This is a genomic window from Marinomonas piezotolerans, assembly GCF_003362755.1.
Classification (GTDB): Bacteria; Pseudomonadota; Gammaproteobacteria; order Pseudomonadales; family Marinomonadaceae; genus Marinomonas; species Marinomonas piezotolerans.
Genome location: NZ_QKRA01000006.1, coordinates 55,125 through 112,795, shown reverse-complemented (window position 1 = coordinate 112,795; position 57,671 = coordinate 55,125). Strand labels below are relative to the sequence as shown.

Here is a 57,671-nt window from a genome sequence, read left to right as displayed (position 1 = left end):
GCGTTCAGCTCGAAGGCAGTGAGTCTGAAGCTGATGTACTGTTGGGGCTTGATTTGAATGTCATGGAAGCCGCCAAGAAAACGGGCTTACTTGCAAAGCATACGGTAGATACCAGTGATGTTACGACTCCAGGGGGATGGAGTGATGACTACTTCGTGCCATTCGATCAAGGGTACTTCGCGTTTATTTACAATAGCGAAGCACTCGCTAATCCTCCTAAATCCTTAAAAGATGTCGTTGAAAATCAGAATTTGCGTGTTATTTACCAAGATCCACGAACCAGCACCCCAGGGTTAGGTTTGTTGCTATGGATGAAGTCGGTCTATGGGGAAGACGCACCTAAAGCTTGGGAAACGCTCTCTCGTCATACCGTTACCGTCAGCAAAGGTTGGTACGACGGATATAGCCTGTTCTTAAAAGGGGAGGCAGATGTTGTTCTCAGCTATACCACGTCACCTGCATACCACATCGTTGCTGAAGGTGAAGATAAATACAAAGCGGCACCTGCAAGCGAAGGGTTCTACCCACAGGTTGAGGTGGCTGCGATGTTAAAAAATGCGCCAAACAAAGCATTAGCTGAGCAGTTCATGGCGTTTATTTTACAGCCAGGCTTTCAAAATACTGTCGCAACCGGAAACTGGATGTACCCAGTAACAAAGAATATCGACGCTTTACCTGAGGCATTCACCTCTCAACCCAAGCCAACTAAGGTTTTAACTCTCCCTGCGAGTGAGGTGGCAGATAATCGCACCGAATGGGTGAATGAGTGGCTTGATGCAACGACGCGCTAACCATTGATGCTCGCTAGAGCGTATTTACGGCCAGCTTGGATTGGGTTGGCCGTTTATTTATTTATTGCCGCTGCGGCCGTCGCCGCACTGCTGTCCTATGCGACCCCAATGTCTTGGGGGCAATATGTTGATGACCCGTACATTTGGCGTGTTATTCGATTTTCTCTGTGGCAAGCACTGCTTAGTGCTTTAATCAGTATTGTGATCGCAATACCGGTCGCGTCTTGTTTATTTCATCGTCGCTTCATTGGTCGACAAGCTCTGCTTAACCTATTTGCAATCTCCATGGTCGTGCCGACGATTGTCGCCATTCTAGGTATCGTTGTGGTGTATGGGCGCAGTGGTTGGGCGTCATCGTTGATGGGGGAGGCATTTCCGCTTTATGGTTTAGTGGGAATCCTGATCGCTCATGTGTTTTTTAATATGCCATTAGCTGTGCGGATGATATTGCAAACCTATAGCTTGGTTCCCGATAGTCAGTGGCGTTTAGCGAGTCAGCTTGGCTTGTCGCGCACGCAAGCATTTCGTCTCATTGAATGGAATTACATAAAGAAATCTTTGCCTGGACTGTTTTTACTGATTTTTATGCTTTGCTTTTCGAGCTTTGCTGTGGTCTTAACGCTCGGTGGTGGTCCTCGTTCAAGCACCTTAGAAGTGGCTATTTATCAAGCGCTTCGGTTCGAGTTTGATCTGAGTAAAGCCAGTTATTTGTCATTACTGCAGATATTGATATGCACTACTGTGGCATTATGTGTTTATCGGCTGTCGCCCTATGTACGCCAGGATATTAGTGTGTTTGAGGGTGTACGTGTGCCGCTAAAAAGCACTCGATGGAATTCACTATGTGATATCTCTGTAATGATGTTGGCTTTGCTATGGGTGATTCCCCCTTTCGTGGCAATTTTTACCCCAATATTTTCAGAATTATTTTGGCAAACTCTATTCGTCCCTGCGGTTTGGGTGTCAGTTTGGCATTCATTGCGAATTGCGCTGCCAGCGGGAGTTTTAGCCTTAGTGGTGGCAATGAGTATAGCGTCGCTTGCTAGGGCAGTGAAATGGCGAGCCCAAGTAGATAAGTGGGCTAATAGATTTGAGCAGCTGGGGAATTTGGTGTTGATGGTGCCTGGGCTCGTATTAGCGACAGGACTATTTATTGTGTTTCGTGAGTTAGGTATAGGTATCAGTAATGCATACTGGATAGTGGTTTGGGTGAATGCAATGATGGCCTTGCCTTTTGTTCTGCGCGCCATCATGCCAACGCTGTATCAACAAGAAAGGCGCTATCGTCATCTATACGATCAGTATGGCATTGTAGGTAGTGCAAGGCTTATGTTGGAGTGGCAAAGCTGTCGAAGTGCGTTGGCACAAGGGTTAGCGTACGCGGTTTTATTAAGTTTAGGAGATCTTGGCGTGGTCGCATTGTTCGGTTCTGAAAATTTGGTGACCTTGCCTATGTATCTGTTTCAACTGGTTGGGTCTTATCGAATTGAGCAAGGGGCATGTGTTGCTGTGGTTTTAATTATACTTTGCTTGATGTTGTTTCTATTGATAAACCGCGGGTTAGGAGGACGTCGTGCTATCGTTTGATTTATCGTATCAGTGGTTGGATTTTAAAGCGCGATATCATGCAGAGATTGAGCCCGGCGTTACATGTATCTTAGGTCCAAGTGGTGGCGGTAAAAGTACGCTATTATCATTGTTGGGCGGTTATATAAGGGGAGAAGGTGAGTTGCTTTTCTCTGGTGGCGATTTTAATGCCCTGTTACCGTACGAACGACCTATTAGTACTCTATTCCAGAGTGATAATTTGTTTCCACAATTGAATGTTTGGCACAACGTCGCAATTGGGATTGCCCCATCGCGAAACTTATCTGAGCAGCAGCGTATAAGAGTGGAGCAGGCTGTTGAGCAAGTGCAACTCACCGAACATCAGACGAAGTTTCCATCACAGCTATCGGGAGGACAAGCCCAGCGGGTAGCGGTAGCGCGAGTCTTAGCTCGTAAACAGCCTATTTTGTTACTGGACGAGCCTTTTAGTGCGCTTGATCCAAGGTTGCGTGATGAGATGCTTCAGTTGATTGCTGAGCTCACTCTGGCCAACCATTGGACGACTATTATGGTAACGCACAGTCCACAAGATGCACTGATGCTAGGAGGTAAGGTGCTGCTTATTGAGTCAGGTGAAATTTTGGCACAAAATGATGCAAAAGTTTTGCGTGATACGCCTTCTAATTCCCCATTTTCCCGTTACTTAGGTCACCGAGCAAAGTAAACTCTTAGAACGTTTTTACGGTAAGAAACTTTATTTGGCAGGATGTGGCAGTGAGTGATGTCTATTTGGTGAAAAAAGGGATATACGCAACACTAGCTTATGCGTTTATCATGTCAATTACCTCGGTTGGCGCTAAATTTGCCCAGACTCAAATCGCCGTGCCAGTTTTAATGTTTTGGCAAAGTGTATTTTGTGTCGCGGTTTTATTGCCGCAAATGAGAGGGAAGTGGCAGCGTCGCCCAATACATGTTGTAAAGGCGCATTTTCTGCGTTGTCTAGGCGGTTTCTTCGGTTTTCTATTTTATTATTGGGCATTAAACCATATTCCTTTGGTGGAAGCTTCTCTGCTTCGATCGTGTGCGCCATTATGTGTGCCGTTTGTTGTTTTGATCATGCATCGAGTGGTGATTCCTAAAGCACGCTGGTTGCCTCTGATTATAGGTTTTGTTGGCGTGGCTTTGGTGATGAAGCCGACCCCCGAACATTTTAATCCATGGCATATTGTCGGCTTCATGTCGGCCGTTGGGCTGGCATGTTCAATGGTTACTACTCGGCTTTTAAGTGGTCATGTGTCAGGGCAGGAGAATATGATTGTGTACTTCGCCATGTCCGCTTTATTGTCGTTACCTTTAGTGGTGCTCCAAGGAGAGAGTCTGGTATTGCCGAGTGGTGCATGGCTATGGGTGTTGCTGGTTTCTATCACATTATACGTAGGCATGTACCTTTATACACTGGCATATACCTATGCACCTGCAAGTGTCGTATCGCCTGTAAGTTACAGTGGGATTGTGTTTTCGGGGCTATGGGGACTACTCATTTGGGGGCACGTTCCAGATGCGATTGCAATCGCAGGGATAGCTCTAATCTTTTGTAGTATCGTCATAAGTGCCCAAATTACCCGTAAAAAAGCTTAGGTGGGTCGATGTGCATACTTTCTAATCTGCTGATTAAGGACAGTGGCGATGCCAATCCCCGAGAAAATTAAGATTATACCGACTCCATGGAAGCCATGAATGGTTTCACCTAAAAAGATGGTAGATAAGAAAATACTGAAAACGGGCAGTAAGTGTACGAAATGTCCAGCAGTGGTAGCGCCAAGTTTCTGAATACCAATGTTCCAACAGATGAATGCTCCGATTGATGCAAACAACGTCATATAAATAATGGCGCCCCAGTTGGATACGGTCAGCTCGGTGACGTTGCTTGTGGCGAAAAGCAAGAAAAGTGGTAGTTGGATCGATGTTCCTAACATCGCGGTTACTGCAAAAAAACTTAACAGGTGCATTGGAGGGCGTTTGGTTAACAGAACAGAGTAAATAGCCCAGCTAACCGCAGCAGTGATAATCCATAAGTCACCGCTTGAAATCGTCAGGTGCAATAGCGTTTCGATACTGCCGCGGCAGACAATAACAAGCGCCCCTAACGTTGAAATTAAAATGCCAATGTTCTGCAATTTATTGGTTTTTGAGCCAAGCAATACTCTTGCGGTAATCAGTATCATTACTGGCATGAGTGAGTTCAGCAATACAGCGTTTGTGACGGTCGTCGATGTTAAGCCGACGTAAAGGAATAAGTTGTAATTGCATATGCCAAGGAAAGCGAGCAGTACCAATATTGGGAAGTGCTTTTTGATGAGATGGATGTCGTCACGGATGTACTTGATCGCGAATGGAAAAATTAGCAAGCAGGCTAAGCTCCAGCGGAAGAAGGATATGGTGTAGGGATCTATCCCTGCGGATACTGTTGCTCGACCTAAAATGTAATTTCCTGACCAAAATGATATGGGTAAAAGCAAATACATAAACGCAGGCATGGTGCATCCTTTCTAACTTTATTATTTGTATGTGGTTGCCCTGATCTGTAGTTGAAAGTAACGCCTTGGATACTTGCTGTCGAGCCAAGTTTGCATAAGACAAAAGCTCTTGCGTAGTTTTTGCACATACTGGAGAGTGCCTTTTTAGTAAATGCGTTGAAGTGAAGTGCTAAAAGGTTATTTTTTATGCGCACGGGCTTTTTAATTATAGGGTTGCAGTATATAATTCGCGTCCCCGTAAACCACTACTCCTTGTCTCACAGCTTTTGTAACGGGGGAGAGCGTGGAGACTAAGAACCCATAAGGAGCAATCATGCGTCATTATGAAATCGTGTTTCTGGTTCATCCAGATCAAAGCGAGCAAGTTCCAGCAATGATCGAGCGTTACACTAACTTGATCACTGAAGACGGCGGCCAAGTGCACCGTCTAGAAGATTGGGGCCGTCGTCAATTGGCTTACCCAATTAACAAAATCCACAAAGCGCATTATGTTCTTATGAACATCGAAGCGTCTGAAGGTGTTTTGTCTGAGTTAAACGACACATTCCGTTACAACGATGCGATCATCCGTAACCTAGTTATTCGTCGTAAAGATGCAGTAACTGAAGTGTCTCCAATCAAAGCTTCTGAAAGCCGTGAAGAGCGTCGTCCAGCTCCACAGCGTGAAGAGCAAAAACCAACAGAAGCTGCTGCTGAAAACAAAGCTGCAGACGACTCTGCTGAATAATTGATTAATTAGGAGATTCTCATGGCTCGTTTTTTCCGTCGTCGTAAATTCTGCCGTTTCACTGCAGAAGGCGTTAAAGAGATCGATTACAAAGATCTAGACACTCTAAAAGGTTACATCACTGAAACTGGTAAAATTGTACCTAGCCGTATTACTGGCACACGTGCTCGTTACCAGCGTCAGCTAGCGACTGCTATCAAACGCGCTCGCTACATTGCTTTACTTCCATACACTGACGGTCACTTCAATTAAGAAGCGATAGAAGAAGTATCTCATGAGCGGTTTAGCTAACTGGGTAATGAAGAAGCGCATGAATGCTATCATTGCGGTAGCATTGTGTAGCATCATCCCAATGTTGTTTTGGTTAGGCGCAGCAGTTCTAGGACTGGTGGTACTTCGTAAAGGTGTAAAAGAAGGAATACCTGTATTAGCTTGGGGTTGTTTACCAGCACTTGTGTTGTGGACAGTCCAAGGTGATGCAACAGCATTCATGGTGCTGATCGATACGTACCTCCTAGCTTATGTGCTAAGAGAAAAAGTATCTTGGGCTTGGGTTATGTTGTTGGCGAGTATTCTCGCTGTTATATCATCCCTAGTTCAGCCGTTACTTATGGCTAATATTCTGAATATTGTCGCAGACCTTATCCAGCAAATCTTGGCCCGAGAAGAAGTTGGGGATATTCCATCGAAAGATGTGATTATCCAACAAGCGGTGATCGCTATGTCCGTGATGCAGGCTTATATTTCCGTTGCTGCGTTATTTTTAGCGCGGCGGTGGCAGGCGCTTCTATTTAATCCTGGTGGACTCAAGCAAGAGTTTCATCAGTTTAGACTGCCTCTACCTATCGCTCTAATTTTGGGGGCGATGGTGTTAGTTGGTGAGAGTCTTGGAGGTGGCTTTGAAATATTGTCGCGTGCGGCTTTACCAGCATTAGTGTTGCCAGGATTAGCACTAGTACATGGTGTTCTAGCATTGAAAAAAATTGGGATGGTTGGTCTGGTTGCATTTTACTTGATTGGCTTTTTTGTTCTGAGTCTGTACTTCGCGAATATCCTGATCATGATTGCAGTGATCGATAGTTTTGTAGACATTCGAGGGCGAATCCAGTCAAAACCTTCCAACTTCAATTAAAGCTCGTTAATTCATTTTAGAGGTGATCGAGATGAATGTAATTCTACTCGACAAAGTAGGCAAACTAGGTGGCATCGGTGATGTTGCTACTGTAAAACCAGGATTTGCTCGTAACTTTTTGATTCCAAACAAAAAAGCTGTAATGGCAACGAAAGCAAACCTAGCATCTTTCGAAGAGCGTCGTGCAGAGCTTGAAGCTCAAGCTGCAGAACGTAAATCGGCAGCAGAGTCTCGTGCTCAAGCGCTTGAAGGCAAAACTTTCACTATCACAGCTAACGCTGGTGATGAAGGTAAGCTGTTCGGTTCGATCGGTACCCGTGACATTGCTGAAGCAATGGTTGCTGCAGGTGCTGACGTAGCGAAGTCAGAAATTCGTCTTCCAGAAGGTGCTCTACGTAATGTAGGTTCTTACGAGATTGACGTACAAGTACACGCTGAAGTAACTGTTGTTGTTACTCTAGATGTTGTAGCACAATAATTTCTTAAGGAATTATTGCGTGATAAGAAGGGCATTCCGTTATACGGAGTGCCCTTTTTTATGGGAAGAAGAAAATCGCTTTTGACGCTAGCCTTTTAGAAGCAGAATGATAAGCTTTGAGACCGTTTAAATTTAATGTCCTACATGAGAGTGTTTCGTGCAAGTAGAAGATACAGAAGTCTCCACCATCAAAATGCCGCCTTATTCCATCGAGGCTGAGCGCTCTGTAATTGGTGGGTTAATGCTTGACCCACAGGCATGGGATAGAGTGTCTGAGTTAGTTGTGGCTGATGATTTTTATCGTCCCGAACATAGAGCTGTTTTCGCTGTGATCGCACGCTTGGCCGATGATTCAGAGCCGATTGATGTGGTGACAATCAGCGAGCGTTTAGATAAGCGTGGTGAGCTTGAGGACATTGGTGGAGTCGCTTATTTAATTGAAGTTGTTGAAGCGACGCCAAGTTCAGCGAATATTGGTTCTTATGCTGAGATCGTTAAAGAGCGCTCGGTGTTGCGTCGCTTGATTTCCACAACAAGTGAAATTTCTGGACGTGCATATCATCCAGAGGGTATGTCCGCAGCGGAAGTTCTGGACGAGGCGGAGCGGAAAATATTTCAGATAGCTGAGGGTGGTGAGAAAAAAGGCGGACCACGAATTGCCTCCGACATATTGAGTGCAACCGTAGACAAAATTGATGAGCTATATCATCAAGATGGCGCTATCACCGGGTTAAGCACAGGGTTTACTGACTTGGATGGAATGACATCCGGGTTGCAGCCTGCTGATCTTGTCATCGTGGCGGGTCGTCCTTCCATGGGCAAAACGACCTTTGCAATGAATCTTGTTGAAAATGCGGCAATGATCAGTGAGTTGCCAGTTATTGTTTTCAGTTTAGAAATGCCGGCAGAGCAGCTTATGATGCGTATGTTGTCTTCACTAGGGCGCATCGATCAAACGCGCATGCGCTCAGGGCAACTGGTACAAGAAGACTGGGACAAGTTGATGTCCGCTGTGAAAATGCTAAAGGATCGCAAACTATTTATCGATGATACCGGTGGTATTAGTCCCACTGAGATGCGTTCTAGAGTGCGTCGTATTGCTCGGGAGCATGGCGGTGTCGCCTTGATAATGGTCGATTATCTTCAGTTGATGCAGATACCGGGGTTCAGTGAAGGTCGAACGAATGAGATTTCAGAGATCTCGCGATCGCTTAAGGCGATTGCAAAAGAAATGAATTGTCCTATGGTTGCTTTATCTCAGCTCAACCGTAGTTTGGAGCAACGCCCTAACAAGCGACCAGTGAACTCTGACTTGCGTGAGTCAGGGGCAATTGAGCAGGATGCGGATGTTATTTCGTTCGTTTATCGAGATGAGGTCTACCACGAAGATTCTCCCCATAAAGGTATCGCTGAAATCATCATCGGTAAACAGCGTAACGGACCAATTGGTACTTGTCGGTTAGCCTTTATTGGTAAGTTTACGCGTTTTGAGGATTTAGCCCCTGATGCTTACCAAGGCTTTGATGATGAATAGGTTTTTAGGCTTGGCGCTTGCGAAAAAGCCCTGTTAATTTTAAGGTTAAAGCAATAATAATATTTTGAATCGAGAGCTTTTATGCGAAAGATGTCTGTTACCAATAAGGAAAATGATTTTCCTGAGCGCTACACCCTGGTTTCAAGTACCGATGTGAAGGGTCGAATCACTTTTGTGAACGACGATTTTTGTGAGGTTGCGGGTTACACCAGAGAAGAGCTAATCGGACAACCCCACAACTTTATTCGCCATGTCGATGTGCCTCCTGCCGTTTTTGCAGACATGTGGGCCAATCTTAAGGCCGGCCGGAGCTGGTTAGGCATTGTAAAAAACCGATGTAAAAATGGAGATCATTACTGGGTGAGTGCTCATGTTAGTCCTTTGATTGATAACGGCAAAGTGATTGGCTATGAATCGGTTAGGCAAAAGGTCACGGATGCTGAAAAGCGACATGCCCAATCGGTCTATGAGCGCGTTAATGCAGGTAAGCATCCCGTGCCTGCTATGGCCCGTTTTAAGGGATGGTTGTGGCGTCAGGCTTGGGTAAACGCGATTTTCTTTCTGGCATTTGGTGTCGCGGGTTTATTTTCACCCTATCTTTGGTTGCAGATTGCATCGCCTATCATTGCTGCTATCGGTGCGACGCTTAACTTAACTCAGCGACAGGCTTTGAAATCGACGATTGAGCGACTACCAGAAGAAGCTCGTAATCCTATCGGACAATATTTGTACTTCAAGGCAGTTGGCCCCAATGTCGCTATTAGTTTTTCCCAGTTGCATAAAGAGTCGTCGGCTTTTACTTTTAGACACCGTCTGCTCGTTGGCTCACAGCAACTAAGGCAGCGTGCTGAGAAAGCGAAAGAGAGTGTTACTTCTAACTTGGCAAATTTTAATCGCCAGCGTTCGAATTTTCAGACCGTTGTGTCGGCCAGTGCTCAATTACAAGCCAGTGTAAATCAGATTGCGGACACCGTTCGTATTGCTGCACAAGAGACAAACTCTGTTGAGGAGAAGGCGAAGCAAAGTCATACTTTGGCTCATAGCACAGGCGATACCATGCAGCGAGTCTATGCAGAGGTAAGTGCTGCGAAAGAGGTTGTCGTTCAACTAGCGAAACAAAGTGATCGGATTAATGACTTGGTTAGTTCTATCAGTGATATTGCCGAGCAAACAAATTTGCTTGCATTGAATGCAGCCATCGAGTCTGCGCGCGCGGGTGAGGCAGGTAGAGGCTTTGCGGTTGTCGCAGATGAGGTTCGTGCGTTAGCTATTCGTACACAGGATGCAACACAGAGTATCCACGATACGACTGAAGAGCTTAAGCGCAACACGCACGATGTGCTTCAGGCCATAGAAAAAGGCGCAAATGTCGCCAGTGATGGAGTTGCTGGCGTTAACGAAGTTGCGCAGAGTATGACAGAGATAGAGGCGGCTGTTCGAACAGTCGTAGAAATGACCGAGCAAATAAGTCTGGCTACCTCCGAGCAAGCGGAAGTCGCGACATCTCTCAATCAACAAATGGTTGAGGTGGATCAGTTAAGTGTAGAGAGTATTGAGCGAGCGGAGAATATTGTGACAAATATTGCTCATATTGAAGAAGAGGCTTATGAGCAAGGGAATTTAGCTGAGCGAATGAAGCAATAATTTGTAGCCAGCCTCGCTGATTAAACGAAAGGCCGAGTAGATCACTACTTGGCCTTTTTTGTCATCATAAAAGCTTATCTGGTCGGGCTAGCTGAAGTGTTGTTGAATGACGTGGTAAATCGCTGAGCCCAGTCTATGTATCTCTGCTTGGCTAATGACATAAGGTGGCATCAAGTATATTAGCTTTCCGAATGGGCGTATCCAGACACCTTGATCAACAAATAGTGGCTGAATTTCATGCAGGTTGACTGAGGATTTAAGCTCTACAACACCGATGGCTCCAAGACAGCGAACATTATCAACCATATCTAAATTTTCACAGATTGAGAGGGCGTTCTCCAGCCATTGCTGGATCTGCTGTATTTTAGGTTCGAGATCGTATTCACTAATTAGGTCAAGACTCGCATTGGCTGCCGAACAGGCTAGCGGGTTTCCCATAAAAGTTGGGCCATGCATAAATACGCCGCCATTTTGGCTAATGCCTAATGCAACACGATCATTTGTCAGGGTGGCGGCCATTGAGATGTAGCCGCCGGTTAAGGCTTTACCAAGACAGAGTATGTCAGGCTCAATCTGACAATGTTCAGTCGCAAACAGTTTCCCTGTACGACCAAACCCTGTCGCTATCTCATCAAATATCAGCAAGATATTGAACTCATCACATAGGCTTCGCAGCGCGTCTAAATAGGCTGGATTGTAGAACCTCATGCCCCCGGCATTTTGTACTACGGGTTCAATGATGAATCCTGCTAATTGTTCGTGTTTGCTTTCAAAAAGCGAGCGAATTTCATCAAGGTAATGTTGGTCAACTTCTTTATCGATACCTGTGGGAGGAGGGGAGATAAAATATTGGGGGGTCAGCGCTTGATTAAACATACTGTGCATACCGTTAACCGGATCACAGACAGACATCGCTGCGAATGTGTCGCCATGGTAACCAGATCTAGGGGTTGCGAAATGTTGTTTGTCTGGTTTGCCTTGAGTATGCCAAAACTGAATTGCCATCTTTAGCGCAACTTCGACTGATACCGATCCGCTGTCAGAAAAAAATACTCGTTGTAAGCTTGCGGGGGTCATTGCAACGAGTTTTTGTGCCAGTGAAATAGCAGGTTTGTGAGTTAGGCCGCCGAACATGACGTGCGAAAAGGACTGAAGTTGTTGGGTCATTGCTGCATTGATATACGGGTGGTTATAACCATGTATAACGCTCCACCAAGAGGACATGCCATCAATCAATACTTCTCCGCTGGCAAGGGTAATTTGACAGCCTTCAGCATGCTCCACCAAATAGTGAGGAGAAGGATGACTCATGGATGTATATGGATGCCAGAGTAGCTGTTTATCCATGGCTGTTAACTGGTGTAAATCGTCTGGAGTGGTCATAAGTATCTAAAAGGTTGGCGTATGGATGTGTCGCGATACTACCCAATTTTATCTGTAGTCGCTACTTTGGGCTGGTGTCCGCGCTAGGGCGGCAATCACTACTTGCTTTGTGCCAGCCTTTTTTAAAGCCTTTGAGCAGGCTTCAATGGTACTTCCTGTCGTTATTAAATCGTCAATCAAGACGACGTACTCAGGGACAGGTTGAGGAACGTTGAACGTCTTGTGTGACAATCGAAACCGGTCAGCCTTATTAAGTGAGTGCTGTGCAGGTCGCTCGAACGATCTAGTGACATTGAATATTTTGAAAGTCTTGCCAGAGGCGTCGCGTATCGGGTTTTTGAGTAGCTGTCTAATGAGTGATGTTTGGCAGAAGCCGCGTTCCAATAATGATTGCTTTCCCGTAGGTACCACTGTCCAGTGCCAACTTTTTGTCAAATCGAGTTCATCAATCAAAGTGGCGGCAAGTATCTGAGTTAGTGGACGTAGAAGATGGGCTTGGTCTTCAAATTTTGCTTTCGTTATCATAGCTCGGGTTAAGCCTTCATATACTAGTGGCGCAATCACATTTTGAAACGAAGGTCTGTTTGTTTGGCAATGGCCACACAGTTCAACGAGCGACGACATGGGGCGGGCGCAAGAGACGCATAGAGTTCGATTTCGTGTTAAGTGCTTAGCGCAGCTTCGACAGAGTAGGCCCTCGTTTTGAATGTCACAAATATAGCATCGCTCGCTAATTAACCAGTAGTAAACCTTTGTAAAAATGTTGGTTGACAGAAGTGGATGATTCATTAGTATTGCGTTCCTTGCAACGACAAATATTGATGGAGTTACGGTGGTGAATATTTCAACTCAACCTAGATATGATTGGACAAGCCAAGAAGTGCAGGCTTTGTTTGATATGCCGTTTATGGACTTGCTATTCCATGCGCAGACCGTCCACCGTGCTAATTTTGCGCCCAACCAAGTTCAAGTGAGCACATTATTGTCCATCAAAACTGGGGCATGTCCAGAAGACTGTAAATATTGCCCTCAGAGCGGTCACTACAATACCGAGCTTGAAAAAGAAAAGCTGATGGAAGTTCAGAAGGTATTGCAAGAAGCTGAACTGGCAAAAGAACAAGGTGCAACACGCTTTTGTATGGGCGCGGCTTGGAAGCATCCTTCTGAAAAAGACTTTCCTTATGTATTAGAAATGATCAAAGGCGTTAAGCAACTTGGTTTAGAGTCTTGTGTCACGTTGGGAACATTGAATAAAGACCAAGCAAAACAGCTTGCGGAGGTTGGGTTAGATTACTACAACCACAACTTAGACACATCTCCAGAATATTACGACAGCATCATAACAACTCGTTCTTATCAAGAGCGACTTGATACGTTGTCCAACGTCCGTGATACCGGTGTAAAGCTGTGTTGTGGCGGCATTATGGGTATGGGTGAAGAGCAAAAAGACCGAGTAGGCCTATTACGTCAATTATCACAAATGACCCCTCATCCTGAAAGTGTACCGATTAACATGCTTGTTAAAGTTGCGGGCACGCCGCTTGAAAATGTCGATGACTTAGATGAATTCGAGTTCATCCGTACGATTGCGGTGGCGCGTATTATTATGCCGACATCTCATGTTCGTTTGTCAGCAGGACGTCAAACAATGAGTGAACAAACGCAGGCTTTATGCTTTATGGCAGGCGCTAACTCTATTTTCTATGGCGAAAAACTTTTGACAACAGGCAACCCTGAAGCAGACAGTGATCGGATGTTGTTTAAGAAGTTAGGTATTACACCCGAACAACGTCATGATGTATCGGATGAAGCAGTACAAGAGTCCATTGTAGCGAAAGCCAAAGCGCAAGAAGAGGCGAAGTTTTTTTACGATGCCAGCGTGTAAAACCCCCGATTGGGTTCGCGATGCGTTAAATGAACGTCGGGCGCATAATTTGTTACGGCGCGTGCGCCCGATTACGCCTCCCCAATCAACGCATGTAAGCATTGCGGGTGAGAATTTTGTTTCGTTTTGCTCGAATGATTATTTGGGTTTGGCTAATCATCCAGACTTAAAACAAGTAATGGCTGATGCGGCGATTAAGTGGGGAGTAGGAAGCGGTGCTTCGCATCTAGTTACGGGGCATCTAGACATTCATGTTGAGCTAGAAACGGCGCTGTCAGATTGGTTGGGCTTTGAGCGAATATTGCTTTTCAGCACGGGATATATGGCCAATTTAGCGGTTGTATCGGCGTTGGGGTCTAAGCAACGCCCTGTCGTGATGGATAAACTCAATCATGCATCACTTATAGATGGCGCACGCTTATCTGAGGCACCTTTTCGGCGTTATCTTCATAATGATATCGATAGCGCGGCTAAGCTGATGCAACGTTTTGATTCGCCAGGGGTGCTTGCGACAGACGGTGTCTTCAGTATGGATGGCGACGTGGCCCCGGTTGCTGAATTAGCTCAGCTGGCACGTCAGAATAACTGGCTATTTGTTGTTGATGATGCTCATGGACTAGGTTGTATTGGGGAAGATGGGCGAGGTGTACTTGCTGAACAAGGCTGTACCGCGGAGGATGTTCCGTTTCTAGTTGGGACGTTTGGCAAAGCATTTGGTGTCGCAGGGGCGTTTGTTGCTTGCTCAGAGGATATGGCCAATTATCTGACACAATTTGCTAGGCCTTATATTTATACGACTGCAATGCCGCCAGCTGTCGCGGCAACGGTGCTTGCTAGTTTAGAGATTATTCGATCTTCAGAAGGGTATGCGCGCCGTGCTCGGTTGGCAGATAATATTGCTATGTTTCGTGAACGAGCTAAACGGTGGCCATTTGATGTAATGTTCTCAAACAGCGCAATTCAGCCAATTTTGATAGGCGATAGTGCATTAGCAATGCGAGTAAGTAAGCAGCTCGAATCCGCGAGGATACTGTGCACCGCAATTCGACCGCCAACGGTTCCACCTAATACTGCAAGGCTAAGAGTTACACTAAGTGCTGAGCATAGCCCTGCTGATGTGATGCATTTGTGTGATACTCTAGATCTCATCTTCAACGACGAGTGTAAGTGATATTTTATGCGTACTCCTATTGAAACAGAAGCTATTGGCAATCCAGTTAATCCTGCGATTTTCTTTGTTTCTGGCTGGGCCATGCCTAAAGAGGTATTTCACGGAGTGGCACGCCATTTGAGTCGTGATTTTTATGTAGTGATTGCCAACTTGCCTGGCGTTTCAGCAGACCCGGATTGGCATAAACGTAACCGTTTTGGCCCTAATTACGATATTGATGCATTAGCCGAGCAACTGATTCGATCAGCACCTAAACCTTGCTGGTGGGTCGGGTGGTCGCTGGGGGGGATGATTGCCAATTATATTGCTGCACGCCGATCAAGTTGTGTTGAAGGGGTGATTACCATCGCCAGCAGTGCAAAGTTTGTGGCCTCCGACTCGTGGGTATCCGGTATGGAGCGAGAGACCTTTGAGCAATTCTCTCAATTGGTCGCACAGATGCCAGAGAAAGGCTTTAAACGCTTTTTGGCCTTGCAGTCACAGGGTGCGAAAGAAGAGAGAATAGTGTCTAAGCGGCTGTTATCTTTTCAGCCCAAAGAGCTAATTGACCCTGAAGCATTAAGCCGAGGCTTAGGGCTATTATCTGACCTTGATGTTCGGCGTGAAATTGAGTTATTGGATGTGCCAAATTTACATATGTTTGGGGCACAAGACCCGTTAGTGTCCTGTGCTAAGACAATCGCAGAGTTCCCTTCGAATCCTTTACAGACGGTTATCTCTTTACCTGAATGTTCACATCAGCCATTTATTGAAGATGAGCCGCAGTTTGTGGCCATGGTGCAACAGTACATTAATGAGCATTCAGTCCGCTAAATCCAGTTCTTTTTACAAACAGAAAGTAGCCGCTAGCTTTTCACGGGCAGCGGCTACTTATGACGATTATGCCACGTTTCAAGAAGCTGTTTTGCAGCGCCTTATGACCTATGTCGCAACGTCAGATGCCCCAGAACGGTGGTTGGATTTGGGGACCGGCACAGGGAGAGCTTTACCATTATTCCAAACGTCACATCCATGTGTTGAACCTGTCGCGGTAGATTTATCCTGCGAAATGTTGCTTCAAGCACGTCAAAAAAATAATGCCAAAGGATTTGTCTGTGCGGATGCGGAATCGTTGCCTTTTGCCTCTGAGGTATTTGATGGTGTTTTTTCTAGCCTAGCGTTGCAGTGGTGTCTTGATCAACATGCATTGTTCAAAGAATTGCATCGCGTTACCAAAATGTATGGTTCAGTAGTATTTGCCACGTTGTTAAAAGGCTCCATGCCTGAATTAAAAGAAACGTGGCGTCATGTCGACGGACGTATCCACCATAATCAATACAGCGATATGGTGGCATTGACGGATGCTTGTAAAAAGGCTGGATTTGACATTTGTGTCGCCGAACAAGACGAAATAGTGAGTTGGTATCCGACGGTTCGTGAGGCGGTTTATTCTCTTAAAAAAGTTGGAGCTTCCATCTTAACCGGCGAATCTTCAAGGGTAAGTCCTTCAACATGGCGGCTATTTGAGCGCTGTTATGAAAACAAATATCGACATGATAAGGGGATCCCCCTGTCTTATTGCGTAGCATTTATTCGTTTAAAAAAGGTGCAACATGGCTAAGCAGCAATTCTTTATTACAGGTACAGACACCGACGCGGGAAAAACTTATGTTTGCAAAGGCTTACTCAATGCTGCGACACGAAAAGGACTCCGCACAATTGGCTTGAAGCCGATTGCGGCGGGGGCTCAAAGAGTGGATGGTCAGTTGATGAATGACGATGCGATAGCGCTTCAGAAAGCCAGTTCAATTGATTTGCGTTACGAGCAGGTAAATCCGATTGTGTTTGAGCCGGCTATCGCGCCACATATAGCAGCAGCGAAAGAGGGACGTATGTTGAGTGCCTCTCGTTTAGAAGGGTTTGTGCGTGGAAGCTTATTAATGCCTCATGACCTTGCTTTGGTCGAAGGGGCTGGCGGTTGGCGTGTGCCATTGAATGACAGAGAGCTGCTGTCTGATCTGGCTAAGCGCTTGTCACTTCCTGTCATTGTCGTTGTGAACATGCGCTTAGGGTGTTTAAACCATGCAGTACTGACAATGGAAGCGATTCGTCGAGACGGTCTAAATATTGCAGGGTGGGTTGCTAATACCGCAGACGATGAAATGCCGTACTATGATGAAAACCTCGATACCTTAAAGACCATTGTGGCAGCTACTTTTTTAGGAAGTCTGTCGAGGCATGAAAATAACGAGCAAGCGATACATGAGTTTGATGCACTGTTGGCTAATTTAGGCTGAATTATTTGAGCAACCGCGCTGATTTTGTGTAAAAATCATGTAAGCAATGGAAGTCAAAGGATGCGTAATGATTTTTATAAGACAGTGCTTACTGGGTCTTGGTCTGTGCATGTTGGTGTCTTATTCATATGCCGACATTACCGTGGGAATGAGCGCGGGGTTCTCTGGATTCAGAGGCCAAGATAATTTAGCTTATCGTTACGGTGTAGAAACCGCTTTTTCACAAACCAATGAAGCAGGGGGGGTGAAAGGCGAGATCATAAAGCTTGAAGCGCTTGACGACGAGTTTTCCTCAGATCTTGCAGGTCAGAATGCTTTGCGATTTACCAATCGTAAAAATGTATTGGCAATGCTGGGCGGTGGGGAAAATACTTCCGATGTACTCAGTAATGTGGCTGACCAAAAAGAAATATTATTTCTTGGTGGCGTCTCCACTCCGCCTAAGATGTTTCAGAACTATGATAACGTTTTAACGGTTCGACCACCGATGAGTGAAGAGACAACTTACATGTGCCGCCAGTTTGTAGATCGAGGGGTCTCTAAAGTAACGGTGGCGTATCCTGAATACAGTGTTATGTACGCCGAGCTAAAGCGATCTTGTGCACCTTTAGGCGTTGTACTTGATGCTGTTTCCTATCCCATTAGCTCGATGAGTTACTCAAAATCAGTGCAGCAACTGTTTGAGCTCGCCAATGAAAATGTTGTCATGCTTGGAGACTCTAAAACGATTAATCTGCTGCTAGCACGATTAGGCGGAGACTTCTATGGTGCTAAAACGGTTTGGTTGGCGTCGGATGTAGATCCGGACCTTGTAAAACAGAATCAGCTCGACACATTGGAGCTCAAGGTTCTTTCTTTCTTAGGCAGTCAGCTTAAACAGACACAGGCTTACAAAGCTTATTCTGAAAACTTAGCCAAGTTAAACCCTTATTTAATGCCCAGTTTACGCGGTCTAGAGGGGTATGTTACTGCCTTAATCTTAGTAAGAGGTCTAGAAGATGTCATCAACCCTTTTGATCTTAAAAGTCCTTCGGATGTGATCAAACTTCCTTTAAACGTTATGCGTCGTTTTACGGGGTGGGTGCAAGAAGGTAAAGACATAGAACAGCAGCGTCAGCTTGTTATCGCCTTGAGTGTAATGGAAAATTTAAATGTGGGGTTACGGACCTATCCCGGTTTTGTGGACGGAAATCAGTCAATGAATTGGACGTTTTCGGTTGAAGACTATTAAGAGGATGATCCGATGATCGACACGCCACGTCAGGATAAACGACTATCAAAAATCAAGATTCCCGTGTTGCTGCCACTTACTATCGCTTTGTTTTTAATTTGGTTGTTGTTTGTAGGTGTGGCGTGGTTCTGGTTTGAAAGCGCTCAGCAACGCAGCTTACAAGAACGCATTACTCAGTTTGATGACCAACTGTTTCAGATGCAGTCCAATACATCAAGTCAAATGGCAGAGCGTCTTGGTTTAATCGAATCGCTCGTTTTATCTGATGAGTCCTTCCCTGTAGAAACGGTATTCGAGCAAATCGTCTCAGGCATGAAGCTATCAAGGTTGGCGTGGATTAAGCAATCAGGTGAGCTGAAATTTGAAGTGTCCGCCTCTCTACTTCCTTTGGATATTGCGCTGCAAGGGAGGCGCGTTGTGATCGAAGAGAATGGCCATAATGTATCACATGGCTTGGTCTTGCTCCCTTCTGGTGACTTTGTGCTTCGGGTTGTCAGAGTATTGGCAGCCGATGAGGGAATGCTTATTGCCGATTACCCATTTGCCATTGGTCTGCGGCAGTTGGCGAAAGCGCAAGGTATTTATGCCAATTTGATTGTTCGAGAAGAGCGCGTTGATAAACAGTTAATGCAAGCCTACCCGTCGGTCGCTACCAATCAGCCAGCGGTGCCCTTTACGGAGCAATCGCTGTCTGTATTCAGTAGTGATGCTCTGGTAAATGTTCGTGAGTTTGCACCAATATACGAGCAAATGAAGCGTGATAGTGAGCTTGAACGCTCAGCCTTTGCGACCAGTGTACCTCTTGCAGAGGAGTATTATGATGTATCAGTGCTGCCGTTATTCAACGGTAAGGGAGAGCCGCTTGCAGAAATGATGGTGGTCAAAAATGCCACGCTCGCGAAACAAGAGACGGCTTGGTTGCAGTGGGTGGTAACGATCGCGGCTCTCGTTATTGCGACATTGCTGATGTTCTTCTTCTACTTTTTGTTAGGTCGTATTGAACGCAGCATACAATCAAGTGAAATTCAGATTATAGAGGAACGTGACCGCTCAGAGTCGTTGCGTATTGAGTCTGAAACATTGCGTTTGGAGGCCGAAGGTCACCGTGAATCTGCTGAGGCAGCTCGCGACGAAGCGGAAAAGGCCAGTGCGGTAAAATCTGAGTTTTTAGCGAAGATGAGTCATGAATTGCGCACCCCCTTAAATGCGGTAATTGGCTTGTCTGAGATGATGCATGAAGATGCCAAAGAGTTTGGCGATGATGATTATGTCGAGCCGCTTGAGCGGGTCATCCGAGCGTCAAAGCATTTACTGAATTTGATTAATGAGATCCTAGACATATCCAAAATTGAAGCAGGAAAGATGGAGCTTCATTTGGAAGGGGCGGATCTAGATGCGTTGGTGGCAGAAGTTGTTGAGACAGCAGAACCCCTTGCGGCAGACAAGTCCCTTGATTTTATTATAGATAAACCAGAACTAGGTTCGGCAGAGGTTGATCCAACGCGCTTTAAGCAGGTTTTGTTTAATTTAGTTAGCAATGCGATCAAGTTTACGGATACTGGCGCAGTCAGTCTGAAAGCCGTACTAGATGACAGTCGCTTACGAGTGAGTATTGAAGATACTGGGGCAGGCATGTCAGAAGAGCAGGTTTCGACACTCTTCCAAGAGTTTGTACAACTAGATTCTAAGTCTAATCGCAAACATGAAGGCACTGGTTTAGGGTTGGCGATCAGCCGAAAATTTGCCCAAATGATGGGCGGTGATATCAGTGTGAGTAGCGAAGTAGGTGTTGGTTCAATATTTACTTTTTCGATGCCTATTCAGCGCCCTACAGACGTTAATGATTTACATGATGATTCTGCTGTAGAGATTAAATCACTGTTATTGATTGATGATGATCCCACGAGTGTAGAACTGATTAAAAAGTATATTCCTTCAAATGTTGAGGTGATTGTCGCTCTTAACGGTGTTCAAGCTCTTTCTCTCGCTCGTCAACATCAAGTAGACCTGATAACACTAGATGTTGAAATGCCGTTGTTAAATGGTTGGGATACATTGGCCGCATTGCGCGCTGATAAAACGCTGGCTGATATTCCTGTTGTTATTATCTCTGTATCGGAAGAGCGTGAGCGTGCTTTCAGTATGGGAGCGACGGATTATTTGGTGAAACCGATTAAGCCAAATGACATCGAACGTATCTTGCCACGGCTGAACAGCACATCCCATAAAACTCTGTCGGTTTTGCTAGTAGATGACTCGGAGGAAATTAGAATTTCGTCGCGCAAGTTGTTCGAGCGTCTTGGTGTGACGGTTTTTGAGGCAGGAAACGGAGAAGAGGCGTTAGAAAAACTCTCTGAACATAAGCCTGATTTCATGATTCTAGATTTAATGATGCCAAAAATGGATGGTTTTGAGCTATTGCAAAAAATTCGAGGTGGGGTCTGCCAAGATCTAGATGTTTATATTATGAGCGCAATGGAGTTAACCCCCGAACAAAAGCAATGGCTGGAAGGGCGAGCGAATGCGGTGCTAAGCAAGGGTGGGGAAGGTGAGAACTCCTTCCTTCATCATATGAAGTCGATAGTTCAAGAGATGCGTTGATGACAGCTAAGATTCTTTATGTAGAAGATAACGAAGACAATATTTATATGTTGTGTCGTCGATTAAAGCGCATGAAAGTCGATGTGGATGTCGCACGTGACGGTGAAGAAGGTGTGCGTATGTGCTTGGCATATGATTATGAGCTGGTATTGATGGATCTAAGTTTGCCAGGTATCGATGGGTGGGAGGCTATTACTCAAATTAGGGCGGCGGGCAAAACGCTTCCTATTTTAGCGTTGTCTGCTCATGCAATGCGTGAGCATATTGATCAGGCGTTAGCAGCTGGGGCGAATGATTTTGAAAGTAAGCCAATAGACTTTTCGACGTTCAAAGTGAAATTTGAAGCGCTATTAGCAGGAGGTTCAGATGCCTAAAATTTTGATTGTCGATGACATTGAAGATAATCGCTACTTGCTTAAACGTCGTTTAAAGCGGTTTGGCTTTGAGGATTGTGTCGAAGCTGAGAATGGATTTGTGGCGTTGGATATTATCAGTGATCAGGCAGTTGATTTAGTATTTCTGGACCTAATGATGCCTGGAATGGATGGTTTTGAAGTGCTAGAGGAGCTTCAGCGGCGTCAGTTAATTGATCATTTGCCAGTTATAATGATCTCTGCTGCAGACGACTTGGAAAAAGTCGCCCGTGGCATAGAGCTTGGGGCGGAAGATTATCTGTCTAAACCGTTCAATCCTGTGCTTCTAAAAGCGCGTACTGATGCGGCGTTGAGTAAACGCGAAACGGCGCTAGAAAAAATTCGCTTGGCTAAAAGTATTGATGCTCAAACAGGTTTGAGCAATCTACAAGGCTTAGAAGCAGACAGTAGTCGCTGGGAAGCATTCGGCTCAGTCGTCGCATTGCAATTACAGTTTCATAAGTACAATGATATCTACAACAGTTACGGCACCGCCACCGCGAACGCTTATTTTAATCATCGATTAGAGGCTCTGCGTAGCTTATTGGAGGGGCATACCGAATACCATCAATATGCTCTTTATCGTGTCGAAAGTGACAGTATTACGATCGTTATGCTGGATACTTCTAGCGACTGTCTCATCGTATTAGCTGAGCAACTGGTGCGATACTTTTCGGGGCAGTTAAATGTTGATGACAATGTTTCTATTTTGGAGAGTGTTCGCGTAGCGATGAGTTTGCCTGATGGGCTGGTGGGGTCATCTGAGTTAACGCGGCAACTCGTGTCAGCTTTGAGTTCTGCTACACAAAAGCAGCCTATCGCTATTTATCAAGAATCGGCGCAATCTGAAGTGCTAGAACGTATTCGCTTGGAGTCTGAACTGCGAATCGCGATTGATCAGAAGGCATTGGCAGTGTATTACCAGCCACAAGTTTGTACCAAAACACAAAAAATTGTCAGTGCAGAAGCGCTAATTCGTTGGCCTCATCCTGAGCGAGGTCTTGTTTCTCCTGGTATCTTTATTCCCGTTGCGGAAAAGGCAGGGCTGATAAATGATATCGGACTACTGGTGGTTGAAAAGGTGTTAGCAACACTAGATACATTGGAAGGCAACGGAACTGCTATCCCTATTAGTGTAAACATCGCCACAGAGCACTTTTTAGCTGATGGCTTTTTAGGTCAAATGAACACGCTGATGTCCAAGCATAATGACTCATTAGCAAAATTTGTAAAACTTGAGCTGACAGAAAGTACATTTTTAGATGATAAAGAGTCTGTTAATACAGTCATGCAATCTCTGCGAACGATGGGAATGAAAATTTCCTTGGATGACTTTGGGACAGGGTATTCTGCGTTGAGCTATTTATTTCAGCTGCCTATCGATCAACTTAAAATCGACAAAAGCTTTGTTGATGCATTGGAACAAGATGGGCGTGCACAGAGCATCATGTCTCATATTATTGCATTGGCCCATGACTTGGGGTTTGAGGTGGTTGTAGAAGGAGTCGAGACGCAAGAGCAGTCTGAGTGGGTGTCAGCCGCGAATGCTGACTTGATTCAAGGCTTTTTGTACTATAAACCTCTGCCGTATAAAGAATTTATTGCTGCATTGCAGCAGTGAAAATCATGCCTCGTGAATAACTCTGTGCTACAGTCTGATGATCACTAGTGTCAATAATTTAGAGAATCATGAAAGCCTGTTTGATTGGTGTTAATCAAGAAGAAACCCAAGCCGTGATACCGGTGCTCCATTTCTTGGGGATTGATGTTGTACTTGATCCAGAAGGGCAAGAACAAGTCGATTTTTTTGTGGTTGGTGCAGTGTTAGATATTTCTCAGCTTGCGCTTCCTTTGCCCGCTATTTGGTTGCGGGACTCCTCCTTGTCTGATCAAGACGCATTGGTCTGGTGCTGCCCTATTCCATGGCGTCAAGAACAGTTGCTTCCCATCCTCAATCGATTAGTTGAAACGCCTAACATGCCTCGGACACAAGCTGTTAACCTCAATATATATGTGCGCCATTTAGAGTCTGTATTGATTCGTCATGCATTAATAACAGCAAACGGTGTCGTGTCCAAAGCCGCTGATCTGTTGCAAATTCAGCGGACGACATTGATTGAAAAAATGCGCCGTTATCGTATTGATAAGTCGGAGTTTTAGGTGGACAAAGACGAAGAAATTGCACGTTTAAAAGAAGCCTTTGTTTTATTCGAAGAAACGTCTCAATCTCTTCAGGCTTCATATGCTGAGCTGCAAAACGAGGTTCGGCAATTGACGTCTCAATTACAGGAAGCGGAACGAGCTAAACAGCAAGAAGAGTCAAAAAATAGAATACTGCTCAAACAGTTTCAGCAGTTATTTTGGTCAATGCCAGTTGGTGTGTTGTTGTTAAATGCCCAAGGTACGGTGGTCATGGCTAACCCGATAGTAGAGCGTTTATTTGGCGAGTCTATCTTAGGGGGAAGTTGGTCTAAAATTGTACCAAAGAGTTTTCGTCCGCAAAAAGATGATGGTCACGAGGTTACAATGGTGTCTGGGCGACGAGTCAGAGTAGAAACTTCTTCTCTTGGTGATGTGCCAGGGCAATTGATTATTTTGGTGGATTTGACAGAAACGCATTCCCTTCAGCGGCAACTTGCACACCACGAGAGACTTTCGACCATGGGTAAAATGGTGGCGGCGTTGGCGCATCAAATTAGAACGCCTTTGTCTTCTGCTATGCTTTATGCAGGGCACTTAGAAAAAGAGTTTTTAGCAGAAGATATTCGTATTCGATTTGCCTCCAAGTTATCTGATCGTCTGGCTAATATAGAGCGACAAATTCGCGATATGCTGATTTTTTCTAAAGCAGAGGTAAAGCTTAATGAGAAAATTGAAGCGCGTGCCTTTGCGGACTTTTTGCAAGATCAATCGCAAGAGCTTGTGACGCAAAAAGGCGGCCAGCTTATTTTTTCAGCATCGGACAACCTGTGTCACATGATCCAGTGCAATCAAGAGGTCTTAGTCGGTGCGATTTTAAACCTCGTGAGTAATGCTGTCGAGGCTTCAGAAAAAGGTGCCGCGGTTACGCTGTCTGTAGAAGAGCGAGCTGAGCAGTTATGGGTTACCGTACAAGATAATGGTCGAGGTATGACGCAGGAGCAAATGGAGAAGGTTCAAGAAGGGTTTGTTACGACAAAGCAACACGGTACAGGACTGGGGCTTATGGTAGTCAAGGCGATTACGCGTGCTCACCACGGCTCTTTCTCGATAGATAGTCAATTAAATGTCGGAACCACTGCCGTCGTTGGGTTACCAATTTTAGGAAATTAAGATGTCGGATGTAAGTTTACTCATTGTAGAAGACGATAGAGGTTTGGCCGAAGCGCTTGAGGACACTCTATTGATGGCTGGATATCAGTGTCTTATGGTCGAGAGTTCAGAAGATGCCATTTTGCAGTTAAAACGACAACGATTCGATATGGTTGTTTCAGATGTTAATTTGCCGGGAATGGATGGGTATGGTCTGCTTCAGCACGTAGTTGAGCATTTTCCTGAACTGCCGATGATGCTAATGACTGCATATGGAGATATCGCTCACGCCGTTGATGCAATGCGAAACGGTGCGGTTGATTATCTATTAAAGCCATTTCAAGAGGCTGAGTTATTAAGTGTTATAACTAAGCATACATCGCATATTGTTAAATCCAGTGTGCAGAAACCGATCGCGAAAGACCCTGCAAGTGTTGCATTGTTTGATTTAGCGAAGCGAGTAGGTGTAACTGACTCGACGGTTCTTATCTGTGGCGAGAGTGGGACAGGTAAAGAAGTGCTTTCCCAATATATTCATGCGGTGTCTGAGCGGCACAGTAAACCGTTTGTCGCAGTGAACTGTGCTGCAATACCTGAAAACATGCTGGAAGCAATGTTATTTGGTTATGAAAAAGGGGCTTACACTGGGGCAGTATCTTCTCAAGCAGGAAAGTTTGAGCAAGCGAACAGCGGAACGCTATTGCTTGACGAGGTAACAGAGATGGATGTAGCTCTGCAAGCAAAACTCTTACGGGTGCTACAGGAGCAAGAAGTCGAGCGTTTGGGTGGGAAAAAAGCTATCAAGTTAGATGTTCGTATTATCGCGACCACAAACCGAGATCTTGCCGAATATGTGCGCGAAGGTGGATTTCGAGAGGACTTGTATTATCGGTTGAATGTTTTCCCACTTAGGTTGTTGCCAATCCGTGAGCGTAAAGGGGATATACAACCTCTATCAGAAGCATTATTGTTGAAATATGCGCAAAAAATGCGTATCAATGGCTCTTCATTGACTCCGGCAGCTCTTAGCAAGCTTGAGGCACACAGTTGGCCGGGTAATGTTCGTGAATTAGAAAACGTTATTCAGCGTGCATTAATATTAAGTGGACAAGGTCGCATTGGAGAAGAGCACATTCTTTTTGATATGGTGTCGGCTCCACAAGTGGAAGAGAAAGACGATGCACATGAAGCCGCTTCTATCTTAGGTAAGGGTGTTCAGCAACATGAATTCAGAATTATCGCGCAAGCACTGGTAGATGCGAAAGGCAAGCGCAAAGAAGTCGCTGAAACTCTTGGTATTAGCCCGCGAACCTTGCGTTATAAAATTGCCAAAATGAGGGAATGTGGCATAGAAGTTGATTGATTAATTAGTCTAGTTTTTAATGACAGTGTGCTAAGCTACTACAAATATTGGTTTTTTTGGGTATGGTAATATGATAACAGATAGACCTGATATCAATCAGGTACTCTCCCAGATGCGCGACTTGAAAAGTCAGGTTCAAGCACCTAATAGTGGGCTAGACAGTCCCGCTCAGGTGCCGGGACAAAGCGTGGATGGCGTGGAGCGTCCAGATTTTGCTGATATGCTCAAAACTGCTGTGGATAATGTTAATGCTCTTCAAAAGGAGTCAACCTCTCTTGCGCAAGCTTATGAGCGTGGAGAAGAGGGGGTTGATCTTCCTCAGGTTATGATTGGCTTACAGAAATCCAGTGTGTCATTTGAGGCCATGACACAAGTGAGGAATAAACTGGTAGATGCCTACGAAAAAATAATGAATATGCCTATTTAACCTAGGCTTAGATATGGCAGCGCCCAATGGATAACGTCCCAGCAGAACGATCTGAGCAAAAACTCTATATGGAGTTATTAACTGGCTTCAACAAGCTTACGGTAATCCGTCAGCTTGCTTTGATGGTCGGGCTTGCTGCGTCTATTGCTATCGCATTAGCGGCGGTTTTATGGTCCTCTGGGCCCGATTATAAACCTGTATTAAGTAGTATCACTGATTACAATGCAGACCAAATTGTCGAGCTGCTTAGTACCAACAATATTCCATTCAAACTGGATCAAAATACGGGCGCTCTGTTAGTCGAGTCTGACTATTATCATCAAGCGAGGTTGAAGCTTGCGGGATCTGGGATCGTGTCTGACAATATCGTCGGGCTAGAGATAATGGATCAAGATCAAGCTCTGGGTACATCTCAGTTCGTTGAGACTACGCGTTACCGCCGGGGCCTTGAAGGTGAATTAAGCCGAACTATTACAAGTTTACAAAGTGTCAAGTCAGCGCGAGTGCATCTAGCGATTCCTAAGGAGTCGGTGTTTGTCCGCGATACTCGAAAACCCTCTGCATCAGTATTTCTAGAGCTTTACCCTGGTCGTCGCCTTGATCGGAGTCAAGTGGATGCTATTGTGAATTTGGTGGCGTCAAGTATCTCACAGTTAAGCGATAAAGACGTGACGGTTGTAGATCAGCGTGGAACGCTGCTTACTGATAAGAACAGTAGTTCTGAGTTATCCATCGCTGGGAAGCAGTTTGACTACACGCGTCGAGTCGAAGACGTGATGTTACAACGAGTAAACAATATATTGTCGCCTGTTGTAGGTAATGGGCGTTTCAAGGCGGAGGTATCTGCCGACATTGATTTCACTGCAGTTGAGCAAACTGACGAACAGTATAACCCTGATTTATTAGCATTAAGAAGTGAACAAACGCTTCGCGAAAGACGATCATCTGCCGCCGCTAACAATGGTGTTCCAGGGTCATTAACGAATCAACCTCCTGGCGCTGTGAATGCTCCTGAAGTGGCTGATGGTAATGGTAGTTCAATTGGTGGTTCGCAGGGGGCAAATGGACAGTCAAGAGAAGAAACGACGCGAAACTTTGAGCTCGACCGAAGCATTAGTTATACCAAACGACAGCAAGGCACTGTCCGTAGATTATCGGTTGCGGTGGTTGTGGACGATATCGCGTCGTTGGATCAAGAAACGGGTGACATTGTGCGTACGCCTTGGAGCGATGAAGAGCTGAGCCGCTTAACTCTTTTAGTACGAGATGCAGTAGGCTATGACCCTTCTCGTGGCGATAGTGTCAGCGTTATAAACTCTCCCTTTGCATTGCCTGAACCTCCAGAGGAACCCGAATCAATCCCTTTCTACAAACAAGCTTGGTTTCTTGACCTTTTACAGCCTGCATTGGTGGGAATGTTTATTTTGTTGCTGCTGTTAATGGTGGTTCGCCCCATATTGAGAACTCTTGGGGAGCAGAATAAAATTGCAGTGGCAGAAGACACTGAGGCCGCAATCTTTGCGGATGAAACAGATGAAATTGCGGATGACCAAGTTTCTCTGGTCAGTGCAGAGGATGTTATGGTGCCAGGCTCTCCTGAGAAGATTGACCGACAGCTGAATGCAATTCGTGGCTTGATTGCTGAAGAGCCAGAACGTGTTGCTCAAGTAGTAAAACAATGGGTGATGGAAGGCTAAGATGAGTGATGCAAACGCTGGAGATATGAACTCCATTCAAAAAGCGGCCGTTTTGCTTATGTCTCTAGGTGAGTCTGATGCAGCGCAGATTCTGAAGCATATGGGCCCGAAAGAAGTTCAAAAGATTGGCCAAGCGATGGCTCAGCTTTCGAATGTTCAGCGCCATCAAGTGGAAAAAGTGCTAGATGACTTTTTGATTTTGGTAGGAGATCAAACAGGTTTAGGACTTGGGTCGGACGGTTATATCCGTAACATGTTGAAAGAAGCTTTGGGTGAAGAGAAAGCCGGCAGCCTTATAGATCGTATTTTATTGGGAGGCAATACCACAGGCTTAGATACACTGAAGTGGATGGAACCCAGAGCTGTAGCGGATGTGATACGTTATGAGCACCCGCAAATACAAGCGATTGTTATCTCTTATCTAGATCCCGATCAAGCAGCAGACATCCTATCTAACTTCGATGAGCGTGTCAGACTTGACATAGTGTTACGTGTTGCGTCGTTGGATACGGTTCAGCCTGCCGCTCTACAAGAGCTGAACAACATCTTAGAGCGCCAGTTCTCCGGTAATAATTCGACTAAATCGACCTCAATTGGCGGTGTAAGAACGGCCGCTAATATTATGAACTTTATCGATAGTTCTGTGGAAGCAGAGCTAATGGAATCCATACGAGATGTCGATGAAGACCTTGCTGGTAGTATCCAGGACTTGATGTTCGTATTTGACAACTTGATGGAAGTTGATGATCGCGGCATTCAGGTTATTTTGCGTGAGGTTGAGTCTGAGACCTTGATTCTTGCGTTAAAAGGCGCTGATCCAGACATGCAGGAGAAAGTCTTTAAAAATATGTCGTCACGTGCTGCAGACATGTTGAAAGATGATTTAGAGGCAAAAGGTCCTGTTCGCGTAAGTGAAGTAGAAGTCGCCCAGAAAGAAATTCTTGCGATTGCTAGACGCTTGGCTGACAACGGGGAAATCGTCCTGGGTGGCGGTGGCGAGCAAATGGTTTAGTAAATGTCAGACGAGACACCGAAAGAAAGAAAACTGACCGCTTACGAACGGTGGGAGTTACCTAACCTAGAGTCTAAACAATCAGATTTACCTCGTAAGCAAGCCTCAGGGTTGGTTATCAAATCCGAGGAGGCGATTGAGGTATCGGATGATATAGATGAAGAAGAATTAGTCTATGAGCCCTTAACTGCACAGCAGTTAGACGAGATTCGCAGTGCTGCCTATGAAGAAGGGTTTACTCAAGGGCAAGAAGAGGGATTTCAAAAAGGGTATGACGAAGGCCTAGTCAAAGGCCAAGAAGACGGATACTTGGAAGGCCTTGATAAAGGTCAAGAGCAAGGGCGCTCTGAAGCTCAAGCCCAAGGTATTGAATTGGCTCAAACGCAATTAGCTGAACTTGAGCAGCTACTTAATGCGGTTGTGAAAGAGTTTGAACAGCCGTTGGAAGCATCGCGCACAGCTATGGAAAGTTTGCTGAATACGACAATCAAACGCCTCGTTGAGCATGTTTTAAAAAGAGAGTTGAATGCTGATAACGAAAGCTTCTTGGCCGCTGCTCTTGAGAAAGTATTATCTCAGTTAGGTGATCATGAAGGCCGAGCAACACTCCTCCTGCATTCCTCAACTCTTGAGGCTGCCCAAGCACTCGCTGAAGATACTCGACTACAAATCAAAATTAAAACAGACGATACATTGATAGCTGGAGGGTTCATTTTAGATTCTCAAGGCTTTTATGTTGATGGTAGTGTTGAATCACGGTTGAATGAGATCTTAAAGTCTTTAGATCAAGCTGAGCATTAATCACCTATGCAAACGTTGTTAGATCGCCTCGCTAAGTTGCAGAACAACCCATTGCCAGATATTTCAGTCAATATTGAGGGGAAGGTCACTCGTATGGTTGGCTTAACTATGGAGGCGGTAGGATGTATTGCTGCGCTTGGTGATCGTTGCTTAGTACAAGTTGGTAAAGGTCGCTGGGTGGAGTCTGAAGTAGTTGGTTTTACTGGCGATCTCACTTATCTAATGCCAACTGAAGCGCTAGATGGTATTTCTCCTGGAGCACGGGTTCGCCCACTAAGTGAAGACAGTTTAATGCCTGTCGGACCTGGGCTGTTGGGACGGGTGATAAATGGCTTAGGGCGCCCTCTAGATGGCAAGGGTCCGATTCATGCAGAGGATAATATCACACTACAAGGGGACATTATTAATCCGCTTCAGCGTAAGCCCATCGATGAACCTTTGGATGTTGGCATTAAGGCAATAAACTCACTGCTGACCGTGGGGAAGGGTCAACGTCTTGGGTTGTTTGCTGGAAGTGGTGTAGGCAAAAGTATGCTGCTTGGCATGATGACGCGCTTTACTGATGCTGATATTACCGTCGTAGGTTTGATTGGGGAGCGTGGTCGAGAAGTAAAGGAATTTATTGAGCAGATCTTGGGTACCGAGGGGTTAGCCAGGTCCGTTGTCATAGCTTCGCCTGCGGATGACTCTGCTTTAATGCGCTTACGGGCAGCGGTTTTGACCTCACGCATTGCAGAATACTATCGTGATCAAGGTAAAAATGTATTGCTGCTTATGGATTCATTGACACGATATGCGCAAGCTCAGCGAGAGATAGCTTTATCGGTTGGTGAACCTCCTGCGACTAAGGGGTATCCACCGTCTGTATTTTCAAAATTACCTTGGTTAGTCGAGCGAGCAGGAAATGGTAAAGTTGGAGGAGGCTCAGTCACTGCTTTTTATACTGTGTTGACTGAAGGTGATGATCAGCAAGATCCCATTGCCGATGCTTCCCGAGCAATATTGGATGGGCATATCGTATTGTCTCGTCGTTTAGCAGAAGAGGGTCATTATCCAGCGATTGATGTGGAGGCATCTATTTCGAGGGCGATGCCTCATATCGTTTCAGATGCTCATATGCAGGGTGCTATGCGCGTGAAACAGTTGTATTCACGTTATCAGCAAAATAGAGATCTGATTGCCGTTGGTGCCTATACAAAAGGTAGCGATCCTGAGTTGGACCAAGCCATACAGCTTATGCCTGCCATCAACGACTTCCTTAGACAATCATTGTCTGAAAGTTTCAATATAGACCAAAGCCTTGAGGCATTGGTGGGTGCAATGACATCCGCGCCTGCAACAAACTAGACGCTTGAGTGACGAATCGCTACTATCAACTAATTCTGAGGGAGTAGCATGAAAAAATCACAGCGCATGCAAATTTTAGTCGATGTGTCTAAGCGCAAAGAAGATGAGGTCGTTAAGATGCTCGCGCGCGATCAAACTCGCCTCCAACAAGATCAGCAAAAGCTGGCTGAGCTAAAGGATTATGCCAGTCAGTATGATCAACAACGAAACCTGCTAGGTCTATCGCCCTATTTAACAACCAACTATCAGCATTTTGTTGATCGAGTGCAGCAGGCTATTCAGCAGCAAGAAACGCAGGTGCGGCGTTCGCAACAGCAAGTTGACATGACGATGAAGCGTTGGCAGGACGCTAGAGCGAAAACGAAAGGAATGGACTGGTTAAAAGAGAAAAGTGTTGATGAGGAGATGCGATTTTCGGATCGGCAGGAACAGAAGCAAATAGATGAATTTGCAAGTCGAGTTTTTTTCGAGCGGATGAAGCATTGATGTCAGACCGTTTGCATGCGTTGGTGAATGATACGCCACTTATTTTTTTCCAATTGGAAGATGTCGCATTGTCATTTCATGATGTGCCATTACGTTCTCCTCACTTAGCGTTGTCTTTGATTTCTAAATTTCTAACTCTTATAGAAAATAATTCTCGTCATGTACGCTTGTACGAGCATGTTTTCTACGTTCATGAAGAGCTTCAACAAAAACGCTCAAATCAAATGTTTTTCTCAGAGGAGTTTCCGAATCACTTGTTGGCTTGGTCTAGTGAGCTACGCTCGCAATATATACTGGCTGAATCTTTTTATTTAACAGGTGCTCTAGACGGGCTAGAGCGATATAGCGACGCTCTGTTGAATCAGGGAGATGCGCCTAATGGCCCTCATGATTCTGCTTTTTTAGGATGCTTTAAAGGATCAATGAATCAGCTTTCCTATGATCTTAGCCAATTATCTGAGGTGGGTTTGTGGGAGATTTCATACGCTGCGAACGAACTGGATAGCATGACCCAAGAGGCTTCAGTTTCATTGGATCTATCTCTATCAACAGGATTATCAAAAAGTGATTTATCCAGTAAGCTCAAAGGTCAATGGCGATGGAGCGATAAAACTAATAAAGGGCGTGATGATTTTCTTGAGGATGAGTCATCTTTTCGAGGGGGGGATGTTGCTGTTTCCTTACGTTGTCTGGCGATGGAACGCGAACAATGGCGTCATACTCCGTCTATTATGGACGTGTATCACCGACTAGAGTCGCAGGTCTTGGCCTCATCTGTATTGTTGGAGCAATTATATCAATGTGATGTTGGTGGTAGCCTAAGAGTTATTGCAGATATTTTGACACATAGTGATAAACAGCAGAACCCTGCACAGATTACACTTGTTAACGGCTCAGTAGTCGCTCGAACTGAGGCGGAATGGCGTCGCTATGAGCTAGCTTTACCAAGCTTGCCAGCATTTAAAATTACGTCTGAATACGGAACTGCGATTGTTCCATGTTATGCAGTTGTGTCGGTAGATCACGTTGAATGTGTCGCCGCGCACCTTGCTTTGGGTGATGGTCAGTGGTGTCAGGTCGATACGTTGGATACTAATGTACATCCCATTTATGTTATGTGTGGGGAGAAACCGTTAGCGCTACATGCCTCAAATGTTGAGCGTGTTTATGCTGTGCCTTTACGTGTTCAACGTTTGCCAGCGGATATAAGTAACGTATGGAGTGTGAGAGGGGAGCTTTTCCCTGAACCTTTTTTGCCAAGTGGTCGATTAGACGGTTTAATCGAGGCCATACATACAGCAGATGATTTCGGCAAAACACCAGTGCGTGGTAAGACACAAACGCAAAAAGTGCAGTGTTATCGGGACCACGATGGCACAAGGTTAGCCATTGCCTCGAAATTCATCGAGGCGGTTGTCGTGTCCGAGAGGGCGACGCTTTTTCGTGATCGCTTTTTGCTTTATCGGGATGAACTGTTGATCATAGGAAATACCGAGAAGCTTACCCAGCAAGGGATTTTTATAGTGATTAGGATGGATTCTGTGTCGTATGCTTTGTTTTGCGAGAACGTTGAAAGCGTTGAGATTGAGCCAGTGCAAGAAAGCGTGTGCTGCGATGTCAACGAATCGTTAGTGTGGGTAGACAGTTGGCTTTCAGGAGAAAGTCAAAACGTTAGAATTATGAGTGAGGCGTGTGTATCCGCCATCTACTCTAAGCTGCTAGAGGCGATTTAAATGATGGATACGCGAAAGTCTGCGTACGATGAATTCAGTAAACGTCGTAATCGATTCTCAGAGTGGATCGTCCAGTACGCCATTGTATTTACCGTCGCATTAGTTGCGCTGTTATCCGTAACGTATTATTCGATAACTCAACAATACGCCGACCAAGTCGAACGGCTGCAGCGAGCCCAACAGTTAGAATCCGCGGTATTAGAGCTCTCTCATCGCTGGGAGCTTTTGTCAGTGGGAATTGATGCTTCCTCGATCGAAGAGTTGCTTAAAGTGGAGGGAGAGTTGGTGAAGACCCTCGAAGGGGTGTCGGGCGAGGCAATGCGTTTGCCAAGTCTTCCGGAGGTTTCACGATATACTCAATCAGAGCATATTCAGTTGGCCAAGAGCCGCCTAGTCCAAATTACTCAGGTGACCAATTCATTAGTCTCTGAATCGACCAATTTTACTGTTTACCAAAATACGATGCTCCCTGTTCTTGGTGCAGGATGGGTCTTTTTATTCATTTATCTTGTCTGGGGATGGACGCGTTGTTTAAAAGATAGAAAAGCGGCACTGAGCTTCTATCACTACCAGTTAGACCGTCGCCATTCCGAACATGACTCAGTGATTGTGCCACCTAATCGTAGCGATGAATATGGCGATTTCGCCCGATACTTAGACACTACCTTGTCTTCAATGATGCATGATATTGACATTATTAAGCACGAAGTGGTGTTGTGTCAGTCAGCTTTAAGCGCATCTGTTTCAATTAAATTTCTTTTAAATCAGCATCGTGAAATCAAGGTGATGAGTCAAGGTGCCAATGAACTCTGGGTGCTTGAAGCTCAAGCGTTGTCTGACTTGCTTGAAGTAGATCGTCACTTGGCCCAGCTGGAAGGTGAGGTGGTGTCTGAAGAGCTATTACATAAGTCTGGCCGATCTATCGTGAAAATAGGACAGGGCAATTTTGAAGTCTGCACTCAAAAATTAGGTGGTATAGAGCCTAATGGATACTTGGTAGAACTTGTGCCACAAATGCCATTGAATGAGTTAAAGGTTATTGAAGCGAGCTTAAGTTTGATGGCGAATGACGTGTGGGATGCCCCGATTCGCATATTGGATAAGAATTCGTCTTACGTTAGCTTCTCGAACAAACTCGAACGAACTCGAAAAAATGTAGAGTTGTTTATAACAAGTGTAAACGAATCTTTAATAAAAGCTGACTCTGAACAGCGTAACGTTACGAAACTGCAACAGTTGTCAGAGGTTCTCATTGATAAACTTGAAGATAGTCAAACAGACCGTGAAGCGCGCTCCTATTTAGAATCTAAGTTAGTTGCTGAGGTCTGTGATAGTAAACAAGGCTTTATGAAGGTGAGAGAGCAAATAGAACAACGATTCGAGCTATATGAAATGTACTTTCAGCAACTTGTAGAATTGCAGTTAGCGCAAAGTAGTTGGGTAACAAATGTCAGTGATGGATTGCTAAATACAAAACAGGCGGTGTTGAATCTCTTAACCATGGCAGATAATGGGCAAACGGTTAGTGCAATTGAGCATGGTATTGTTGATTTGGCCCATGACATAGATGCTGTATTACAAGATATTTTAGCCTCTAAGCCTGACATGACTGGTTTAAAGCTCGAACAGATCAAAAGCTCGGAGTCGGACTTGATGGTGCATCTAAACGTTGTCCAAGAGCAATTTGATCGAGTCGTTCAATTAACTCACCAAAGTAAAGAGAATATAGTCAAGCGTTAAGCTTAAGTATTCCTTTTGGGGTGAGGCATTCACATGATAATTGAGCAGTTCGACGAAAGTGCAAAGACTCTGACTTTGTTGGTTGATGGGCGCTTTGATTATAAATGCCAGACGGCTTTTAGAGAGGCCTTTGCTGATAAACCCGCGGATTTACATTATGTAGTTGACCTGTCTAAGGTCGAGTATATGGATAGTTCGGCATTAGGTATGCTTCTTTTATTAAGAGATCACTCGGGCGGTGTTCATAGTGATGTTCTTATCAAAGGTGGCAGTGATTCTGTTAAGAATGTATTGCGGATGGCGCGATTCGAGCGTTTATTTACCTTAGGATGAGATGGATATGAAAGAGCAGCGTCTTAAGATATTGGTGGCAGACGATAACCCATCTGACCGCTTGCTTTTAGAGACGATGTTAAGTCAATTTGGGCATATCGTTGAAACGGCGATGGATGGTCAGGATGCAGTTGATAAGTTCGATCCTGAGACGGTTCAGCTTGTTTGTCTTGATATAAAAATGCCAAGAAAAGATGGTTGGGAAGCTGCGTTAGAGATACAAAAAATCGCTGGCAATCGCTTAGTCCCAATCGTTTTCTTGTCGGGGTTGTCTGATCCAGTTGCGTTGCAAAAATGCTTAGAGGTTGGTGCGACGGATTTTATATCAAAGCCCTATAATCCAACTCTTGTCTCTGCAAAGCTCAACGCTATTGCGCGTTTATTGGTGTTGCAGCGAACACTATCTGAGCAAAGAGATGAATTATCACTTTTAAATCAGCAGATGGTGCATGATCAAGAAGTCGCTAAGATCGTTTACGAGCGTATCACCCATTCCAATTGCCTAAACGACCCCGCGTTAAAAACCCTACATCAGGGTAGTCATACTTTTAACGGCGACGTGATACTGGCGGCGTACAAACCAAATGGTGGAATGCACTTACTGTTGGGTGACTTTACGGGTCACGGTTTATCCGCTGCCATTGGCGCACTTCCTTTAGCTGACATTTTCTTTGAGTGGACTGCTAAAGGGTTTGTCATGCGCCAGATTCTTCCAGAAATAAATAAGCGCCTTCAAGCAATCCTACCTCCTAATATGTTTTGTGCAGCAGCATTCATTGATATTAATGTTGTTAATCGAACGGTGGAAGTATGGAATGGCGGGCTACCGAGTTTGCTATATTTTAGTGGTCAGGATTCAACGCCAAGGCTCATAAAATCAGAATCTTTACCGCTTGGGATATTGGAAGAGCGAGAATTTGAAACGAATGTTGAGTTGTTATCATATGGGCCAACAGATCGTTTTGTGGCGTTTACAGATGGTGTGTACGAAGCTAAAACAGCTGACAATAAGATTCGCTATAACCAAGCTTTAGATCCACTTTATCAGGGTGAAGTGTTGAGTGATCCATTTGATTGGTTGACGACCATGTTGGATGAACAAGGCATTCTCAATGATCCACACGATGATATCTCGGTGCTAGGCATTGATCTCTCCATTGATATGATAAGTCAGCAGAATGCGGATTTATCGGGTGCTACGCTTGAAAATAGCTACCCAGCGAATTTTTCATTTAAATATGAGTTGCAAGCAGAGTCCTTAAAAAATACAGATCCATTACCCTACTTACTGCAGATACTAACTACTGTTTCAGGATTGGATAAACATTCCAGCGAAGTATTTATGATTTTGTCTGAAATGTACTCTAATGCACTAGAGCACGGTGTATTGCAGTTAGATTCCGATCTTAAAAAAACAGTTGAGGGCTTTTCACAGTACTATCAGCAGCGCGATCAAAAGCTGCAAGCTCTTGAGCATGGAACGGTCAATATCGCAGCACAAGTGACCTCAGACGAACAACACGGATCGTTGACTGTGTCAGTGACTGATAGTGGGAAAGGCTTTGATTTTGAACGGATTAACCTTTCAGAACTGGATCATGAAAAGCCTTACAATCGTGGCCTGTCTTTGGTGAATCAACTTTGTGATGAAATGAGTTTTGCCAAGGCAGGTGCTGAACTCAAGGTTGTCTTTCGTTGGTGAAGTTGGCCTCCTATTTGCACTAAGAAAAGTGTCCAATGGAGGTTCCCATGATTAATAGCCCATCTATATCTCTTGTATCGGTCGCGCAACCGTCAGAAAAGTCTTCTTCAGCGCAAACGGCTAAGCCCTCTGGTGAGAAGTTTGGAAGCGTATTTGATAATACGCAAAAAGATTCGACGAATGCGACTCTCAATCCAGCCCATACAGATAACCAAAAGATTATAGAAAGCGAAGCTAATCAAGAAGATAGAGTGGTTACTAAAGGCGATAGTAGCCTAGAAGATGAGTCTGGTCTTCAGAACAGCACCACCGATCAAGAGTCAGCTAAAGTTGAAGAGACTTCTGATGCAGCTGAGACTGGCGATGTTGATGATTCGCTTGTCGACAACAACTCTGAATCGAGCGAAAAGCTTGATACGGTTGATACCGTTGAAGCAACGAATAGTGATGTAGAAGGGAGCCCTGAAGAAGATAAGGCTGTCTCCGAGGATGGCAACGTTTTGCATGATGATGGGCAAAACATTGCAGCTGATAATGTTTTAGCGAGCGCATCTGCTCAAGATGTTAAGCGAGATGAAAGCGGGCTTGAGGATGAGGCGGCAACCGAAAAAGTTAATATAGATATTGTAAAAGACGGCAGCGAACCCTCACTGGCTAATAGTGACCCAGCGTTAACCGAAATCGAGCCTGAGAAGAAGGAGCTGAGTGGCGAAAAGGCTGCACAAGTATCAAGCGAAGTGCCAATCTCAGTTAATAGCAGAGTAGCTCAGGCAAGCGATCAGTCAGAGACAGAGGTGAAGCCGACAGTTGCGTCAAAGGACGAGCTTGTTGGTGTTGTCGGTACGAAAGCGACTATGCCAGAGGCTACTATTAGCTCTGCATCTAAGATACCTTCAGCGATATCAGTGGACGAAGCTGGTCAGCATGCATCCAATCCTCTTAGTGATAAAGCAGTAGACCCAACGAATTTAAAGTGGGTGCTTGATCAGCTAAACGGCACAAAATCAGAGCGACCTATGTTTGCTGGATCCACAGGTTCAGTACCTGATCAAGTAGGGCTTTCAACAGATCTAAAGCTAACTGATGCGGCGAATATGTCCGAATTGATGGGCAGTGGAGATATAGATCTATCTGGATCATTTGAAGAAATAATGTCTGCTAAAAAGCCGTTGGATCAATTAATGGCCAACATCACAGCGCAATCTCAGTCATTAGGCAGTCAAGGTCTCACTAGTTCCGTAGCGACATTGAGTTCTTTTTCTCCTGCACGCGGCGATGTGCCAGCTCAGCTGACAATGCACAGCCCGCCAACCTCACCTCACTGGGCTGAAGAAATGAACCAGAAAGTGAGTTGGGTTGTCCGTGAAGGTATAAAAACGGCTCACATACAACTCGATCCGCCTGAGTTGGGCAGCCTTGCGGTGAAAGTCACCGTGGATCAAGACTCTAATACTCATGTCAGCTTTGTTGCTAGTTCCGCTCAAGCCAAGGAGGCACTCGAGGGGCAAATGCAGCGATTACGTGAGATGCTACAGCAACAAGGACTTGATTTGGATGCCGTAGATGTTGAAGTCTCACAGCGAAACGACCAGTCGGGACAATCTGGTTCTTTTGGTGATAAAGCTGGGGACGGAGGCGAGTCAGAAGGGATAGCTTCTTTAGAAGGTGACATCGATGATGAGCTTGAAAACGTGAGTTATATGGCACCAGCAGTGCAAGGTATCGATTATTACGCGTAGAAAACCGTGGTGATTCGTCACAATCTTTGTAGAATAGAGACTTTAGGCGTATTCATATTGCGCAAGTTTTACGTGCATAGAGCAAGGGTTGTATATGGCTGTAGAAGATGGATTAGATGTAGGTGCTGAAGGCGGTAAAAAGGGCGGCAAGAAGAAGCTCATTATTATTATCGTAGCGGCATTGCTTGTTTTAGGTGGCGGCGGTGCAGCAGCCTATTTTTTCTTGTTTAGCGGTGATGATACAAGTGCCGAAGCAGAAGGTGATGCCCCGTCAGAAGAAATGGTTCAAACTGAAGGGCCTGCAATTTATCTAGAGCTGGAGCAGCCATTTGTCGTTGACTTCATGGTGTCAGGGCGACAGCGTTACTTGCAGCTAAGTATGACATTGAAATCACGTGATCCTGATCAAGTGGATGCGGTGAAGATACATATGCCTCTTATTCGTAATAGTTTAGTTCTGCTATTTTCGAGCCAATCTTTCGATGAGTTACAGACTATAGCTGGTAAGCAGGCATTGAAGGCAGCTTCCGCTGAAGCGATCAATAATATACTTATTCAAGAAACTGGCTTAGGCGGTATTGAAGATGTTCTGTTCACAAATTTTGTGATGCAATAAGCAGATAGGCAATACATATGGCGGCGCAAGATCTACTCTCCCAAGACGAAATTGATGCACTCTTACATGGTGCTGATGAGAAGCCTGATGCTGAGGATAGTAATGATCCTAATGGGGTCTCTTCTTATGATATAACCAGTCAAGAGCGTATTGTGCGTGGGCGAATGCCTACGCTAGAGATGATTAACGAGAGGTTTGCTCGTTATACGCGCATTAGTCTGTTTAATTTGCTTCGCCGTACCGCTGACGTTTCTTCTGGCGGTCTTCAAATCATGAAGTTTGGCGAGTATGTCCATACTTTATATGTTCCTACCAGTCTTAACCTTGTAAAATTTCGCCCTCTTCGTAGTACTGCCTTGTTTATCCTCGATGCTAAGTTAGTGTTCAAATTAGTGGACAACTTTTTTGGTGGGGATGGACGTCATGCAAAAATCGAAGGGCGAGAGTTTACTCCAACAGAGATACGCATCGTTCAATTGATGCTGGAGCAGGTTTTTGTAGATTTAACGGAAGCGTGGGCGCCCGTATTAAAACTAGAATTAGAGTACATAAGCTCAGAAGTTAACCCCGCGATGGCAAATATTGTTAGTCCAAGTGAAGTTGTCGTGGTATCTACTTTTCATATTGAGCTTGACGGCGGCGGTGGGGAGTTGCATATAACTTTGCCCTACTCAATGATTGAGCCGGTCCGGGAGCTACTTGATGCGGGGGTGCAAAGTGATGTCGATGAAAAAGATGATCGGTGGGGTAAGTCACTACAGCAGGATGTAAAAGAGTTAGATGTTAAGCTTCAGGTAAATATAGCGAACAAAAAAGTTCGCTTAGGTGATGTCATGAAGTTCAAAAAGGGCGATGTCATCCCATTGGATATGCCTGAGTTCGTAACGGTACGTGCCAATGATGTACCATCTTTTAAAGCGAAGTTGGGTGTCAGCAATGGCCGTTATGCCGTTGAGATGATAGAAAACTATAAAAACGGTAAGAATTAATTAGGTAGTATCATGGCAGAAGAAACAAACCCAGACGCAGAAGGTATGGACAGTGAGCTCGCTGATGAATGGGCTGCGGCGATGTCTGAAGCAGGAGACGGAGAAAGCGATAACGTCGATGATGAATGGGCTGCGGCGATGTCGGAGCAAGAAGTAAAGCCTGTTCAGCTTGATGAGTTAAGCGGTGGCGGGGCTGTCAGTAAAGGCGGGGTCGGATCTGATATGGATTTGATCATGGATATTCCAGTGACGTTGTCAATGGAATTAGGTAGCACTGAAATTGCTATTCGAAACTTACTGCAGCTGACGCAGGGGTCTGTTGTCGAACTTGATCGTTTTGCTGGGGAGCCTTTAGATGTACTGGTGAACGGAACGCTTATCGCACATGGTGAGGTAGTCGTTGTAAATGACAAGTATGGTATTCGATTGACCGATGTGGTTAGCCCAAGTGAACGCATTAAGCGATTAAAGTAGAGCCTTTGTGATCATCCGTTGTGTTGTTTTTATATCGCTGCTGTTATCGACTGTAGCATTTGCTGAACCTTTAGGAATGGCAAAAATAGCGGACACATCCTCTGTGTGGCGGTTGTTTTTAGCGCTAGGTTTTTTGGTTGCTTTAATTCCTCTTGTTATTTGGGGACTAAAGAGGTTGCAAGGGCTTCAGCACAAACTATCAAAGTCTGAAATTCGTGTGATAGCGACTCACCCAATCGGAACAAAAGAACGTTTATTGCTGATAGAGGTAGATGGCAAACGCCTTTTGATTGGTGCAACGGCGCAACAAATTACCTGCCTTAAAGAGCTTGGCCGAACTGAAGCTGATTTTGCAGATATATTGAGTGAGCAGATATCAGATGAAAAGTAGGTGGCACTTTTGATGAAGTTTTTGATCAGCATTGCGTTGTTGCTACCGTTTTTAGCGCACGCTGAGACTGGGTTGCCAGCCGTTACTGTGATTACGAACGCAGATGGCAGTCAAGAGTACAGCGTATCGCTACAAATTCTGTTTATCATGACAGCATTAACGTTGCTACCGGCAGCGTTAATCATGATGACCGCGTTCACTCGCATTATTATTGTGCTGGCCATTCTTCGACAAGCGATTGGCTTACAGCAATCCCCCTCTAACCAAATAATGGTTGGGATGGCTCTTTTCTTGACGCTATTCATTATGAGTCCAACGCTCGATCGAGTGAATGAAGTGGCGCTGCAGCCATACCTAAATGAGCAGATGACGTCGTTGCAGGCAGTAGAGGCGGCATCTGTGCCTGTTCGAGAATTTATGCTGGCTCAAACCCGTGAGGATGATATTTCACTGTATGTGAAATTGGCGGGTAAGGAAGGGCAGATCGATTCGCTGGACGAGTTGCCTTTCACTATACTGATGCCAGCGTTTGTCACAAGTGAGTTGAAAACCGCCTTTCAAATTGGGTTTATGTTGTTTATTCCATTTTTGATTGTCGATATGGTTGTTGCAAGCGTATTGATGGCAATGGGTATGATGATGTTGTCACCGATTATTATCTCCTTGCCATTTAAAATCATGTTGTTTGTGATGGTTGACGGTTGGTCTATGATCATGGGTACACTAGCTGCAAGCTTTGGGGTATAGAGTATGGATCCTCAGGTTGTTTTAGATCTGTACGGACAAGGTTTCTACCTTATTGTTATTATGGTTGCCGCCGTGATGGTACCGAGTCTAATTGTCGGCCTGATAGTCAGTATTTTTCAAGCGGCGACTCAGATTAATGAGCAGACCTTGTCTTTTCTGCCGCGATTGATTGTAACAATTTTTGCCATTATGCACCTTGGTCCATGGTTACTCACAACGCTTACTGACTTCTTCAATCAATTGTTTTTAGATATTCCAATGCTGATAGGCTAATGCTGGAATTAAACCCCGAGCAATTACTCAATCTTACCTTTAGTTTTTTGCTGCCTTTCTTTCGTATCGGTGCCTTTTTGATGACGTTACCGTTAATTGGTAGCCAGCTTGTCAGTGTAAGAGTTCGTGTTATCTTCGCGTTTGTTATTGCTATTATTGTCACACCTGTTATCTCTGTCCCGCCGTATGACGCCATTTCTCCTGCATTCATAGTACTCATTGCGGAGCAGCTTATTGTCGGTATTGTGTTGGGCTTTGTTGTTTCTGTGCTGTTTCAAGTTTTTTCATTGGCTGGTCAACTTGCGGCTATGAAAGCTGGATTAGGCTTTGCTATGTCTAATGACCCCGCCAATGGTGTAACCGTTGCTTCTATGGGGCAGTATTATATGACAATGGCTGGGCTTGCATTTTTGGGTACAGGAGGGCACCTGGTGATGATTGAACTCTTAGTTCAGAGCTTCGATTATTGGCCCATTGGTAGTGGCTTCGATAGTCAGCGTTATTGGGATGTGTTGCAATTGGGGGGCTGGATGTTCGAAAAGGCCTTGCTAATCGTATTGCCCCTTGCTGTAGCTACCTTAATTATGAATATTTCTTTTGGTGTAGTGGCTAAAGCGTCAGCGCAACTGAATGTCTTTGCATTAGGTTTTCCCATTATTATGATGTTCTCATTATTCTTCTTTTGGGTGATGTTGGGCGATTTTTTGGATATTTACCGTCTTTTCTTTCAAGAGATGATAACGTGGCTAAAAGATACATGGGGATTAAGGGTCGATGGCTGAGAACGAGGACGGTACAGAAAAAACCGAAGACGCCAGTTCCAAGAAACTGGAGCAGGCGCGAGAAAAAGGCAACATAGCTCGTTCCAAAGACTTAAGCAGTGCAGCTCTGCTGATTGTTGCTGCGCTGTCTTTATATGGTGTCGGGGCGTTGATGGTTGTCGACTTGACTCAACTGTTTTCGTTTAACTTCGTTATCGCACGAGAAGATATATTTGATGTCGCCCTCATGATTCATCATCTGTATGTTTCTGTTATGGCGACTATGAATTCATTGACCGTGTTTATGGCTATTGTTGCGGTGGCTGGGATTGTCGGCAGTGTTATGTTGGGCGGTTTTAATTTCTCATGGGAACCATTGACGCCCAAATTATCTAAGTTAAGCCCTATTCAGGGTATTAAGCGTATGTTCTCAGTCCAGTCACTGGTTGAGTTGATAAAATCCATCTTTAAAATACTACTGGTAGGTGGGATCGCTACACTTGTACTGATGGTCTATTTACCGGAGATCACTGACCTAACGTTTGAGACGCCAAGTACAGCCCTTGAGCATGCAATGGAAGTGATGATTTGGGCATTTATTTTTGTATCGAGCTCGTTGGTTTTGATTGCGGCAATTGATGCTCCATTCCAAGTTTGGCAGCACAAGCAAAAGCTCAAAATGACGAAACAAGAAGTGAAAGATGAGCATAAACAAGCAGATGGTGACCCTCAGGTAAAAGGCAGAATTCGACAACTTCAACGTCAGGCAGCTATGCGAAGAATGATGTCAGACGTGCCTGAGGCAGATGTTATCATCACCAACCCTACCCATTTTTCAGTAGCGTTGAAATATGAACAAGGCACAGGGAAAGCGCCAGTGTTGCTGGCGAAAGGGAGTGATTTTATGGCGTTAAAGATTCGAGAGGTTGGCAATCACTATGATATCCCTGTGGTACAATCTCCCACTTTAGCCCGTGCTGTGTATAGATACACTGAAATTGGTGACGAAATTCCGGAAGGGTTGTTTAAAGTGATTGCCCAATTGTTAGCCTATGTATTTCAATTGCGTCGGGCGAGAAATGGGGAGCAGCCACCAGATGCAATGCCTGTGTTAGATGTACCTGAAGAGTTTCATTGGGATGGTAATTAGTAGCATGTCGCGGTATCGAGGTATGAGTGGATTTTGATCGCCAACGTTTTGTAGGGCAGATGAGAGGAGTCTTTGGTGGAAACCTAGGCGTCCCGTTCTTGTTGCTTGCTTTGTTGGCAATGATGATATTGCCACTGCCCGCTTTTCTACTTGATGTTCTTTTCACGTTTAATATTGCTTTAGCTATTGTTGTTCTATTGGTTGCCGTGTACTCAATGCGGCCACTTGATTTCGCTGTATTTCCAACGGTTTTATTGGTTTCAACTCTGATGCGTTTGGCCCTCAATGTTGCTTCCACTCGAGTGGTTTTGCTGAATGGTCATGAAGGGGGGGACGCTGCCGGAAAAGTGATACAGGCGTTCGGTGAAGTAGTGATCGGCGGTAATTATGTCGTTGGCTTCGTTGTGTTTGCTATTTTAATGATTATCAACTTTGCAGTAGTCACCAAGGGTGCAGGTCGAATTTCAGAGGTAAGTGCTCGCTTCACCTTAGATGCTATGCCTGGTAAGCAAATGGCAATTGATGCGGATCTAAATGCTGGCATGATTGATGCGGATCAAGCCAAGCAGCGGCGCACAGAGATCGCTTCTGAAGCAGAGTTTTATGGCTCTATGGACGGTGCTTCTAAGTTCGTAAAAGGTGATGCGGTCGCAGGTCTTCTGATACTGGGTATTAATATAATTGGCGGACTCGCCATCGGAATGGCACAGCACGATCTGACGTTTGTCGAAGCTGTGCAAATATACTCATTATTAACCATCGGTGATGGCTTGGTGGCGCAGCTACCATCGCTTATGTTGTCTACTGCCGCGGCCATTATGGTGACTCGTGTCAACGAATCGGGGGACATGGGGCAGCAAGTCTTTGGCCAAATGTTTGGCTCAGTCAAAGCTCTTTACGTGGCTGCCTCCATTATGGCTGTAATGGGTATTGTCCCTGGTATGCCGCATCTTTCGTTTTTGTCATTAGCCGCGGCACTCGGAGGTTTGGCATATTTTCTTGAGTATCGGAAGAAACATGCCGCTAAAACGCGGCCTGCGTCGCAGGGTGCGAAAGTCGGAGAAGATGGCAAAGCGAAGCCGCCTGCTGAAACTAAAGATCTGAGTTGGGAGGATGTCGCTCCAGTTGACATGCTCGGTTTAGAAGTGGGTTACCGTTTGATTCCACTTGTAGATAAAAGCCAAGGTGGGGAATTGCTGTCTCGTATTAAAGGGGTTAGGCGAAAGCTGTCTCAGGAACTAGGCTTTTTAGTTCCGAGTGTACATATTCGTGACAACTTAGACCTGATGCCGAATGCATACCGCATAACGCTAATGGGAGTGAGCTTGGCGGAAGCCGAGGTGCATCCCGATAAAGAGTTGGCTATCGATCCAGGCCAAGTGTTCGGCAAAATAGACGGGATTCCAGGTAAAGATCCATCGTTTGGGTTAGATGCAATCTGGATAGATACTAAAAAACGAGATCAGGCGCAAACTTTTGGTTACACCGTAGTGGATGTCAGTACCGTGGTGGCAACACATATTAACCAAGTTATGCAAAAGCATGCCTATGAGTTGATTGGGCATGATGAAGTTCAGCAGCTACTGGGGCTGCTTAAACAATATAATCCGAAGCTTGCTGAAGAGTTGGTGCCAAATACTGTTCCTGTAAGTGTGTTGCTCAAAGTGCTGCAGAACTTGTTGCAAGAGAATGTACCGCTTCGAGATATGCGCACCATTGCTGAAGCGATTATGGGAGTGCAGCCGAAAACGCAAGACCCTATGGTATTGACGGCCGCAGTAAGGACGTCTCTGTCGCGAATGATTATGCAGTCTTTGGCCGAAGGGGTAGACGAAGTGCCTGTTATGACCCTCGATCCTCAGCTTGAGAAAATGCTAATGCAAACAGTCCAGCAAAGTCAGCAATCAGGCGTCAAGAATGAAGAGGCGCTAATTCTTGAACCTCAAATGGCGGAACAGTTACAGAAATCGTTCCGAGAGCATGCAGAGCAGCAGGAGGCAATGGGTAACGCACCGATATTGATTGTATCAGCGCCAATTCGGCCAATGTTAGCGCGTTTTATGCGGTATGGCGGTGTTAGTATGTCAGTTCTTTCTTATCAAGAGGTGCCAGATCATAAGCGGGTAACTGTCGTTGCTGTCATCGGTCAGTGAATCAAGGAAATCCGTTGATTTTCCCGCTATATTTATCAAAATCTTTCGGGTAAGCTATGGATTTGTATGCAAAAATAAACTGAAAGGACTGGTATTGAATGCAGTATAGGCGGTTTCGAGCTCCTGATATGCACAAGGCGATACGGAAAATCCGTGACGCTGTAGGGCCTGATGCTGTCATTTTGTCGAATAAGCGACTTCCTAGTGGTGAGGTCGAAATTGTTACCGTTATTGATTACGATGGTTCAGTTCCTCCTTCTTTCAGTAATCACGCTCCACCGCAAGCCCCGCAGGTAGAACCTTCTCGATCTTCTGCCCAGCCAAGTAAGTCTTATCAGGAGCGCATAAAAGAGGCTCGTAATATGGAGTCAGGTTCTGCTCCATCACGGAAGCCTCGCGGTGCTTACGAAGTATTTGAAGAGCCCTCGCCAGTTCCGCCGCCTAGCAACCCTGACCCAATACCGTCGTATGACCGACCTTCATTTGCAGACCAGTCTATAGATGGGGATTCATCTGTTAGAGAGCACTCTCATGCCCGTCCATCCGCTGACGAAGAAAAGCTTAGAGCGATGGAAGAAGAGTTGCATTTAGTCAGAAAAATGCTTGAGCGAACTCAATCTGAAAAGAATAGTGCAGCGGCCAGCGCGGGGACAGCGTCTAAAGCAACTTCTTCTCCCCGTCAGAAATTGACTGAGCAACTCTTAACATTAGGCTTGTCTGAGCAGGTAATTGACAAAATTTCATCTGACCTAAATCTGACTGGCCGAGAGGAAGACTGGAAGAAAGCCTTATCTTACCTCGCTGATTGTATTCCTATTCGTTCAACGGGCGATGCGTTTCGTGGTTGTATTGCTTTTATGGGGCCGACTGGGGTTGGCAAGACAACTTCTATCGGCAAAATCGCTGCGCAATATGTTCTAAAACACGGCGCTGGCAGTGTTGCGCTTATCACGACAGATACATACAGGATTGCCGCGCATGAGCAATTAAGAACATTTGGGCGTATATTAGGTGTGCCTGTCGATGTGGTTAATGAATATACAGATTTGAATGAAGTGCTCGATAAGTATTCAGATTATTCGTTAGTCCTAGTCGATACAGCTGGAATGAACCCAAGAGATCGAAATTTAGAACGACAACTGGCGATGATGAAGCGCGCAAGAGGGCACCTTAAGAAGTTGTTAGTCTTGCCTTGTACGAGTCAGCGACAGGTTCTGAAAACAGTTGTCGACGTTTATGCTCAGATTCAGCTTGATGGCTGTGTGTTGAGTAAACTAGATGAATCAGCTTCTCTAGGAGAGGCTATTAGTGTGGTTATTGAAGAAGGTCTGCCGGTCATGTATGTGGCGGATGGCCAAAGAATTCCTGACGATATTGAACCTGCTCGAGCGCACAACCTAATTAGCCGAGCTGTATATACTGCTGAGCAATTTGGACAGCTATATGGGTCACTAAAGTATGGGAGTTAGTAAAATTATGTTATTTAGGGAGGCTTGATGTATAACTATATAGTACATTTGATAAAGCTTTCACAGGCAGCGGACACAAGGTATTAACGCCCCCTATGCAACGCAAAGATGGTTACAGTACTTACTCAAAAAAAGCGACGCTTCCAATCGATGCAATCGTACAAAAGTACGATTATTTGGTTAAGAAGATTGCTTATCATTTGCTTGCTCGACTTCCAAGTAATGTGGACGTAGACGATTTAATGCAAGCAGGGATGATGGGGTTGATAGAAGCTTATAAGCGATTCGAGTCGACTAAAGGGGCTTCATTTGAAACGTATGCGGGCATACGTATTCGGGGTTCAATCATGGATGAGGTTCGTAAAAGTGATTGGGCACCCCGATCTGTGCGTAGAAACGGCAGGGCCGTTACGACCGCGATAAGAGAAATTGAAGCATCAAGTGGTCGAGAAGCGACTGATGTAGAAGTGGCGGCTCATATGGGAATCAGCATGGATGAGTATCACGATATTATACATTCGTCGATGTCAACCCAACTTTTTAGCTATGAGGAGATGCTAGAGAGTGAGCATGGTAATCATGAGCTTGATATCGAGAATGATAGTGATGCAAGTCAACCTTATCACTTGGTAGAAGAGGGTGGTTTTCAGCAGCATTTAGCGCAGGAAATAGACCGTCTTCCAGAAAGAGAGAAGCTGGTATTGTCTTTGTATTACAATGACGAACTTAATTTGAAAGAAATAGGCGCTGTGTTAGGCGTCAGTGAATCGAGAGTCAGCCAGATTCATAGTCAAGCAGCTATGCGGTTACGTGCTAGGCTAGGTGAATGGCAGGATTAAAAACGATTAATATTATGATTTTACCCGTGGGTTGTGGAGGTTGCATTGGATAAAAATATGAAAATCCTGATTGTTGATGATTTCTCAACGATGAGACGTATCATCAAAAATCTACTGAGGGATTTGGGCTTTACCAATACAGTTGAAGCGGATGATGGAACGACGGCATTGCCGATACTGCAAACGGGCACCATAGATTTTTTGGTGACTGACTGGAATATGCCAGGGATGACTGGGATAGAGCTACTTCGAGCAGTTCGTGCCGACGATAAGCTCAAAACGATTCCTGTTTTGATGGTTACCGCTGAAGCGAAACGTGATCAGATTATTGCTGCAGCTCAAGCAGGTGTAAATGGCTATGTTGTTAAGCCCTTCACCGCCGTTGCTCTGAAAGAAAAAATTGAGAAGATATTCGAACGAATTGATTCTGCTAAGTAGGTGTCTGGATGTCTGAAGATAATGCGTCAAAACTCGGTGAATTTGAGTCAGTTGTCAAAGATGGGGCCGTCGACCTTCTAAATAAGCTTGAGGTTGGTGACTTTAGCGGTGCGATAAAAATCATCCAAGAGCTAAGTGATGCCCGACACACAAGTTTTTATAATGAAGTTGGTTACTTAACGCGCAGCCTTCATGACGCGATTCGTGACTTTCAGTTAGATTCAGTAGAAATGATGATTCAAAGTGGGGTGGATTCATCGGAAGCAACCTCCAAAATTACCGATGCTTCAGATCGTTTGAATTATGTAATCGAAATGACGAGTTCTGCTGCGAATAAAACCATGGATATGGTTGATAGCAGTGTGCCAGTTGCTAGCGAACTGCAAACGCAGGCTAAAGCACTACATAAAGACTGGAATCGTTTAATTCAAAGAGACCTAACTCCTCAGGAGTTTCGTGAGCTGTATAAGCGCATCGACGCATTCCTAAAATATACGGACGAAAGCGCAACGACGTTGCACAATAATTTAAATACCATTTTATTGGAGCAGGGTTACCAAGACCTCACAGGCCAAGTGATTACGCGTGTAAATGACCTGATTCGTGATGTCGAAGAGCGCTTGGTGCATTTGGTGTCTGTGGCCGGACGAGTAGATAGTATTTCGGGCATGGAACACGAAGCTGAAAATAAAGAAAAAAATGATGATCGAGGCCACGGGCCAGCGATTAATAAGAAAGACAACCCTGAAGTACTGAATAATCAAGACGAAGTAGATGATCTTCTTTCGAGTCTTGGTTTTTAATAGGAGCTGCTGCGGATGAGTTTCGAGATCGATGAAGAAATTCTACAGGATTTTTTAGTAGAAGCTGGAGAAATCCTGGAACAGCTCTCAGAGCAATTGGTAGATCTGGAGCAAAACCCAGAAGACAAAGCATTATTGAACGCAATTTTCCGAGGCTTTCATACAGTCAAAGGTGGTGCTGGCTTTTTGCAGTTAACTGCTTTAGTTGATTGTTGCCACTACGCGGAAAACGTATTTGATGTTTTGCGTAATGGGCAGCGTAAGGTTGATTCCGATTTAATGGATATAGTCCTACAAGCTCTGGACGCTGTTAATGAAATGTTTGAAACGGTTCGAGCCGGAGGTGAGCCCGAGCGAGCTGACCCGCAGCTTATCGATTCTTTGAGTTTTTATGCTAAGCCTCCGTCAGAAGACGAGCTTGCTGGTGATGAAGATCACGAGATAGATGAAGAAGATTCTGTTGAGGAAGTTCTAGACAATCAAGACGCTGAATCAGCGACAGAATCTGAAAAGCCTGATGATATTTCTGATGATGAGTTCGAGTCACTTCTTAGTGCGTTAGGGTCATCTGCTGATTCTGACGACAACAGTAAAGCAGAGGACAACAATAAATCTACACCTGATGTTGAATCGGATGAAATTAGCGAAGACGAGTTTGATGCTTTGCTGGATCAACTACATGGCGCAGGAGCACCAGGACAGGAACCGGCACAAGAAGCCAGTGAACCCCCTAAGACCGATTCAAGCGCTTCTGAGTCTGATGAGATAACAGAAGACGAATTTGAAGCGTTGCTTGATCAACTGCATGGTGGCAAAGCTCCAGGTATCGTTGATGGTTCCGATGACGTAAATGAAAGTACGCAGAATGATTCTTCTAGCAAAGAAGAGTCGTCCAGTACGTCGAGTGCAGCGGATTCAGACCTTATTACAGAAGATGAGTTCGAACAGCTTTTGGATAGTTTGCATGGTAAAGGTCATGCGCCAGAGGCAAAAAGTGCGCCTGCGAGTGATTCAGCTAAACCAGAAGCCGCGCCGAAACAGGACAAACCTAAGGCCGCTCCAAAGAAACCAACAGCGGCGAGTAAACCAACTCCAGCTCCTAAACCTAAGGCTTCAGACAGCGCGCCTACTGAACCAAAAGAAAAAGTTAATGCGCCTGTTGTTCAAGAAACAACAGTTCGTGTCGACACTAAGCGGTTAGATGACATCATGAATATGGTGGGCGAGCTTGTGTTGGTTCGAAATAGGTTGGTTCGCTTAGGCTTGCAGAGTGACGATGAGTCGATGGGCAAGGCGGTATCGAACCTAGATGTTGTTACAGGGGACTTGCAAAATGCCGTTATGAAAACGCGCATGCAGCCAATCAAAAAAGTGTTTGGCCGGTTCCCCCGAGTTGTTCGAGATCTAGCTCGGAACATGAAGAAAGAGGTGAACCTTGAGCTGCGTGGTGAAGACACGGATCTTGATAAAAATTTAGTAGAAGCTCTTGCAGACCCGCTTGTTCACTTAGTGCGTAACTCTGTAGACCATGGTATTGAAGCGCCAGACGTTCGAGAAGCTAACGGAAAACCTCGGGTCGGCCATGTCATCTTGTCAGCAGAACAGGAAGGTGATCACATCTTGCTGTCAATAGACGACGACGGCGCAGGAATGGACGCTGATGTGTTGCGTCGCAAAGCCGTAGAAAAAGGATTAATGGACTCAGATTCTGCTGAGCGTTTATCAGATGAAGAAGCTTTTAATCTGATTTTTGCTCCAGGTTTCTCGACGAAAGTTGAGATAACTGATGTTTCTGGTCGTGGCGTTGGCATGGATGTTGTGAAAACCAAAATTTCGCAGCTTAACGGTACTTTGGATATAAAATCTGTCTTAGGTCAAGGCTCCCGATTTAGCATTAAAGTGCCTCTGACGCTTGCGATTATGCCAACATTAATGGTCATGCTAAATGATCAGGCGTTTGCGTTCCCTCTCGTGAGTGTAAATGAAATATTCCATCTCAACTTGAAGAAAACGAATATCGTAGATGGGCAACAGGTTGTAGTAATTCGAGGGAAAACACTTCCTATTTTCCATCTAAAAAATTGGTTAATTGGTGGTGTGGATCACGATTCTAAGCCTGAAGAAGCGCATGTTGTGGTGGTGCAGGTTGGAATGAACGAAGTAGGCTTTGTTGTTGATCAGTTGGTAGGTCAAGAAGAAGTGGTCATTAAGCCTTTAGGTAAGATGCTTCAAGGTACACCCGGTATGGCGGGCGCTACCATTACAGGTGATGGAAGGATTGCATTGATTCTAGACGTGCCCAGCATGTTGAAAGCATATGCCTCGCGATAGTGTCTTAATAGGAGTTGTATTATGCCAGTGAAGGTGCTGGTAGTTGATGATTCAGGTTTTTTTCGTCGTCGACTCGTAGAGATTTTTAGCGCTGACCCACGCCTTCAGGTAGTAGGAACAGCTAATAATGGGCAAGAAGCAGTAGACAAGGTTCAATCACTTTCTCCCGATGTGGTGACGATGGATTATGAGATGCCAGTATTAGACGGTATCTCAGCTGTTGCTAATATTATGAAACTCAAACCGACACCTGTTTTGATGTTTTCATCGCTTACTCATGAAGGTGCTAGGGTGACTTTGGATGCCCTGGAAGCAGGTGCTGTCGATTTTATGCCAAAGAATTTCGAGGACATATCTCGAGATTCAGCGGTGGTGAAACATACTCTCGTAGATCGAGTGTTGACCGTAGCAAGAACCCGAGTTGGTGGCCAGATTAAAGCTGCGCCAGTGGCGAAACGGCGAGAAGCTCCTAAACCTATTGTAACGGATCGAGGTGTTATCATTCCTCGAGCTCGGAAGAAGGTCAGTTTAGTCGCAATAGGGACTTCCACTGGTGGGGGGCCAATGGCGCTGCAAGCGGTATTGACAAAGCTGCCTAAAGGTTTTCCTGCTCCATTGGTACTTGTTCAGCATATGCCCGCGGCATTTACACATGCTTTTGCCGAACGACTTAATAACATATGCCAGATTACTGTCAAAGAGGCGGTAGACGGAGATAAGCTTCAACCTGGGGTGGCTTTGCTGGCGCCAGGTGGTAAACAAATGATGGTTGATCCTCGAAATGGAGGCTGCGTTAGAATTTTAGAGGGTGACGAGCGCTTGAATTATAAGCCCTCTGTTGATGTGACATTCGGTTCAGCGTCTAAGTGTTACCCAGGCAAAGTGCTATCTATCATTATGACTGGGATGGGCGCAGACGGTCGAGAAGGTACCAGAATGCTCAAGGCGTCAGGGTCGAAAGTATGGGTTCAAAGTGAAGATTCTTGTGTCATATATGGTATGCCTCAGGCAGTTGAAAAAGCTGGTTTGGCGGATGATGTTCTTCACTTAGATCACATTGGCGAGCGTATAGTCAAAGAGGTCTGCTAGTGGATCTCTTGACGCTAGGTGGATTAATTGTCGCTTTTTGCTCGGTATTTCTGGCTAATTGGCTAGGTGGCGGCGAAGTTGTACTGTTATTGAATTTACCATCAGCCATTATTGTTATTGTAGGCAGTCTTGGAGCAGCACTCGTTCAGAGTAGTGTTAGTGAGGCTCTTGCAGCGTTGAAATTACTGCGCTGGTCACTATTTCCCCCATCTTTTGATCTGGAAGGTAGTCGCCAGACGATTAATCGTCTGGCATTGAAGGCACGCAGGCTTTCAATAATTGCATTAGAAGATGATATCAAGGCCCTCAATCACGGGTTCGCAACGCGAGCTCTGCAGATGGCCGTAGATGGGACTGATCCAGAACTGCTTGCAGATCGGCTACATGATGAAGCAAGTCGCATTCGCGACCGTAGAGCGTCCTGTGTTAGCTTTTTAGAATCTATAGGAGGATACGCGCCTACGCTGGGTATTATGGGGTCAGTTTTGGGTCTCATTCAAGCTATGGCTAACCTCGATAGCCCTGAAGCACTTGGGCATGGCATCGCGGTTGCGTTTGTGTCGACCTTGTATGGGCAAGGCTTTGCTAATCTTGTTGTGTTTCCTATATGCCGAAAACTGTATCGTTATGTTGATCAAGAGTTACTGAGCAATCAAATGTTCATTGACGGGATACACGGTATTGCAACAGGTAAACACCCTCAGCGCCTTGATTTGGAATTAGGCGGTTATGAGCAGCTCTGATGCTCAGTCAAAGCGCCGGAATCGTCGTCTATCGGCGACCAGAAGTGCTCCCGATCGGTCTTTGAACAAAGATCGATGGATACTTTCCTATGCAGACTTTATTACACTCTTGTTTGCATTTTTTGTTGCGCTTTATTCTATTTCTCTTAAGAAAAGTGGTGATGAGCAAGTCTTATCTGAGACACTTAATGGCGTGTTTGATGCTGTTCAAAAATCAATTAAACCCATAAATATTGGCGACCCTACCGCAGGCCAACCTGAAAGTGAGCAAATCTTAGAAGTAGCTCCCAGTGCTGCCGATCCTCAAACGTCAGAAAGCGAACAAACTGATGAAAGCGATTCGAGTGCTCTCTATCAATCCTTAAGTGATTCGATTAGTTCACAATTTCCTCAGCTTCAAACATCGGGACAGGTTTCTATAACAGAAGATGCGCGCTGGGTGACGCTGGATATGAAAGCAGGGCTGATATTTAGTCAGGGAAGCTATGAGCTGACTAATGAAGCAGTCGCATTGCTGATTGTTGTTTCTAGTATTTTGCAGGTTTACCCAGCACCTATTTTGGTACTTGGGAATACAGATGATTTACCCACTAATTCTAGGACGGTTCCGACGAACTGGCACCTGTCTAGCTTACGAGCTGCGTCTGTTGTTGATGAACTGGTATACAGAGGGATTGACCCCAAGCTTTTAGCGCCATTGGGTTTTGGAAGTGAAAATCCTAAAGTCCGTAATAGCAATGATTTCGCGCGAGCACAAAATCGCCGAGTGACGCTGAAAATAAGTAAGGAGAAGCAAGCAAACATACATGATTACTTGTTTAATTGATGAATTAATGTATATGATTGCTTCCATAATCTACGTAAATATATTGCATATAATCTAAGGGGTCGGTGTGCACATTTGGGCGGTGGCAAATCAAAAGGGCGGCGTCGGTAAAACGACCACAGTAGTGAGTTTATCAGGACTCCTTGCGGATGCTGGCCATAAAGTATTAATGATTGACCTTGACCCACATGGATCGTTAACCAGCTATTTTCGTTTTGATCCTGATGCAATTGAACACAGCGCTTACGATTTATTTCAGGTAAGCGGAAAGATGCCTGAATCGCTACCTCGATCTTTGATTCTTGAAACGGGCCACCCAAACCTTTCTATGATGCCTTCTTCAACGGCACTCGCGACGCTTGAGCGCCATGCGCAAGCTCAGGGAGGTATGGGATTAGTCATATCTAAGACACTTGCAATCCTATGGGATGATTATGACTACGTATTAATCGATAGCCCACCTGTGTTAGGAGTTTTGATGATTAATGCATTAGCAGCATGTCAGCAGCTTGTTATTCCTGTTCAGACAGAGTTTCTTGCAATCAAAGGGCTGGAGCGAATGATTCGAACATTGACAATGATAAATAGGGCACGTAAGCGCCCGATACCCTATACCATCGTTCCTACGTTGTTTGATAGACGAACCCAAGCCTCTAATAAAAGTTTGCGTAGTTTGAAAGATTTGTATGACGATGCGGTTTGGCATTCTGTTATTCCTGTCGACACTAAGTTGCGTGATGCAAGTACAGCCGGTGTAGCGCCATCCGCGTTAGATCCAAATGCTCGTGGCGTCAAAGCGTATACCAGTTTGATGGATACTTTGCTTAATCCATCGGGTTAACAGCTATGAAAGAGACTAAGACAAAAGAGATACTAGACGGTACACCTCAACAAGCTTTACAACGTTATCTTGATGATTTGCTTCAAGAGTCTACAGTATCAGCGTTGGTTGACAGTGAACTAATTGAGGATCAGGTCGAAGGGGAGAACACTTCTCCAGAGTTGGTTCAAGTTAAGGACAGTGCTGAAGAGTTATCGCCCGATGAGTTTACTTCATTGGATGCCTCGTTTGCTGATTTTGAAGATGCGATCCAGTCGTTGCAAGAAAGTGACGATGAAGCGTCTGCAGAAAAGACCGAAGAAGTTCAAGATTGGTCTGTTGAGCATCGCGCGGAACAAGAGCATAGTCTTATAGAGCCAGAGCCAGAGCCAGAGCCAGAGCCAGAGCCAGAGCCAGAGCCAGAGCCAGAGCCAGAGCCAGAGCCAGAGCCAGAGCCAGAGCCAGAGCCACAAGTATATACGCCAAAGACTGAACCGTTGCCGTGGGCAAAAAGCCGCTTTGAGTGTTTGTTGTTTTATGTGGGAGCGCTAAAAATAGCCGTTCCTCTAGTTGAGCTTGGTGGTATTTTTCAAGTAGATCAAGAGAAGCTGACAGAAATTTTTGGTCAACCGAAATGGTTCATGGGGGTTGCCAACGTAGGGGACCATAACATTCGTACGGTTGATACAGCACGATGGGTTATGCCCAATCATTATGAAGGCGAGTTGAAAGAACACTTTAAGTTTGTGATTCAATTGGATCGATCAGATTGGGGATTAGCATGTGAACGGGTTGCGGAAGCGATCTCTTTGGAGCCCAATCAAGTTAAATGGCGTTCAGATCGCAGTCGTCGCCCATGGCTTGCGGGTACGGTAATTGATCATATGTGTGCCATATTAGATGTACAGGGTTTTATTGAGTTGCTTGAAGACCCTGAAAATGGTTTCCGTAAGCATGTACAAGGTTAGGTTTGATTTTTGGAGGTCGTGATGACTACTAGTCGAGCATTAAAAGAAGTAAAAGAAACTGAAGATCCAGTATTACAGTGGGTCACGTTCCGTCTAGAAAACGAAATCTATGGCGTAAATGTAATGCAGGTAAAGGAAGTGCTGCGTTACTCTGAGATTGCTCCCGTGCCCGGTGCCCCTTCGTTTGTATTAGGTATCATTCACTTGCGCGGCACTGTTGTAACCGTGATAGATACTTGCCAGAAGTTTGATCTTTCTTCAGGTGAGGTGACTGATTCGACGCGAATTATGATCCTTGAAGTGGGTGGGCACATTATCGGTATCTTAGTAGACGCTGTTTCAGAAGTTGTCTATTTGAGACAATCAGAGATCGAAATATCACCGAATGTCGGCAATGACGAAGCGTCTAAATTCATTCAGGGTGTATGCCATAAAAATGATACTTTGTTGATTTTGGTAGATTTAGATAAAATGCTTTCCGAAGATGAGTGGAGCGAAATAGGCTCGCTCTAAATGACTTAAGGCCAGAAGGCGTTTCATGGAATCTCAGTGGGTATTTAACTTGTTGTTAGTGCTACAATTTATTTTGATTGTATCACTAGCTGTGTGGGTGTTTCGTCTTTCGCGCAAAGTGAAGGGGATACAACGTGCAGCAAAAGATGCTGATCTTCATCAGAAGAAGCAAATACAAGTGCTCGCTTCAGGATCGATAGGTATGGGGCGTCGTTTGGTGGCCATTGAGAAGCGCCTTAATATGGCTGTTGAGCGC

General features: G+C 45.1%; 57 protein-coding genes and 1 pseudogene (2 of these 58 cut by a window edge). 54 read left to right on the top strand and 4 right to left on the bottom strand.

The annotated features are described in order from the left end of the window. The 4 genes in view from thiB to DN730_RS13125 are tightly spaced (at most 50 nt apart) and all read left to right on the top strand, a layout consistent with a single transcriptional unit that may run on beyond the window. Positions 1-791 carry the 3' portion of a thiamine ABC transporter substrate binding subunit gene (gene thiB, locus DN730_RS13140; protein WP_115468603.1) on the top strand. Its footprint begins 202 nt before the window's first position, so the window shows 791 of its 993 coding nt (coding positions 203-993); the start codon falls outside the window, past its left edge; the stop codon is at positions 789-791. Positions 792-797: 6 nt separating this feature from the next. Further along, on the top strand, positions 798-2,378 hold the full coding sequence (thiP, locus tag DN730_RS13135) for a thiamine/thiamine pyrophosphate ABC transporter permease (protein ID WP_115468602.1): 1,581 nt from the start codon (positions 798-800) through the stop codon (positions 2,376-2,378). Next, a complete protein-coding gene (locus DN730_RS13130; RefSeq protein WP_115468601.1) occupies positions 2,365-3,063 on the top strand; it encodes a thiamine ABC transporter ATP-binding protein in 699 nt (232 codons plus the stop codon). The genes thiP and DN730_RS13130 overlap by 14 nt, the downstream gene beginning before the upstream one ends. A gap of 50 nt (positions 3,064-3,113) precedes the next feature. Further along, on the top strand, positions 3,114-3,977 hold the full coding sequence (locus DN730_RS13125; RefSeq protein WP_115468600.1) for a DMT family transporter: 864 nt from the start codon (positions 3,114-3,116) through the stop codon (positions 3,975-3,977). Here the strand turns inward: DN730_RS13125 and DN730_RS13120 are convergent. Continuing rightward, positions 3,974-4,876, bottom strand: a complete 903-nt coding sequence (locus tag DN730_RS13120) for a DMT family transporter (RefSeq protein WP_115468599.1) — start codon at positions 4,874-4,876, stop codon at positions 3,974-3,976. The genes DN730_RS13125 and DN730_RS13120 overlap by 4 nt on opposite strands. 313 nt (positions 4,877-5,189) lie before the next feature. Here DN730_RS13120 and rpsF point away from each other — a divergent pair, with 313 nt between their 5' ends. The 6 genes from rpsF (at position 5,190) to DN730_RS13090 (ending at position 10,391) form a co-directional block, all read left to right on the top strand. After that, complete coding sequence (gene rpsF, locus DN730_RS13115) at positions 5,190-5,603, top strand: 30S ribosomal protein S6 (protein WP_115468598.1); 414 nt, start codon at positions 5,190-5,192, stop codon at positions 5,601-5,603. A 21-nt stretch (positions 5,604-5,624) separates the two neighbouring features. After that, positions 5,625-5,855, top strand: a complete 231-nt coding sequence (gene rpsR / locus DN730_RS13110; RefSeq protein WP_115468597.1) for a 30S ribosomal protein S18 — start codon at positions 5,625-5,627, stop codon at positions 5,853-5,855. Positions 5,856-5,877: 22 nt separating this feature from the next. Then, positions 5,878-6,735: a hypothetical protein gene (locus DN730_RS13105; RefSeq protein ID WP_115468596.1), complete on the top strand. Its 858-nt coding sequence runs from the start codon at positions 5,878-5,880 to the stop codon at positions 6,733-6,735. 31 nt (positions 6,736-6,766) lie between these two features. Continuing rightward, entirely contained in the window at positions 6,767-7,213 is a 447-nt protein-coding gene (rplI, locus tag DN730_RS13100) for a 50S ribosomal protein L9 (RefSeq protein ID WP_115468595.1), read from the top strand. 157 nt (positions 7,214-7,370) lie between these two features. Beyond that, on the top strand, positions 7,371-8,747 hold the full coding sequence (gene dnaB, locus DN730_RS13095; protein WP_115468594.1) for a replicative DNA helicase: 1,377 nt from the start codon (positions 7,371-7,373) through the stop codon (positions 8,745-8,747). Positions 8,748-8,828: 81 nt separating this feature from the next. Beyond that, the gene (locus DN730_RS13090) at positions 8,829-10,391 is read left to right on the top strand and encodes a methyl-accepting chemotaxis protein (protein WP_115468593.1); all 1,563 of its coding nucleotides are present in this window, start codon (positions 8,829-8,831) and stop codon (positions 10,389-10,391) included. Positions 10,392-10,478: 87 nt separating this feature from the next. Here the strand turns inward: DN730_RS13090 and bioA are convergent, their stop codons facing one another. From bioA to DN730_RS19470, 3 genes and pseudogenes are all read right to left on the bottom strand, one after another. Then, positions 10,479-11,774 carry an adenosylmethionine--8-amino-7-oxononanoate transaminase gene (gene bioA, locus DN730_RS13085; protein WP_115468592.1) on the bottom strand — a complete coding sequence of 432 codons (1,296 nt, stop codon included), beginning with the start codon at positions 11,772-11,774 and terminating at the stop codon, positions 10,479-10,481. Positions 11,775-11,822: 48 nt separating this feature from the next. Further along, positions 11,823-12,299, bottom strand: a complete 477-nt coding sequence (locus DN730_RS19085) for a ComF family protein (protein WP_158541212.1) — start codon at positions 12,297-12,299, stop codon at positions 11,823-11,825. Between the two features lie 75 nt (positions 12,300-12,374). After that, positions 12,375-12,563 (bottom strand): annotated as a pseudogene (locus DN730_RS19470) (double zinc ribbon domain-containing protein); the annotation flags it as partial. A 109-nt stretch (positions 12,564-12,672) separates the two neighbouring features. On the opposite strand from DN730_RS19470, the gene bioB reads away from it, so the two are divergent. From bioB to DN730_RS12860, 44 genes are all read left to right on the top strand, one after another. Further along, complete coding sequence (gene bioB, locus DN730_RS13075; protein WP_115468715.1) at positions 12,673-13,659, top strand: biotin synthase BioB; 987 nt, start codon at positions 12,673-12,675, stop codon at positions 13,657-13,659. After that, a complete protein-coding gene (gene bioF / locus DN730_RS13070; RefSeq protein WP_115468590.1) occupies positions 13,646-14,830 on the top strand; it encodes an 8-amino-7-oxononanoate synthase in 1,185 nt (394 codons plus the stop codon). The genes bioB and bioF overlap by 14 nt, the downstream gene beginning before the upstream one ends. A 6-nt stretch (positions 14,831-14,836) precedes the next feature. Continuing rightward, positions 14,837-15,643 (top strand): alpha/beta fold hydrolase, encoded by an 807-nt coding sequence (locus DN730_RS13065; RefSeq protein ID WP_115468589.1) that lies wholly within the window; start codon positions 14,837-14,839, stop codon positions 15,641-15,643. After that, positions 15,624-16,430, top strand: a complete 807-nt coding sequence (gene bioC / locus DN730_RS13060) for a malonyl-ACP O-methyltransferase BioC (RefSeq protein WP_158541211.1) — start codon at positions 15,624-15,626, stop codon at positions 16,428-16,430. The genes DN730_RS13065 and bioC overlap by 20 nt, the downstream gene beginning before the upstream one ends. Further along, complete coding sequence (gene bioD / locus DN730_RS13055) at positions 16,423-17,106, top strand: dethiobiotin synthase (RefSeq protein ID WP_115468587.1); 684 nt, start codon at positions 16,423-16,425, stop codon at positions 17,104-17,106. The genes bioC and bioD overlap by 8 nt, the downstream gene beginning before the upstream one ends. Before the next feature lie 67 nt (positions 17,107-17,173). Beyond that, on the top strand, positions 17,174-18,337 hold the full coding sequence (locus tag DN730_RS13050) for an ABC transporter substrate-binding protein (RefSeq protein WP_158541210.1): 1,164 nt from the start codon (positions 17,174-17,176) through the stop codon (positions 18,335-18,337). Positions 18,338-18,349: 12 nt separating this feature from the next. Further along, positions 18,350-20,938: a response regulator gene (locus DN730_RS13045; protein WP_115468585.1), complete on the top strand. Its 2,589-nt coding sequence runs from the start codon at positions 18,350-18,352 to the stop codon at positions 20,936-20,938. Further along, a complete protein-coding gene (locus DN730_RS13040) occupies positions 20,938-21,312 on the top strand; it encodes a response regulator (protein WP_170139023.1) in 375 nt (124 codons plus the stop codon). The genes DN730_RS13045 and DN730_RS13040 overlap by 1 nt, the downstream gene beginning before the upstream one ends. Continuing rightward, entirely contained in the window at positions 21,305-22,972 is a 1,668-nt protein-coding gene (locus DN730_RS13035) for a two-component system response regulator (RefSeq protein ID WP_115468583.1), read from the top strand. The genes DN730_RS13040 and DN730_RS13035 overlap by 8 nt, the downstream gene beginning before the upstream one ends. 68 nt (positions 22,973-23,040) lie before the next feature. Next, complete coding sequence (locus DN730_RS13030; RefSeq protein ID WP_115468582.1) at positions 23,041-23,511, top strand: helix-turn-helix domain-containing protein; 471 nt, start codon at positions 23,041-23,043, stop codon at positions 23,509-23,511. Next, positions 23,512-24,663, top strand: a complete 1,152-nt coding sequence (locus DN730_RS13025) for a sensor histidine kinase (RefSeq protein WP_115468581.1) — start codon at positions 23,512-23,514, stop codon at positions 24,661-24,663. It begins immediately after the preceding gene. Position 24,664: 1 nt separating this feature from the next. Continuing rightward, a complete protein-coding gene (locus DN730_RS13020) occupies positions 24,665-26,005 on the top strand; it encodes a sigma-54-dependent transcriptional regulator (protein ID WP_115468580.1) in 1,341 nt (446 codons plus the stop codon). A gap of 70 nt (positions 26,006-26,075) precedes the next feature. Beyond that, entirely contained in the window at positions 26,076-26,432 is a 357-nt protein-coding gene (fliE, locus tag DN730_RS13015) for a flagellar hook-basal body complex protein FliE (protein ID WP_115468579.1), read from the top strand. A 26-nt stretch (positions 26,433-26,458) separates the two neighbouring features. Then, positions 26,459-28,129: a flagellar basal-body MS-ring/collar protein FliF gene (gene fliF / locus DN730_RS13010; RefSeq protein WP_115468578.1), complete on the top strand. Its 1,671-nt coding sequence runs from the start codon at positions 26,459-26,461 to the stop codon at positions 28,127-28,129. 1 nt (position 28,130) lies between these two features. Beyond that, positions 28,131-29,141, top strand: coding sequence for a flagellar motor switch protein FliG (fliG, locus tag DN730_RS13005; RefSeq protein ID WP_115468577.1), 1,011 nt, complete (start codon positions 28,131-28,133; stop codon positions 29,139-29,141). A gap of 3 nt (positions 29,142-29,144) precedes the next feature. Beyond that, complete coding sequence (locus DN730_RS13000) at positions 29,145-29,942, top strand: FliH/SctL family protein (protein WP_115468576.1); 798 nt, start codon at positions 29,145-29,147, stop codon at positions 29,940-29,942. Positions 29,943-29,948: 6 nt separating this feature from the next. Beyond that, positions 29,949-31,289 (top strand): flagellar protein export ATPase FliI, encoded by a 1,341-nt coding sequence (gene fliI, locus DN730_RS12995; RefSeq protein WP_115468575.1) that lies wholly within the window; start codon positions 29,949-29,951, stop codon positions 31,287-31,289. 48 nt (positions 31,290-31,337) lie between these two features. Then, positions 31,338-31,775: a flagellar export protein FliJ gene (fliJ, locus tag DN730_RS12990; protein WP_115468574.1), complete on the top strand. Its 438-nt coding sequence runs from the start codon at positions 31,338-31,340 to the stop codon at positions 31,773-31,775. Then, positions 31,775-33,508, top strand: a complete 1,734-nt coding sequence (locus DN730_RS12985) for a hypothetical protein (protein WP_115468573.1) — start codon at positions 31,775-31,777, stop codon at positions 33,506-33,508. Before fliJ ends, DN730_RS12985 begins: the two co-directional genes overlap by 1 nt. Continuing rightward, on the top strand, positions 33,509-35,248 hold the full coding sequence (locus tag DN730_RS12980) for a hypothetical protein (RefSeq protein WP_115468572.1): 1,740 nt from the start codon (positions 33,509-33,511) through the stop codon (positions 35,246-35,248). A 33-nt stretch (positions 35,249-35,281) separates the two neighbouring features. After that, positions 35,282-35,581, top strand: a complete 300-nt coding sequence (locus DN730_RS12975; RefSeq protein ID WP_115468571.1) for an STAS domain-containing protein — start codon at positions 35,282-35,284, stop codon at positions 35,579-35,581. 7 nt (positions 35,582-35,588) lie between these two features. Further along, positions 35,589-37,283, top strand: a complete 1,695-nt coding sequence (locus DN730_RS12970; RefSeq protein ID WP_115468714.1) for a SpoIIE family protein phosphatase — start codon at positions 35,589-35,591, stop codon at positions 37,281-37,283. Between the two features lie 47 nt (positions 37,284-37,330). Further along, entirely contained in the window at positions 37,331-39,022 is a 1,692-nt protein-coding gene (locus tag DN730_RS12965) for a flagellar hook-length control protein FliK (protein WP_158541209.1), read from the top strand. Between the two features lie 94 nt (positions 39,023-39,116). After that, the gene (locus DN730_RS12960) at positions 39,117-39,638 is read left to right on the top strand and encodes a flagellar basal body-associated FliL family protein (RefSeq protein WP_115468569.1); all 522 of its coding nucleotides are present in this window, start codon (positions 39,117-39,119) and stop codon (positions 39,636-39,638) included. Positions 39,639-39,655: 17 nt separating this feature from the next. After that, entirely contained in the window at positions 39,656-40,627 is a 972-nt protein-coding gene (gene fliM, locus DN730_RS12955; RefSeq protein WP_115468568.1) for a flagellar motor switch protein FliM, read from the top strand. A 12-nt stretch (positions 40,628-40,639) separates the two neighbouring features. Continuing rightward, positions 40,640-41,101, top strand: coding sequence for a flagellar motor switch protein FliN (gene fliN, locus DN730_RS12950; RefSeq protein ID WP_115468567.1), 462 nt, complete (start codon positions 40,640-40,642; stop codon positions 41,099-41,101). Between the two features lie 7 nt (positions 41,102-41,108). Continuing rightward, a complete protein-coding gene (fliO, locus tag DN730_RS12945) occupies positions 41,109-41,492 on the top strand; it encodes a flagellar biosynthetic protein FliO (protein WP_115468566.1) in 384 nt (127 codons plus the stop codon). A 12-nt stretch (positions 41,493-41,504) separates the two neighbouring features. Beyond that, positions 41,505-42,239 (top strand): flagellar type III secretion system pore protein FliP, encoded by a 735-nt coding sequence (fliP, locus tag DN730_RS12940; protein ID WP_211313884.1) that lies wholly within the window; start codon positions 41,505-41,507, stop codon positions 42,237-42,239. A 3-nt stretch (positions 42,240-42,242) separates the two neighbouring features. Further along, complete coding sequence (fliQ, locus tag DN730_RS12935; RefSeq protein ID WP_115468565.1) at positions 42,243-42,512, top strand: flagellar biosynthesis protein FliQ; 270 nt, start codon at positions 42,243-42,245, stop codon at positions 42,510-42,512. Continuing rightward, on the top strand, positions 42,512-43,294 hold the full coding sequence (gene fliR / locus DN730_RS12930) for a flagellar biosynthetic protein FliR (protein ID WP_115468564.1): 783 nt from the start codon (positions 42,512-42,514) through the stop codon (positions 43,292-43,294). The genes fliQ and fliR overlap by 1 nt, the downstream gene beginning before the upstream one ends. After that, the gene (gene flhB, locus DN730_RS12925; protein ID WP_115468563.1) at positions 43,287-44,423 is read left to right on the top strand and encodes a flagellar biosynthesis protein FlhB; all 1,137 of its coding nucleotides are present in this window, start codon (positions 43,287-43,289) and stop codon (positions 44,421-44,423) included. The genes fliR and flhB overlap by 8 nt, the downstream gene beginning before the upstream one ends. A gap of 26 nt (positions 44,424-44,449) precedes the next feature. Then, the gene (flhA, locus tag DN730_RS12920; RefSeq protein WP_115468562.1) at positions 44,450-46,576 is read left to right on the top strand and encodes a flagellar biosynthesis protein FlhA; all 2,127 of its coding nucleotides are present in this window, start codon (positions 44,450-44,452) and stop codon (positions 46,574-46,576) included. Positions 46,577-46,704: 128 nt separating this feature from the next. Continuing rightward, positions 46,705-48,045 (top strand): flagellar biosynthesis GTPase FlhF, encoded by a 1,341-nt coding sequence (gene flhF / locus DN730_RS12915; RefSeq protein WP_245957966.1) that lies wholly within the window; start codon positions 46,705-46,707, stop codon positions 48,043-48,045. A 95-nt stretch (positions 48,046-48,140) separates the two neighbouring features. After that, complete coding sequence (locus DN730_RS12910) at positions 48,141-48,884, top strand: RNA polymerase sigma factor FliA (protein WP_115468560.1); 744 nt, start codon at positions 48,141-48,143, stop codon at positions 48,882-48,884. 57 nt (positions 48,885-48,941) lie between these two features. Beyond that, positions 48,942-49,322 carry a chemotaxis response regulator CheY gene (locus DN730_RS12905; RefSeq protein ID WP_425452749.1) on the top strand — a complete coding sequence of 127 codons (381 nt, stop codon included), beginning with the start codon at positions 48,942-48,944 and terminating at the stop codon, positions 49,320-49,322. Between the two features lie 8 nt (positions 49,323-49,330). After that, positions 49,331-50,125: a protein phosphatase CheZ gene (locus DN730_RS12900; protein ID WP_115468558.1), complete on the top strand. Its 795-nt coding sequence runs from the start codon at positions 49,331-49,333 to the stop codon at positions 50,123-50,125. A 15-nt stretch (positions 50,126-50,140) separates the two neighbouring features. Continuing rightward, entirely contained in the window at positions 50,141-52,456 is a 2,316-nt protein-coding gene (locus tag DN730_RS12895; protein WP_115468557.1) for a chemotaxis protein CheA, read from the top strand. A gap of 21 nt (positions 52,457-52,477) precedes the next feature. Continuing rightward, positions 52,478-53,545 (top strand): protein-glutamate methylesterase/protein-glutamine glutaminase, encoded by a 1,068-nt coding sequence (locus tag DN730_RS12890; RefSeq protein WP_115468556.1) that lies wholly within the window; start codon positions 52,478-52,480, stop codon positions 53,543-53,545. Next, a complete protein-coding gene (locus DN730_RS12885) occupies positions 53,545-54,288 on the top strand; it encodes a flagellar motor protein (protein ID WP_115468555.1) in 744 nt (247 codons plus the stop codon). Before DN730_RS12890 ends, DN730_RS12885 begins: the two co-directional genes overlap by 1 nt. Then, positions 54,275-55,114, top strand: a complete 840-nt coding sequence (locus DN730_RS12880; RefSeq protein ID WP_115468554.1) for an OmpA family protein — start codon at positions 54,275-54,277, stop codon at positions 55,112-55,114. Before DN730_RS12885 ends, DN730_RS12880 begins: the two co-directional genes overlap by 14 nt. A gap of 67 nt (positions 55,115-55,181) precedes the next feature. After that, a complete protein-coding gene (locus DN730_RS12875; protein WP_115468553.1) occupies positions 55,182-55,955 on the top strand; it encodes a ParA family protein in 774 nt (257 codons plus the stop codon). A 5-nt stretch (positions 55,956-55,960) separates the two neighbouring features. Beyond that, on the top strand, positions 55,961-56,902 hold the full coding sequence (locus DN730_RS12870; protein WP_115468552.1) for a chemotaxis protein CheW: 942 nt from the start codon (positions 55,961-55,963) through the stop codon (positions 56,900-56,902). 21 nt (positions 56,903-56,923) lie between these two features. Continuing rightward, the gene (locus tag DN730_RS12865) at positions 56,924-57,415 is read left to right on the top strand and encodes a chemotaxis protein CheW (RefSeq protein ID WP_115468551.1); all 492 of its coding nucleotides are present in this window, start codon (positions 56,924-56,926) and stop codon (positions 57,413-57,415) included. A 25-nt stretch (positions 57,416-57,440) separates the two neighbouring features. Beyond that, a protein-coding gene (locus DN730_RS12860; RefSeq protein ID WP_115468550.1) for a DUF2802 domain-containing protein crosses the window boundary here: on the top strand, positions 57,441-57,671 show its 5' portion. It continues 186 nt past the right edge of the window; 231 of the gene's 417 nt are visible here — the first part of the coding sequence; it begins with the start codon at positions 57,441-57,443; its stop codon lies off the right edge, out of view.

Excerpts from the sequence above, each read along its gene's own strand:
- thiP (WP_115468602.1), top strand. The coding sequence starts at position 798 with ATGCTCGCTAGAGCGTATTTACGGCCAGCTTGGATTGGGTTGGCCGTT.
- DN730_RS13120 (WP_115468599.1), bottom strand. The coding sequence starts at position 4,876 with ATGCCTGCGTTTATGTATTTGCTTTTACCCATATCATTTTGGTCAGGA.
- rpsF (WP_115468598.1), top strand. The coding sequence starts at position 5,190 with ATGCGTCATTATGAAATCGTGTTTCTGGTTCATCCAGATCAAAGCGAG.
- rpsR (WP_115468597.1), top strand. The coding sequence starts at position 5,625 with ATGGCTCGTTTTTTCCGTCGTCGTAAATTCTGCCGTTTCACTGCAGAA.
- DN730_RS13105 (WP_115468596.1), top strand. The coding sequence starts at position 5,878 with ATGAGCGGTTTAGCTAACTGGGTAATGAAGAAGCGCATGAATGCTATC.
- rplI (WP_115468595.1), top strand. The coding sequence starts at position 6,767 with ATGAATGTAATTCTACTCGACAAAGTAGGCAAACTAGGTGGCATCGGT.
- DN730_RS13090 (WP_115468593.1), top strand. The coding sequence starts at position 8,829 with ATGCGAAAGATGTCTGTTACCAATAAGGAAAATGATTTTCCTGAGCGC.
- bioA (WP_115468592.1), bottom strand. The coding sequence starts at position 11,774 with ATGACCACTCCAGACGATTTACACCAGTTAACAGCCATGGATAAACAG.
- DN730_RS19085 (WP_158541212.1), bottom strand. The coding sequence starts at position 12,299 with ATGATAACGAAAGCAAAATTTGAAGACCAAGCCCATCTTCTACGTCCA.
- bioB (WP_115468715.1), top strand. The coding sequence starts at position 12,673 with ATGCCGTTTATGGACTTGCTATTCCATGCGCAGACCGTCCACCGTGCT.
- bioF (WP_115468590.1), top strand. The coding sequence starts at position 13,646 with ATGCCAGCGTGTAAAACCCCCGATTGGGTTCGCGATGCGTTAAATGAA.
- DN730_RS13065 (WP_115468589.1), top strand. The coding sequence starts at position 14,837 with ATGCGTACTCCTATTGAAACAGAAGCTATTGGCAATCCAGTTAATCCT.
- bioC (WP_158541211.1), top strand. The coding sequence starts at position 15,624 with ATGAGCATTCAGTCCGCTAAATCCAGTTCTTTTTACAAACAGAAAGTA.
- bioD (WP_115468587.1), top strand. The coding sequence starts at position 16,423 with ATGGCTAAGCAGCAATTCTTTATTACAGGTACAGACACCGACGCGGGA.
- DN730_RS13050 (WP_158541210.1), top strand. The coding sequence starts at position 17,174 with ATGATTTTTATAAGACAGTGCTTACTGGGTCTTGGTCTGTGCATGTTG.
- DN730_RS13045 (WP_115468585.1), top strand. The coding sequence starts at position 18,350 with ATGATCGACACGCCACGTCAGGATAAACGACTATCAAAAATCAAGATT.
- DN730_RS13040 (WP_170139023.1), top strand. The coding sequence starts at position 20,938 with ATGACAGCTAAGATTCTTTATGTAGAAGATAACGAAGACAATATTTAT.
- DN730_RS13035 (WP_115468583.1), top strand. The coding sequence starts at position 21,305 with ATGCCTAAAATTTTGATTGTCGATGACATTGAAGATAATCGCTACTTG.
- DN730_RS13030 (WP_115468582.1), top strand. The coding sequence starts at position 23,041 with ATGAAAGCCTGTTTGATTGGTGTTAATCAAGAAGAAACCCAAGCCGTG.
- DN730_RS13020 (WP_115468580.1), top strand. The coding sequence starts at position 24,665 with ATGTCGGATGTAAGTTTACTCATTGTAGAAGACGATAGAGGTTTGGCC.
- fliE (WP_115468579.1), top strand. The coding sequence starts at position 26,076 with ATGATAACAGATAGACCTGATATCAATCAGGTACTCTCCCAGATGCGC.
- fliF (WP_115468578.1), top strand. The coding sequence starts at position 26,459 with ATGGATAACGTCCCAGCAGAACGATCTGAGCAAAAACTCTATATGGAG.
- fliG (WP_115468577.1), top strand. The coding sequence starts at position 28,131 with ATGAGTGATGCAAACGCTGGAGATATGAACTCCATTCAAAAAGCGGCC.
- DN730_RS13000 (WP_115468576.1), top strand. The coding sequence starts at position 29,145 with ATGTCAGACGAGACACCGAAAGAAAGAAAACTGACCGCTTACGAACGG.
- fliI (WP_115468575.1), top strand. The coding sequence starts at position 29,949 with ATGCAAACGTTGTTAGATCGCCTCGCTAAGTTGCAGAACAACCCATTG.
- fliJ (WP_115468574.1), top strand. The coding sequence starts at position 31,338 with ATGAAAAAATCACAGCGCATGCAAATTTTAGTCGATGTGTCTAAGCGC.
- DN730_RS12985 (WP_115468573.1), top strand. The coding sequence starts at position 31,775 with ATGTCAGACCGTTTGCATGCGTTGGTGAATGATACGCCACTTATTTTT.
- DN730_RS12980 (WP_115468572.1), top strand. The coding sequence starts at position 33,509 with ATGATGGATACGCGAAAGTCTGCGTACGATGAATTCAGTAAACGTCGT.
- DN730_RS12975 (WP_115468571.1), top strand. The coding sequence starts at position 35,282 with ATGATAATTGAGCAGTTCGACGAAAGTGCAAAGACTCTGACTTTGTTG.
- DN730_RS12970 (WP_115468714.1), top strand. The coding sequence starts at position 35,589 with ATGAAAGAGCAGCGTCTTAAGATATTGGTGGCAGACGATAACCCATCT.
- DN730_RS12965 (WP_158541209.1), top strand. The coding sequence starts at position 37,331 with ATGATTAATAGCCCATCTATATCTCTTGTATCGGTCGCGCAACCGTCA.
- DN730_RS12960 (WP_115468569.1), top strand. The coding sequence starts at position 39,117 with ATGGCTGTAGAAGATGGATTAGATGTAGGTGCTGAAGGCGGTAAAAAG.
- fliM (WP_115468568.1), top strand. The coding sequence starts at position 39,656 with ATGGCGGCGCAAGATCTACTCTCCCAAGACGAAATTGATGCACTCTTA.
- fliN (WP_115468567.1), top strand. The coding sequence starts at position 40,640 with ATGGCAGAAGAAACAAACCCAGACGCAGAAGGTATGGACAGTGAGCTC.
- fliP (WP_211313884.1), top strand. The coding sequence starts at position 41,505 with ATGAAGTTTTTGATCAGCATTGCGTTGTTGCTACCGTTTTTAGCGCAC.
- fliQ (WP_115468565.1), top strand. The coding sequence starts at position 42,243 with ATGGATCCTCAGGTTGTTTTAGATCTGTACGGACAAGGTTTCTACCTT.
- fliR (WP_115468564.1), top strand. The coding sequence starts at position 42,512 with ATGCTGGAATTAAACCCCGAGCAATTACTCAATCTTACCTTTAGTTTT.
- flhB (WP_115468563.1), top strand. The coding sequence starts at position 43,287 with ATGGCTGAGAACGAGGACGGTACAGAAAAAACCGAAGACGCCAGTTCC.
- flhF (WP_245957966.1), top strand. The coding sequence starts at position 46,705 with ATGCACAAGGCGATACGGAAAATCCGTGACGCTGTAGGGCCTGATGCT.
- DN730_RS12910 (WP_115468560.1), top strand. The coding sequence starts at position 48,141 with ATGCAACGCAAAGATGGTTACAGTACTTACTCAAAAAAAGCGACGCTT.
- DN730_RS12905 (WP_425452749.1), top strand. The coding sequence starts at position 48,942 with ATGAAAATCCTGATTGTTGATGATTTCTCAACGATGAGACGTATCATC.
- DN730_RS12900 (WP_115468558.1), top strand. The coding sequence starts at position 49,331 with ATGTCTGAAGATAATGCGTCAAAACTCGGTGAATTTGAGTCAGTTGTC.
- DN730_RS12895 (WP_115468557.1), top strand. The coding sequence starts at position 50,141 with ATGAGTTTCGAGATCGATGAAGAAATTCTACAGGATTTTTTAGTAGAA.
- DN730_RS12890 (WP_115468556.1), top strand. The coding sequence starts at position 52,478 with ATGCCAGTGAAGGTGCTGGTAGTTGATGATTCAGGTTTTTTTCGTCGT.
- DN730_RS12880 (WP_115468554.1), top strand. The coding sequence starts at position 54,275 with ATGAGCAGCTCTGATGCTCAGTCAAAGCGCCGGAATCGTCGTCTATCG.
- DN730_RS12870 (WP_115468552.1), top strand. The coding sequence starts at position 55,961 with ATGAAAGAGACTAAGACAAAAGAGATACTAGACGGTACACCTCAACAA.
- DN730_RS12865 (WP_115468551.1), top strand. The coding sequence starts at position 56,924 with ATGACTACTAGTCGAGCATTAAAAGAAGTAAAAGAAACTGAAGATCCA.